The organism is Pseudoalteromonas sp. DY56-GL22, from assembly GCF_041414715.1.
Classification (GTDB): domain Bacteria; phylum Pseudomonadota; class Gammaproteobacteria; order Enterobacterales; family Alteromonadaceae; genus Pseudoalteromonas; species Pseudoalteromonas simplex.
The window spans coordinates 1-57,671 of record NZ_JANHZR010000001.1 but is presented as its reverse complement, the minus strand read 5'-3'; the positions used below and the strand labels follow the sequence as shown (position 1 = coordinate 57,671).

At 42.3% G+C, this 57,671-nt stretch carries 44 protein-coding genes and 1 pseudogene (1 of these 45 running past the window's edge); 16 read left to right on the top strand and 29 right to left on the bottom strand.

Translation table 11 applies throughout. From position 1 onward, the window contains the following. Both katG and NO991_RS00220 read right to left on the bottom strand, forming a co-directional pair. Positions 1-2,085: the 5' portion of a catalase/peroxidase HPI gene (gene katG / locus NO991_RS00225; protein WP_166338267.1), read on the bottom strand. Its footprint begins 93 nt before the window's first position; 2,085 of the gene's 2,178 nt are visible here — the first part of the coding sequence; the start codon lies at positions 2,083-2,085; its stop codon lies off the left edge, out of view. Between the two features lie 573 nt (positions 2,086-2,658). Further along, a complete protein-coding gene (locus NO991_RS00220) occupies positions 2,659-4,032 on the bottom strand; it encodes an ATP-binding protein (protein ID WP_138600148.1) in 1,374 nt (457 codons plus the stop codon). Positions 4,033-4,303: 271 nt separating this feature from the next. Here NO991_RS00220 and NO991_RS00215 point away from each other — a divergent pair, with 271 nt between their 5' ends. The 3 genes from NO991_RS00215 (at position 4,304) to NO991_RS00205 (ending at position 7,172) form a co-directional block, all read left to right on the top strand. Next, on the top strand, positions 4,304-5,194 hold the full coding sequence (locus NO991_RS00215) for a tetratricopeptide repeat protein (RefSeq protein ID WP_054553406.1): 891 nt from the start codon (positions 4,304-4,306) through the stop codon (positions 5,192-5,194). A 471-nt stretch (positions 5,195-5,665) separates the two neighbouring features. Further along, the gene (locus NO991_RS00210) at positions 5,666-5,986 is read left to right on the top strand and encodes a helix-turn-helix transcriptional regulator (protein ID WP_371351498.1); all 321 of its coding nucleotides are present in this window, start codon (positions 5,666-5,668) and stop codon (positions 5,984-5,986) included. After that, positions 5,976-7,172, top strand: a complete 1,197-nt coding sequence (locus tag NO991_RS00205; RefSeq protein ID WP_371351701.1) for a type II toxin-antitoxin system HipA family toxin — start codon at positions 5,976-5,978, stop codon at positions 7,170-7,172. Before NO991_RS00210 ends, NO991_RS00205 begins: the two co-directional genes overlap by 11 nt. Positions 7,173-7,370: 198 nt before the next feature. Here the strand turns inward: NO991_RS00205 and NO991_RS00200 are convergent, their stop codons facing one another. The 4 genes from NO991_RS00200 to NO991_RS00185 form a co-directional block, all read right to left on the bottom strand. Then, positions 7,371-8,078 carry a nuclear transport factor 2 family protein gene (locus NO991_RS00200; RefSeq protein ID WP_054553404.1) on the bottom strand — a complete coding sequence of 236 codons (708 nt, stop codon included), beginning with the start codon at positions 8,076-8,078 and terminating at the stop codon, positions 7,371-7,373. Between the two features lie 71 nt (positions 8,079-8,149). Next, on the bottom strand, positions 8,150-8,890 hold the full coding sequence (locus NO991_RS00195; RefSeq protein ID WP_054553403.1) for a ferredoxin--NADP reductase: 741 nt from the start codon (positions 8,888-8,890) through the stop codon (positions 8,150-8,152). 189 nt (positions 8,891-9,079) lie between these two features. Then, positions 9,080-9,781 carry a purine-nucleoside phosphorylase gene (deoD, locus tag NO991_RS00190; protein ID WP_036972525.1) on the bottom strand — a complete coding sequence of 234 codons (702 nt, stop codon included), beginning with the start codon at positions 9,779-9,781 and terminating at the stop codon, positions 9,080-9,082. Then, a complete protein-coding gene (locus NO991_RS00185; protein ID WP_300360089.1) occupies positions 9,781-11,010 on the bottom strand; it encodes a phosphopentomutase in 1,230 nt (409 codons plus the stop codon). Before NO991_RS00185 ends, deoD begins: the two co-directional genes overlap by 1 nt. Positions 11,011-11,201: 191 nt before the next feature. Between NO991_RS00185 and udk the strand changes: the two genes are divergently transcribed. From udk to NO991_RS00170, 3 genes are all read left to right on the top strand, one after another. After that, positions 11,202-11,831: a uridine kinase gene (udk, locus tag NO991_RS00180; RefSeq protein WP_138618998.1), complete on the top strand. Its 630-nt coding sequence runs from the start codon at positions 11,202-11,204 to the stop codon at positions 11,829-11,831. Positions 11,832-11,849: 18 nt separating this feature from the next. Further along, on the top strand, positions 11,850-13,073 hold the full coding sequence (locus NO991_RS00175) for a NupC/NupG family nucleoside CNT transporter (protein ID WP_054553401.1): 1,224 nt from the start codon (positions 11,850-11,852) through the stop codon (positions 13,071-13,073). 157 nt (positions 13,074-13,230) lie between these two features. After that, positions 13,231-13,959: an ABC transporter substrate-binding protein gene (locus NO991_RS00170; RefSeq protein WP_300360087.1), complete on the top strand. Its 729-nt coding sequence runs from the start codon at positions 13,231-13,233 to the stop codon at positions 13,957-13,959. Between the two features lie 121 nt (positions 13,960-14,080). Here the strand turns inward: NO991_RS00170 and NO991_RS00165 are convergent, their stop codons facing one another. The 15 genes and pseudogenes from NO991_RS00165 to NO991_RS00095 form a co-directional block, all read right to left on the bottom strand. Further along, positions 14,081-14,788 (bottom strand): ABC transporter substrate-binding protein, encoded by a 708-nt coding sequence (locus NO991_RS00165; protein ID WP_082389280.1) that lies wholly within the window; start codon positions 14,786-14,788, stop codon positions 14,081-14,083. A 168-nt stretch (positions 14,789-14,956) separates the two neighbouring features. Beyond that, complete coding sequence (locus NO991_RS00160) at positions 14,957-15,166, bottom strand: cold-shock protein (protein WP_119852743.1); 210 nt, start codon at positions 15,164-15,166, stop codon at positions 14,957-14,959. A gap of 253 nt (positions 15,167-15,419) precedes the next feature. Next, positions 15,420-16,124, bottom strand: a complete 705-nt coding sequence (locus NO991_RS00155) for a hypothetical protein (protein ID WP_300360083.1) — start codon at positions 16,122-16,124, stop codon at positions 15,420-15,422. Continuing rightward, the gene (locus NO991_RS00150) at positions 16,112-16,861 is read right to left on the bottom strand and encodes an iron transporter (RefSeq protein ID WP_249362658.1); all 750 of its coding nucleotides are present in this window, start codon (positions 16,859-16,861) and stop codon (positions 16,112-16,114) included. Before NO991_RS00150 ends, NO991_RS00155 begins: the two co-directional genes overlap by 13 nt. Beyond that, complete coding sequence (locus NO991_RS00145) at positions 16,845-17,165, bottom strand: cupredoxin domain-containing protein (RefSeq protein WP_171041562.1); 321 nt, start codon at positions 17,163-17,165, stop codon at positions 16,845-16,847. The genes NO991_RS00150 and NO991_RS00145 overlap by 17 nt, the downstream gene beginning before the upstream one ends. Positions 17,166-17,184: 19 nt before the next feature. Next, positions 17,185-18,495 carry an ATP-binding protein gene (locus tag NO991_RS00140; RefSeq protein ID WP_300360080.1) on the bottom strand — a complete coding sequence of 437 codons (1,311 nt, stop codon included), beginning with the start codon at positions 18,493-18,495 and terminating at the stop codon, positions 17,185-17,187. Continuing rightward, positions 18,495-19,154, bottom strand: a complete 660-nt coding sequence (locus tag NO991_RS00135) for a response regulator transcription factor (RefSeq protein ID WP_138600140.1) — start codon at positions 19,152-19,154, stop codon at positions 18,495-18,497. Before NO991_RS00135 ends, NO991_RS00140 begins: the two co-directional genes overlap by 1 nt. A 3-nt stretch (positions 19,155-19,157) precedes the next feature. Next, positions 19,158-19,805 (bottom strand): tetratricopeptide repeat protein, encoded by a 648-nt coding sequence (locus tag NO991_RS00130; RefSeq protein WP_063703906.1) that lies wholly within the window; start codon positions 19,803-19,805, stop codon positions 19,158-19,160. 20 nt (positions 19,806-19,825) lie between these two features. Then, the gene (locus tag NO991_RS00125) at positions 19,826-20,602 is read right to left on the bottom strand and encodes an SDR family oxidoreductase (protein WP_054563176.1); all 777 of its coding nucleotides are present in this window, start codon (positions 20,600-20,602) and stop codon (positions 19,826-19,828) included. Next, complete coding sequence (locus tag NO991_RS00120) at positions 20,599-21,288, bottom strand: iron-containing redox enzyme family protein (RefSeq protein ID WP_300418629.1); 690 nt, start codon at positions 21,286-21,288, stop codon at positions 20,599-20,601. Before NO991_RS00120 ends, NO991_RS00125 begins: the two co-directional genes overlap by 4 nt. Positions 21,289-21,300: 12 nt before the next feature. After that, positions 21,301-22,758, bottom strand: a pseudogene (locus NO991_RS00115) (AMP-binding protein); the annotation flags it as partial. After that, positions 22,755-23,396: a thermostable hemolysin gene (locus NO991_RS00110; protein ID WP_138600138.1), complete on the bottom strand. Its 642-nt coding sequence runs from the start codon at positions 23,394-23,396 to the stop codon at positions 22,755-22,757. The gene NO991_RS00110 and the pseudogene NO991_RS00115, both read right to left, overlap by 4 nt. Positions 23,397-23,582: 186 nt before the next feature. Further along, positions 23,583-25,742, bottom strand: a complete 2,160-nt coding sequence (locus tag NO991_RS00105; RefSeq protein WP_300360075.1) for a S46 family peptidase — start codon at positions 25,740-25,742, stop codon at positions 23,583-23,585. A 145-nt stretch (positions 25,743-25,887) separates the two neighbouring features. Beyond that, on the bottom strand, positions 25,888-26,772 hold the full coding sequence (folE2, locus tag NO991_RS00100; protein WP_300360073.1) for a GTP cyclohydrolase FolE2: 885 nt from the start codon (positions 26,770-26,772) through the stop codon (positions 25,888-25,890). An 11-nt stretch (positions 26,773-26,783) separates the two neighbouring features. Then, complete coding sequence (locus tag NO991_RS00095; protein WP_300360071.1) at positions 26,784-28,115, bottom strand: dihydroorotase; 1,332 nt, start codon at positions 28,113-28,115, stop codon at positions 26,784-26,786. 432 nt (positions 28,116-28,547) lie between these two features. On the opposite strand from NO991_RS00095, the gene NO991_RS00090 reads away from it, so the two are divergent. Beyond that, positions 28,548-30,713, top strand: a complete 2,166-nt coding sequence (locus tag NO991_RS00090; protein WP_371351497.1) for a M3 family metallopeptidase — start codon at positions 28,548-28,550, stop codon at positions 30,711-30,713. Positions 30,714-31,093: 380 nt separating this feature from the next. Here NO991_RS00090 and NO991_RS00085 read toward each other — a convergent pair whose 3' ends face one another. Further along, on the bottom strand, positions 31,094-35,107 hold the full coding sequence (locus tag NO991_RS00085; RefSeq protein ID WP_371351496.1) for a rhombosortase-dependent M36 family metallopeptidase: 4,014 nt from the start codon (positions 35,105-35,107) through the stop codon (positions 31,094-31,096). 127 nt (positions 35,108-35,234) lie between these two features. Here NO991_RS00085 and NO991_RS00080 point away from each other — a divergent pair, with 127 nt between their 5' ends. Beyond that, complete coding sequence (locus NO991_RS00080; RefSeq protein ID WP_300545001.1) at positions 35,235-35,729, top strand: hypothetical protein; 495 nt, start codon at positions 35,235-35,237, stop codon at positions 35,727-35,729. Positions 35,730-35,985: 256 nt separating this feature from the next. Here the strand turns inward: NO991_RS00080 and NO991_RS00075 are convergent, their stop codons facing one another. Together NO991_RS00075 and NO991_RS00070 are read right to left on the bottom strand one after the other, a co-directional pair. Continuing rightward, positions 35,986-36,687: a M15 family metallopeptidase gene (locus NO991_RS00075; RefSeq protein ID WP_371351495.1), complete on the bottom strand. Its 702-nt coding sequence runs from the start codon at positions 36,685-36,687 to the stop codon at positions 35,986-35,988. Between the two features lie 52 nt (positions 36,688-36,739). Further along, the gene (locus tag NO991_RS00070; RefSeq protein WP_249364116.1) at positions 36,740-38,365 is read right to left on the bottom strand and encodes a sensor domain-containing diguanylate cyclase; all 1,626 of its coding nucleotides are present in this window, start codon (positions 38,363-38,365) and stop codon (positions 36,740-36,742) included. Between the two features lie 195 nt (positions 38,366-38,560). On the opposite strand from NO991_RS00070, the gene NO991_RS00065 reads away from it, so the two are divergent. Next, a complete protein-coding gene (locus NO991_RS00065; protein ID WP_300358416.1) occupies positions 38,561-39,748 on the top strand; it encodes an acyltransferase family protein in 1,188 nt (395 codons plus the stop codon). A gap of 50 nt (positions 39,749-39,798) precedes the next feature. On the opposite strand, the gene NO991_RS00060 is transcribed toward NO991_RS00065, so the two are convergent. Next, a complete protein-coding gene (locus tag NO991_RS00060) occupies positions 39,799-42,672 on the bottom strand; it encodes an FAD-binding and (Fe-S)-binding domain-containing protein (protein ID WP_300358413.1) in 2,874 nt (957 codons plus the stop codon). 350 nt (positions 42,673-43,022) lie between these two features. On the opposite strand from NO991_RS00060, the gene NO991_RS00055 reads away from it, so the two are divergent. Genes NO991_RS00055 through NO991_RS00035 form a run of 5 tightly spaced genes read left to right on the top strand, consistent with a single transcriptional unit; the run spans position 43,023 to position 48,121 of the window. Further along, complete coding sequence (locus NO991_RS00055; protein ID WP_194441165.1) at positions 43,023-44,831, top strand: glycoside hydrolase family 3 protein; 1,809 nt, start codon at positions 43,023-43,025, stop codon at positions 44,829-44,831. Positions 44,832-44,877: 46 nt separating this feature from the next. Continuing rightward, complete coding sequence (locus NO991_RS00050; RefSeq protein ID WP_194441164.1) at positions 44,878-45,675, top strand: putative hydro-lyase; 798 nt, start codon at positions 44,878-44,880, stop codon at positions 45,673-45,675. A gap of 6 nt (positions 45,676-45,681) precedes the next feature. Beyond that, positions 45,682-46,413, top strand: a complete 732-nt coding sequence (locus NO991_RS00045; protein WP_300358428.1) for a 5-oxoprolinase subunit PxpA — start codon at positions 45,682-45,684, stop codon at positions 46,411-46,413. After that, entirely contained in the window at positions 46,398-47,261 is an 864-nt protein-coding gene (locus tag NO991_RS00040; RefSeq protein ID WP_371351494.1) for a glutamate cyclase domain-containing protein, read from the top strand. The genes NO991_RS00045 and NO991_RS00040 overlap by 16 nt, the downstream gene beginning before the upstream one ends. A 2-nt stretch (positions 47,262-47,263) precedes the next feature. After that, positions 47,264-48,121: an aminotransferase class IV gene (locus NO991_RS00035; RefSeq protein ID WP_054553387.1), complete on the top strand. Its 858-nt coding sequence runs from the start codon at positions 47,264-47,266 to the stop codon at positions 48,119-48,121. 49 nt (positions 48,122-48,170) lie between these two features. On the opposite strand, the gene NO991_RS00030 is transcribed toward NO991_RS00035, so the two are convergent. The 3 genes from NO991_RS00030 to NO991_RS00020 form a co-directional block, all read right to left on the bottom strand. Then, positions 48,171-49,151 (bottom strand): WD40 repeat domain-containing protein, encoded by a 981-nt coding sequence (locus NO991_RS00030; protein ID WP_300358406.1) that lies wholly within the window; start codon positions 49,149-49,151, stop codon positions 48,171-48,173. A gap of 183 nt (positions 49,152-49,334) precedes the next feature. Continuing rightward, positions 49,335-49,595: a hypothetical protein gene (locus NO991_RS00025; RefSeq protein ID WP_054553385.1), complete on the bottom strand. Its 261-nt coding sequence runs from the start codon at positions 49,593-49,595 to the stop codon at positions 49,335-49,337. A 535-nt stretch (positions 49,596-50,130) separates the two neighbouring features. Continuing rightward, on the bottom strand, positions 50,131-50,508 hold the full coding sequence (locus NO991_RS00020) for a VOC family protein (RefSeq protein WP_055021764.1): 378 nt from the start codon (positions 50,506-50,508) through the stop codon (positions 50,131-50,133). A gap of 162 nt (positions 50,509-50,670) precedes the next feature. Here NO991_RS00020 and NO991_RS00015 point away from each other — a divergent pair, with 162 nt between their 5' ends. Beyond that, positions 50,671-52,692: a prolyl oligopeptidase family serine peptidase gene (locus NO991_RS00015; RefSeq protein WP_371351493.1), complete on the top strand. Its 2,022-nt coding sequence runs from the start codon at positions 50,671-50,673 to the stop codon at positions 52,690-52,692. Between the two features lie 749 nt (positions 52,693-53,441). Here NO991_RS00015 and NO991_RS00010 read toward each other — a convergent pair. Next, positions 53,442-55,043 carry an isocitrate lyase gene (locus NO991_RS00010; protein ID WP_300358397.1) on the bottom strand — a complete coding sequence of 534 codons (1,602 nt, stop codon included), beginning with the start codon at positions 55,041-55,043 and terminating at the stop codon, positions 53,442-53,444. A 230-nt stretch (positions 55,044-55,273) separates the two neighbouring features. On the opposite strand from NO991_RS00010, the gene NO991_RS00005 reads away from it, so the two are divergent. Further along, entirely contained in the window at positions 55,274-57,448 is a 2,175-nt protein-coding gene (locus NO991_RS00005; protein WP_371351492.1) for a malate synthase G, read from the top strand. Positions 57,449-57,671: the final 223 nt, after the last annotated feature.

Genomic DNA, 57,671 nt, shown 5'->3' with positions numbered 1-57,671 from the left:
CTCTGCATAAGAGCGAAGGATTGAGTTTGAACCAAACACTAAATCAACACGTGTTGCTGTCCATTTAGTTGCACCTGTGCTGCGCTCAACAATATCATAAAGACCCTTACTTGTTGGCTTCCATGTGTAAGCCATATCGGTTAGGTTTACGAAAAAGTCGGTGCTAAGTGTGCCTACATTATCTGTAAACACGCCATGCTTAGAGCCGCCGTGGTTAGTGCCAAGTACACGCATACCACCAACAAGAGCGGTCATTTCTGGTGCTGTTAAGCCCATTAATTGCGTACGCTCTAACATTAGCTCTTCTGCTGATACCGCGTAATCTTTCTTCAACCAGTTACGGAAACCATCATGAATTGGCTCAAGTACGTCGAACGAGTCTGCATCTGTCATCTCGTCTGTGGCATCACCACGACCCGGCGCAAATGGCACGGTGATGTCAACGCCCGCTGCTTTTGCTGCTTGTTCAACCGCTGCTGACCCACCAAGTACAATTAAATCGGCGAGGCTTACTGGTTTGCTTAAACCCGCTTGCACTGATTCCAGTGCGCTTAATACTTTAGCTAAACGCTCTGGCTCGTTACCTTGCCAATCTTTTTGCGGTGCTAAACGAATACGAGCACCGTTTGCACCACCGCGATGGTCTGAGCCACGGTAAGTACGGGCGCTATCCCATGCTGTTGCGATTAAATCTGCTTGGCTTACACCACAGTTAAGTAGCTTGGTTTTAAGTTCGCTAATTTCGCTGTCAGATAATGTGTAATCAACCGCAGGGATCGGATCTTGCCAGATCAGATCTTCGCTTGGTACATCGGCACCCAAATAACGTGATTTAGGGCCTAGGTCACGGTGCGTCAGTTTGAACCATGCGCGTGCAAACACATCACTAAAGTATTCAAAATCATCGTTAAATCGCTCGATAATTTTACGATAGGTTGGGTCCATCTTCATCGCCATATCGGCGTCGGTCATGATGGGGTTTAAACGAATTGATGGATCTTCAACATCAACTGGTTTGTCTTCTTCCTTAATATCGATTGGTTCCCACTGCCACGCACCTGCAGGGCTCTTCTTAAGTTCCCATTCGTAGTTAAGCAATAAGTAGCAATAACCGTTATCCCACTTAGTTGGATGAGTAGTCCACGCGCCTTCGATGCCCGAGGTCATGGTATCGCGGCCAATACCGCGTGAGTTGTGGTTGTTCCAACCAAGACCTTGTTCAAACACATCCGCGGCTTCTGGCTCAGGGCCAACGTTTTCTTCGCTACCATTACCATGGGTTTTACCCACGGTATGACCACCAACTGTAAGTGCGGCAGTTTCTTCGTCATCCATTGCCATACGGGCAAAAGTTTCGCGAACTTGTTCTGCTGTTTTAAGTGGATCAGGGTTACCATTCACCCCTTCTGGGTTTACGTAAATTAAGCCCATTTGTACCGCTGCTAATGGGTTTTCCATGGTATCTGGTTTTTCAACATTCGAGTAACGCTCGTCACTTGGTGCTAGCCATTCTTTTTCAGCGCCCCAGTAAACGTCTTTTTCAGGATGCCAGATATCTTCACGGCCCCCCGCGAAACCAAAGGTTTTTAAACCCATTGACTCATAAGCCATATTACCGGCTAGGATCATTAAATCGGCCCAAGAAAGCTTGTTACCGTATTTCTTTTTAATTGGCCAAAGTAAACGACGTGCTTTGTCTAAGTTTGCGTTGTCTGGCCATGAATTTAATGGTGCAAAGCGTTGGTTACCTGTACCGCCGCCACCGCGTCCATCCTCTAAACGGTATGAACCCGCTGAGTGCCACGCCATACGGATCATTAAACCACCGTAATGGCCCCAATCAGCTGGCCACCATTCTTGGCTTTCGGTCATTAAGTTTTTTAAGTCGGTTTTAACGGCTTCAAGATCAAGAGATTTGAATGCTTTAGCGTAATTAAAATCTTTGCCGTAAGGGTTCGTTTTGCTGTCGTGTTGGTGAAGAATGTCGAAATTGAGTGCGTTTGGCCACCAGTCAGTATTTGATTGAGCGGTGACAGTGTTACTACCATGCATTACTGGGCACTGGCCCGTTTTTCCATTACTCATTGCTTGCTCCTCATAAGCTTAAAATACGACGAAAGCTAGTTTACTTAGCATCATCATAAATAAAGATTTCTATTGGTTTTGAATAACTAATAACTCAAAAGTTCCTGTTGTATAAAACTATAGGAGCACTACATAAATAAAGCTAGATCTTGAACATGGTTTTAAATCGATTGATTCGATAGAAAAATACGATTTGATTCATTTTACAAAACAGTCCATTTTATAAAGGTCTTTTTACTGCGAGTAGCCCTTATGAAAACAATTAATCCTGATGTTGCTAGACAATTAAGCATTAACTTTTTTATCGCCAATTTACCTATTTTAATGTTAACAGGGCTGGTAGTTGCTTCGCTTGTGGGGTTAACGTTTAGAAGCTCATTATTGTTTTGGCTGACGCTATTGGTTACACCTTTAAGCATTAATTATTTATACTCGAAAAAACGCATAAAGCAGTTTTGCAAAAACAACAAGTGCACCGATATATCATGTCTCGCTAAGCAAACTGATTAATTTTTAATTTTATTACCCAGTCACCAGATTATTTAGCCCTCAACTTGTATAAATATTAATTAGTTATGCGAGTTTTATAGGCAGTTTAAAATTAACTGTCATGCCATTAGAAGGTGAACTCGCAGCACTCACTTCACCTTGTAATGCTTGCGTTGCAAGGTTATAAACGATTGACATTCCTAGTCCACTTCCACCTGAGCCGCGCTTCGTAGTAAAAAAGGGCTCAAACACTTTATGCAAAGTTTCTGTATCCATGCCATGGCCATTATCTTTGTAGCAAAGCAAATAAACACCTTGTGCTTCGTCAATATTAACCGATATGTTTATTTGGTTGTCTTGGCGTCCAACAAAACCATGAACGCAACTATTATTAACCAAATTCATTATGATTTGACTCAAAGCTCCTGGGACTGTGATCAACTCAAAGTCATCGACACAATTCACATTTACACTGACGTTATGGCTACGGGTTAAAGGCATTAAGCTGTGTAGAATGTTTTCTAAGTAGTCTTTAATGTTGGTTTCTAATAAATCGAGTGAAGATTGATCTACTGCCGTTTGTTTAAAGTCGCTGATTAATTTTGCTGCTCGCTCTAAATTAGTGAATGATATTTTAAAACATTCGTTTAAATGATTAATACTCTCTATCAGCGCAGCCTTAGTTAACGTATTTGACTGTATAAGCTTATCAACTTCAGAGAGTTTGTCTTTTGCCGAACTGTTTGCAGTCACCGCGATACCTATTGGCGTATTAACTTCATGTGCAATTCCAGCAACCAGATTACCCAATGAAGCCATTTTTTCTGCTTCAATTAGTTTTTCTTGCATCTCGGTAAGTTCAGATAAGGTTTTCTCGAGCGTTCGAGTGCGTTCAACAACACGCTCCTCTAGGTGCTGATTAGCGCGTTCAAGCTCTGCGTTAATACGTTCATTTTCTTGTGCTGATAGCGCTCTGCCGTATAGATCTGCTAATGCGCCTATAAATGAGCATTCATCTTCTGTCCAATGTCGCTCACTACCAATGTGCTCACAACAAAATATACCGATCATTTTTCCTTTATAGCGAATTGGTGCATCGAGCATAGCGCCAATATTAAGTGGTGTTAGGTAGCTTTCGCTAAATTCGTAGGTAGCAGGATCAGTATGCGCATCAACCGCTGTTATTGTGCGTTGCGTATCAAGTGCTTTGAAATAGTCAGGGTATGCGTCCCGGGGAAGCACTAGCATTTGAATTTCTTTACCATTTTCTCTGTCGAGTAATAAACGGCACTCTATTGCTGTATTTTCTTTATTAAGCAACCAAATGCCGGCACGCCCGATTTCAAGTCCATCGAGAACAGCATTAAGGATTAGCCGTTCAGCTAATTCAACATTTCCACTATCGAGATCAGACGAAATTGATACACCATAAAGCAGTTGTACTAGTTGCTGGCGCATATTCTCACCTTTTAGTTTTAGTATCCTTTAAGTTTAGACGAACAAACTCAATATCGCATATAGATTAACTTTTTTTAGAAACTCTTTAAGTATTAAGTAGTTGTTCAGATAAAAATGAGTATATTGTACCTAACTCCTGTTGATACCCCTTACGACTTTATGTTGTTTAAGCAGTTTGGCCAGCTCTCCCCCGAGCTGGTTTTTTTTTGCCTAGTCCCTAGTGCTCACGCATGTTACAGTTACCTCAGTAATCACCAAAAATTAATATGTTATGCGTTATACCCTAATTTTAATCACTTTTTTAATGAGCTTTAGCCCATTTGTAGCAGCTCAAAATGAGCCACAAAACCGCCCAGCATTAACTGAAGCAGAGCAACAGCAAGGACTCGATAAGCTTCAAGAACCTATGTATAAACCATTGTTAGAGCGCTATATTCTTGATGAATTAAAAGCGGTGCGCCAAGACCAACAAAAACTACGCGAAGATGTGACAAAACAAGTTGCTCATACACAACTTGATACTGCCGACCGTGCATTAACTTATACAACAGACACCATTAATAATGTGTTTTTCATTATTACCATTACCGCTTCAATCTTGGTCTTAGTCGGTTGGAATTCCCTACGTGATGTGAAAAATAAAGTAGAAGATATTGTTAATACACGCGTGAGTGCGATTACAAAAGAATATGAAGAGCGCCTAAAAGTACTCGAAGAAAAACTACGTGAGCGATCTGAAGAAATCTTATTAAACCAACAAAAGATCTCAATCACCAATGAAGTTCATTCTTTATGGATGCGTGCCAATTTAGAAAGCGATGTTGCGAATAAGATTGAGATTTTTGACGAGATCTTAAAACGTAAACCAGAAGACGTAGAAGCCATTGCCTATAAAGCAGATGCTCTGTTAGAAATTAACGAAACAGGTGAGGCTATCGAGCTTTGTAATCAAGCATTAGAAATTGATAGCGACTACGGCTACGCATACTGGCAACGTGCTTGTGCCTATGCATTACTACACAAACACGCCGATGCAATGGCTGATATTCGTATGGCTCTTGAATATTCTCCTAACCTACGTAACGAGCTATTACACGAAAGCGCGTTTGCCAGCCTACACGACAACGACAGCTTTAATTCGTTGTTAAATGAATCGGCTTAGCCGAACCCCATGTAGCAGCAGGTTTATCCCGCGTCATAGGCGCTGGGATTTAGGTTTTAGGCGCAGGGAGATGTAAATCGCTGGCTTTTAGCCGTTAGAGGTCAGATATTAGATATCAGCCGAAATGTGGGATTATTAAGGTCGATTGTTCTTCTCAGCATTCGACCTATTCACTTTCCAGGTAGGTTGAGTCGAGCGGAGCGACACCCAACATATAGAGACGATCAGACGCGCGAAACAAGTTTCACGCCTACATGTAGCCGCGGGTTTATCCCGCGTCATAGGCGAGTTTAGGTCCTAGGCGCCAGGACGCGATGTAAAATCGCTGCTACCTCGTACCTCGAAACTCGCTAACTTTACTCTTTCCCCTTGAAACTCGCTAATTTTACTCTCGCTAACTTGAACCCACTAACTTAATCTCCCTCTATTGCAAAAAAACCAAATACCGCTAAACTAATCATTAAGTATCTAATGATTAAAAAAGTAATCAATATGCGTTCTGAACAGGCTGCAAAAATGGCACAAAAGCTGGGCGATTTGATACGCCAGCACCGAACACTTCATTATACGCAAAGTACATTTGCGAAAATGATTGGGGTATCACGTTCAACTGTACAAAAGTTGGAGCAAGGTGATGTTGTGAAAAGTGACATTCTTTTTGAAGCGCTGGTTGTACTTAACTTACAAGGAGCACTGCTTGACGAAATAAATGAATTAGCAGCCGACGTAGGTGGATACAATGCTCGCCAACGCAAACGAAATTCACCACAGGAAATCAATGATGACTTCTGAGTGCTATGTTTTTATAGATGGTTTAGAAGAAAAACCCGTTATCTGTGGTTACTTTAAATTAGATAATCAATCAGGTCGCGGTGAGTTCAACTATGGTAAGAGCTATTTAGCCCGAAGCGATGCCTTTGCTCTAGATCCAATACATCTGCCATTAAAATCGGGGATTTTCAGTTACAGCGCAAACAGAGGTGTATTTGGCGTATTGAGTGATGCAGGAGCTGACTCGTGGGGGCGCAAGTTAATTCTTTCGCTTCATACTACAAAACCCAAAAACGAGTTAGAATTTTTATTAGCTGGGTCTGGATATGGCGTAGGAGCGCTTGTTTTTAGCCTCTCGCGAAGTGCCTCAAAGCATAAAACTAACAAAAACACCTTGTCTGATTTAGCCTTGCTAGACCAAGCTAAAGATGACTTGCTGGCGAATAAAACAATTTCTGATGAAGCTAAGAAAGCATTTGAGTTTGGCCAAAGCATGGGGGGAGCTAGACCAAAAACTTCTATACAAATTGACAACAAACTCTACTTAGCAAAATTCAATCGCCAAGATGATTTATTCAATCTAGTCAGAGCTGAACATGCTGCAATGAAAATGGCGGAACAGGCTCCTACCTTTATTCATAAAACACATACCGGTGATGTGCTACTTGTTGAGCGGTTTGATGTTAGTAATGGGTTACCAACACACCACTTTTTAAGTGCGAATAGCTTACTGCAAAAACCCAAAGTTGCTATGAGTGATCTTTCAAGTGACTACTCATATGGTCAATTAGCTGAATTTATAAGGCATCAAACAATGCAAAATGCAGGTGATGCTGAAGAGTTGTTTAAGCGAATGGTGTTCAATGCGTATATTGGTAATACAGATGATCACACTCGCAATCATGCATTCCTATATTCATTTTCACAAAAAAATTGGCGATTAAGTCCAGCCTATGACATCACTCCAATAAACAACTCAAAACAACATGGTCTTGGCTTTGGTGATGATGGCCGTTATGCAAGTAAAAGCAATTTTTTATCTCAGGCTAAGCGATTTGGGTTAGCAAATTCAGCAGCAAAAAACATCATTAAAGAGATTGAAGAATATTGCAAAGATTGGCCGACTCACTTTAAACATTTTGCAGACGTTAGTGATGAAGATATCACCCGTTTAAAAGGTGTAATTCCTGAAATTAATGAAGATTAATAGCGCGAAACAAGTTTCACGCCTACATGTAGCAGCAGGTTTATCCCGCGTCATAGGCGCTGGGATTTAGGTTCTAGGACGCGATGTAAAATCGCTGCTACCTCATATCTCGCATCTCGTCACTCGTACCTTTACCCTTGCTAGCTTGAACCCACTAACTTTCACCCATAAAAAAAGAGCAGCTGGGCTGCTCTTTTTCTAGCGGAAGAATAACACTTTGGTTATTTTACCATTTTCTATTTTATAACTAGTGACAAATTCAGCTCGCTTATCAACCACCTTAGGGTCTTGTGAACAAGTCTCTGATAGCTCATGGTCAATCACAATATTTCCATGCACAATTCGTTTAATTGGAGACGATTTTATACATTTAAGCTTTTTAAACATGATGCCATAACGAGCTATAAGCTTTTCTTTCCCTGTGAACATTAACTCATTTGGGAATGTGTAAAACTCGACGTTTTCATCATACATTTTAATAAATGCATCAATATTACGAGCATTATATGCTGCTATTAATTGCTCAATTACAGCGATTGATTCTCGTGACTGACGCGCTTTTTCTTGTTGCTTGGCTGTTAGCGCCTCTTTTGCTTGCTTTACGGCCTTTTCAGCCTCATCAACTGCTTGCTGCTTTTCTTCAACTGTTTTTGGTTGCTCGGCAGGTGTAGGCGTTTGAGTACCGAGTACTTTGCTATCATCAACTTCTGCGACCTCTTTCTTAGATTCAGAAATTACTTTTTGCTCTGTTACTGGCTTTTCTTCAATAAACTCTAGACTAGGTACGTCTTTCTTTTCGGCTTTTTGTTCATGGCTAGTTTGAGGCTCGGCTTGTTCAGTGGTTTCTTCACTAGCAAATGACTGCCAAGAGAATAATAAACTAATTGCCAAAAATAACGGTTTCATACTTTTCCTAAATACATCATGCCTGATTTAAGGCGTTAAGGTAGCAAATTCTCACAGTTTGGCATAGTTTTTTACCAATATTGCTCAACGGTGATCTGCCCAGGCTCACGACGCCTGTTGCGGCTAAAACCAAGCTCTAACAAAATGGCCGTGGTATCTTTTACCATTTCTGGATTACCGCAAATCATGAACTGTGTCGAGTCAGGTTTAACAGGAAGCTCTACTACATCAAATAAGCGACGGTCTTTTATTACGTCAGTGATCCGGCCATTAAAACCTATTGTGGCTGACTCTCGGCTGACTACAGGCGAATAGTAAAGATTTGGGTACTGCTGCTGTAGTGCTTTAATGCGCGCTTGATAACTTAAGTCCTCATTAAAACGAACTCCATGCACTAAGTGAACATGCTCAAACTTTTGCCACACTTCGCCCTGCTCTAAAATTGAAATAAAAGGCCCAAGCGCAGTACCTGTACTCAACATATAAAGCTGCTCACTGCTTGGCACTTCATCAAGGGTAAAAAAGCCTGTCGCGCGGCGCTCTATAGTCACTGAGTCACCCGGCTTTAATTGCGCAAGTTGTTGAGAAAGTTGACCGTCTTTAACATTAATCAGATAAAATTCGAGGTCGGGGTTATTCGGCGCATTAACATAGGAATATGCACGTGCTACCCGTTTATCACCCACTTGCATAGCAAGCTTTGTAAACTGCCCTGCTACAAATGGTTCAACATCGGCATTAACAATTAAGCTAAATAGTGAGTCGGTCCACCATTTAACATCTTTAACTTTAGCTTCAACCCAATTAGACATACACATCCTTAATTGTTGGTCCTCTATTAAAAGTGGCAACAATTGCTTGAATTTTCAAGTTTTAAGGGGCAGTTGCGAGCATAAATACATAGTCATAAAAAAAGCCGCATAAATGCGGCTTTGAGGTTAGTCTCACTTCACTTTGGGCGTGTTTCCAAATTTCAGTGAATACGTTACCAAGGAACTTATTTAAATTGATTCTAAAGCAATTTTAACCATTTCGTTAAAAGTGCTTTGACGCTCTTCACTTGGTGTTGCTTCACCAGTGATTACGTGGTCACTTACAGTAAATAGTGCCATCGCTTTTGCGCCGTATTCAGCAGCTACGCCGTACATGCCAGCTGTTTCCATATCAACAGCAAGTACGCCTAGCTTGTCTAATTCTTGATAGAATGTGTTATCTGCTTGGTAGAAAGTATCTGTTGTAAATACATTACCTACTTTCGCTTCAATGCCTAATTCTTTTGCTGCGTTTACGCCGTTGAGTAATAAACCAAAATCAGCAATTGCGGCAAAGTCGTAACCACGTACACGTGCACGGTTTACGTTTGAATCTGTGCTTGCACCTTGTGCAAAGATAACGTCACGGATTTTGATATCGCTACCAATACCACCACAGGTACCAATACGAATTAGATTTTTAACGCCGTAACTAACGATCAATTCACGGGCATAAATTGACATTGATGGAATACCCATCCCAGAACCCATAATACTCACTGGCTTACCTTTGTAGGTACCGGTAAAACCATACATATTACGAACGCCTGTTACTTGTTTTGCGTCATCTAAAAAGTTTTCAGCAATGTATTGAGCGCGAAGCGGATCACCCGGCATTAATACAGTTTCTGCAAATTCGCCTACATTGGCGCTGATATGAGGAGTACTCATTATTGGTTTCCTTTTTTGTTCGCTAATAGCTTGTCGTTAAAGCTATCACCGTATTCAAGTGCAGGAAGATTAAACCACTGGGCAAGGGTTTGACCTATGTCTGCAAAACTAGCTCGTTCTCCAAGCGGGGTGTTTGTCATTCCCGGTTGGTATGCAAGTACTGGCACGTATTCACGTGTATGGTCAGTGCCTGCTGCTGTTGGATCACATCCGTGATCGGCCGTGATAATTAACACATCATCACTATTTAGCTGATTTAAAATGGTCGGTAGGTAATCATCAAACTCTTTTAATGCTTTAGCATAGCCAACTGCATTACGGCGATGACCGTACTTTTCATCAAAATCAACTAAGTTTGTAAAAATCAAACTATGGTCAGGTGCGCTTGCGATTACTTCTGAGGTTTTCTCAAGCAAGTTCATTAACCCTGGCGCTTTGTGTTTTTGGGTGATGCCTTGGTGCGCATAGATATCGGCAATTTTACCAATACTGATCACTTCACCGCCGTCTTGCAATAATTTATCAAGCAAGGTTGGCGACGGAGGTAACACCGAATAGTCACGACGATTGCCTGTACGGGCAAAATCGTCACGGCTCGAACCCAAAAATGGCCGCGCAATCACTCTTCCTATGTTCATTTCATCAAGCAGCGCCCGTGCGATTTCGCAAACCTGATAAAGTTTCTCCAGTCCAAATGATTCTTCGTGCGCGGCTATTTGAAACACGCTATCAACTGAGGTGTAGCAAATCGGCATACCGGTTTGCATATGCTCTTCACCTAGCTTTTCTAAAATGGTCGTTCCTGAGGCATAACAGTTACCTAAAATGCCAGGAATCTCTGCGCGAGCAATTAGCTCATCAACAAATTCTTGTGGAAAACACGGCTGTGTGTTTGGGAAATAACCCCAATCAAATAACACAGGTACACCGGCCATTTCCCAGTGTCCTGAAGGCGTGTCTTTACCACTTGATAACTCTTTAGCGTAACCCCATGCGCCAATAGGTGCTTGGCGGTCACTGACTAAACAAGGTTCTTTACCTGCGGCTTCGCATGCATCAGCTAAACCTAAACGGGTAAGATTAGGAAGCGATAAGTGCTCACCAGTTTCTTCTGCATAGGCTTTAAGTAAATGAGCGAAGGTATTTGCACCTACGTCACCAAACTTTTCTGCGTCAGGTGCTGCGCCAATTCCTAGGCTATCTGCCATTAAGATGAGTGCTCTTGCCATGGGTACCTCGTTATCAATATGTGAATACTTTATATGCTCTTTGAATTTTTGGTACAGGACATAAGTCCTGTTTCATAAAACGGAAACATTATAAATTTGCATCTCTAAGCGAAGCAAAAGAGATTAATCGTGTCTTTTTTGCTATTGTGATCTACCTAACAATGTTTCCTTCTGTGTGGGCGAGAACTTTAGTGACACGAACAATTATAGCTATTGCTGGCGCATCTGCGTCGGGCAAGTCTCTTTTTAGCAAGACAATTTATAACGAATTAGTCAATGAGCTTGAACCGGGCGCGATCGCAGTGATCGAAGAAGATGCTTATTACAAAGACCAGTCGCATTTGCCGTTTGACCATCGAACGCAAACCAATTACGACCACCCTGATGCTTTCGAGCATGAGCTTTTGCATGAGCACTTACTTCAATTGCGCGCTGGAGAATCAGTAGACGTACCAACTTATGACTATGCAATGCATACCCGAAGCGATGAAACGCGTCGAGTGGCACCTGCAAAAGTACTTATCGTTGAAGGTATTTTGCTACTGAGTGATCCGGCACTTCGAAAAGAATTTGATATTAAGGTGTTCATTGATACACCGTTAGATATCTGCCTTATGCGCCGTATGCAACGAGATATGGAGCAGCGTGGCAGAACATTACAGTCCGTTGTTGATCAATATCAAGCGACAGTGCGACCTATGTTTTATCAGTTTATTGAGCCATCTAAGCACAAAGCTGATCTCGTAGTCACACGCGGCGGTATGAATCGCGTTGCCATTGATATAATTAAAAGTAAAATAAAATATTTACTGCAACAATAACAACGGGAAACAGTCAGTATGACAACATTTATGAGCTTAGTTGGCATTGTTGTGCTACTAGGCATTGCTTTTGCGGCTTCAACGAACCGTAAAGCAATTAATTTAAGAACTGTAGGCATCGCCTTTTTACTTCAAGTGTTAATTGGTGGCTTTGTCTTGTTCTTCGAAGTGGGCAAAAACGTACTGGCAAGTATGTCACGAGGAGTCTCATCAGTTATTGGTTATGCCAATGACGGGATTAGCTTCTTATTTGGCTCACTGGCATCGCAAGATACCTTAGGGTTTATTTTTGCGATACAAGTATTGCCCGTTATCGTGTTCTTCTCAGCACTCGTTGCTGTGTTGTATCACATCGGGGTGATGGATTGGATAATCAAGATTCTAGGCGGTGGCTTACAAAAGCTATTGAAAACCTCGCGCCCTGAATCGCTTTCTGCAACCGCCAATATTTTCGTTGGCCAAACAGAAGCACCATTGATTGTTAAGCCATTTATCGCCAGCATGACTAAGTCAGAGCTATTTGCGGTAATGGTAGGTGGCCTTGCTACCGTAGCAGGTTCTGTTATGGCAGGTTACGTAACAATTGGTGTAGAGCTTAAATACTTAATTGCAGCCAGCTTTATGGCGGCACCAGGTGGTTTCTTAATGGCAAAAATGATTGTGCCAGAGACCGAAACACCAAAAGAAGATTTAGCTGATTTAGACGTACAAGAAGAAAAACCGGTAAACGTAATTGATGCTGCCGCATCAGGTGCCGCAAACGGTATGCAACTAGCACTGAACGTAGGTGCGATGTTACTTGCTTTCGTAGCACTTATTGCACTTCTAAATGGGTTATTAGGCGGTATTGGTGGTTGGTTTGATCATCCAACATTAACGCTACAAGAAATTTTAGGTTACGTATTCGCTCCGGTTGCATGGTTATTAGGTGTACCTTGGGACGAAGCAGTAATCGCAGGCAGTTTTATAGGTCAGAAGGTTGTAGTTAACGAATTTGTTGCTTACCTCGACTTTATTAATTATCGCGATACGTTAAGTGCGCACACACAAGCGATTGTCACATTCGCGTTATGTGGGTTTGCTAACTTATCATCGATAGCAATTTTACTAGGTGGATTAGGCGGTATGGCGCCTAGTCGGCGAAAGGATATCGCACGCTTAGGGCTCAGAGCAGTGTTAGCAGGATCTATGGCTAACCTCATGAGTGCAGCAATTGCAGGTTTTTTCCTCTCGCTAGCTTAGAAACTTAATGAGATGAGCCGTAGTTGCAAAACAATAGGATAGGACTTTAAGGGGTTAAAGGTCTATCTGACTTGAACGATACTTCACCAAGGGCCGCAAGGCCCTTTTATCGTTTTATGTGCTAAGATTTATTTACTAAATCCTTTTAAGTGCATAAATGAACTATTTTAGAATTTATATACTAACCTTTTTCTTAAGTTGGCCAGCCTTTTGCAAGCCGACCCTAACCGTTGTTACCGAACTATCACCGCCCAATCAAACCTTGATCAATAACCAAGTTGCCGGTAAAAGCACTGAATTAGTAAGAGCTATTTTTGCCAAAGCAAGCTTAAATGCCAATATAGAGCTCTACCCTTGGGCCCGTGCTTATAATATGGCACTAAAAAAGCCGAATACTTTCATTTACAGCATGGCTAAAACTCCAGAGCGTGAACATCATTTCTATTGGATTGGTGAAGTAGCCACCTATGAAATGGGCTTTGTCAAATTAAGCGAACGCCGCGATATAAACATCACCTCCAATGAGCAAGCCAAACAATACAAGATAGCAGTTCAGCGTCATGACTTAGCAGCACAACGCTTAACTGAGCGCGGTTACACTGTTGTGTATACTTCAGACATCAATAAGTCATATCAGTTGTTGATGTCGGGGAAGGTTGATTTAATCATTGACGATAAAAACTATATCGCCGCGATGGCTAATGAATTAGGCCTTGATGAATCGCGCTTACACTTTGCCTTTGCAATTGATTTTTTAGCGATGAAAGGGTTCCTAGCTGCAAACAAAAATACTAACCCACACCATATCAATGCATTAAAAAATGCGTTTGCTGAGATTCAGGCATCAACGCTATATAGTCAGGTCATGCGAACAAATAGGCCTTAAGTAAGAGCAAGAAAAATTCGTTATTTGCTACTCTGAACAACCCCCAGTGCCTTTTACACTGCACCATGATAGTAGTACTCAGCTACCGATAGCTTCAACGGCTAACGATGACTAATAAAAATTATTTTGTATTGGTATTACTATATTGCTCAATAAAAAAGTCTAACTTACCCTGAGCAATTAGCTTTTCGTAACTTGATTGCAAACGTTCAACTACATCGATGGGTATGTTTTTATTTAATGCTAAATAATTCCCTAATGTATCGTTAAGAGGAAGCTCAACTAGCTTAACGACTTCTCGTCCAGGGTGCCCGTATTGAGTTAGCTGATAATCAAATGATAGATCTGAACCAATAATTAGCTCGATTTTATTTTTGAAAAATAAATTAAGACACTCATAACTATGACTCACTTTCAGCAAATTTTTACCATCACTAAAACCAATTGTTTCTACAAATTGCTCATAGATACTATTACGCACAACACATAGGCTATGTTCTTTTACCTGGGGTAGATCAAGTGGATTAATACGCTCATTTGATTTTAATCTATAAAAGAAATTTCGCGATGAGGCCAACGGCCCTACCCAGTTAAACAGCTTTTCTCTTTGCGTAATTCGGGCTGTAGAGACTAACCCTGACAAGGGCTGTTGTTGCGCCAAGTGGAATGCTCTTGACCAAGGTAAGAGCTCAAAATTGCACTTAATTTTGGCATCGATGCACATGGCCTTAACAAACTTTAAGTTAATACCCTCTAAATGCCCTTTATTTGAGAAGTTATATGGCGGGAAATGCTCGGTGTAAATGGTGACACTTTCTTTTGCAAACACTACAGGTGCAAAGCTTAGGCACGCTAACAACAAATATTTTAAAATAATTAATACACTCTAATGACACAGCTGCATTAAATATAGAAATATTAACTAGTCCAGTCAATTTTTAGACATAAAAAAAGCAAGCCGTAGCTTGCTTCTTCTCTATTTTACTTTTCAGTAAAATTATAGCGGCTTGATGTTGTCCGCTTGAGGGCCTTTTTGACCTTGTGATAGAGTGAACTCTACACGTTGGCCTTCAGCTAAAGTTTTGAAACCTTCAGATTGGATAGCGCTGAAGTGAGCGAAAACGTCTGGACCATTTTCTTGCTCGATGAAACCAAAACCTTTAGATTCGTTAAACCACTTAACTGTACCTGAAACAACGTTAGACATAGTCATATTCCTGATATAAAAAATTAAATATTGCCCGTAGTGGGCGGGTGTAGCAAAAAATCAGATGGAACTTAAAAACTTCAGGACGGTACTACAAGTATTACTTATACAACAACGAAATAAAGATTTATTAATTACACGCTTTTTAGCTACCGCTCACTATATAGAGTTGCCAGAATATGTCAAATACTATCGTTTGCTTAGGCTATATAAACAGGGCACTTAAGCTACTTTAAAGTAACTAAAACAGTCCTTAAAACTCAAACTCAAGTGCTAAACGAAAGCTGTGATCTTTGCCCGATTGACTAAGTTCACTAATAAAACCCGCTTCCCATTTTAACTGGCGTTTAGGGCTAAATCTGTGTAGCCCAATAAAGCCTGGACCAACCCCAAAAAAGTCCTCTCCCGCATAGATTTCTATCGATGGTTGAAAGGCTGAACGATAGCGATAACGGTATTGTAAGCGAAACTCGCTTTCCCACTCGTTTGCAATATCAGCGCCCCATTCATACACTAAAAATGCGTTCATAGTCAGGCTTGTACGGCCAAACTCTTTTTCCCATAAAAACCCAGTTGTTGCTTCGTATGCATCGATATTATGCTGCTTTTCAAGCTCAAATAACGCTCCCCAATCGGCCCATAAACGGCCTTGCTCAACCAGCTGCCAACGTAACTCAAGCTCATACGAAGATAAGCCAAAATCACCGTTATCATCTCGTTCGCCAACTAAGTAGCCCTCAAGACTCATGGTGTCGTTAATTGCGCCACCAAAGCCTGCACGCTGTGCAAGGACATTACCGTTATCGGTTTGCCGAGACACTAAACGCCACTCGACCTCACGTTCAAACGGCATCACATAAGGGTGATATACTTTATCAACCACCATGCCATCTGCCTGCGCGACTTGGCTGACACTTGCTAAAAACAAGCAACTTAAGCTAATTATTAAGAACCGCATACTGGCTCCTCTGTCTTTTTAATTTTTAAAACGCGCGCTAAGGCAATAAATACTACAGCAGCAATAACATACACCCAGAGCGCAGTTTTACTCGGCGTGGCTTCGTAGCCCACTAAGGCTTTTAATACGCGCCCAAGCTCTGAGTTTTCAACTAAAAATCCACGCCAATCTAAATAATTTGAGGTCACGTCTAGTAAGTCGACCTGACTTGCTAAATCTAGAAATATCAATAACTTTGCTGTTGCATTAAAGGCAAGCAGCACGACTAAAGGCTGCACACCTGCACGTCTGACGATACTTTCCAGTAAAAAGAACAATAACACACCAAAACTAATACAAATGCCCACACCTAAACATGTACCGAGTATCAATGGCTCAGCGGTATCTTTACTGTGCCAAAAGCTGACCAAATAGATCATGTAATGGCTTAAATACAAGGTCATGGTTGCAATCAAGGCCAGTGCAGCCGCCATTTTTCGATGCTGACAACTCATTAGTGCAGCGACAAAAATCATTATACACAGCAGCATTTGTATGAACTCTAAGCCTCGGTGATCAAATAACTGACTCAGCCAAGCAGCGGCTTGTACAAATACTAAGCTCATCAGGGTACCAATAACGGCATAAATACTCAGCTGGCGCTGACTTAAAGGCACGATCAAACTCAAAAGCACAGCTAAAATAACCACAGGTAAAAGCTGATTAATGCTCATTAATAAACTAGTTATCAGCATCATTCACCTCCGTAGCCACGACAGTTCCTCTGGCTGTATTAGGCGAAAATTCTCCAAAAAAATCATAACGTCCAGGGCTGAGCGGTCCGATATAAATGACACTCTTACGACCTGGGTAGAGCACTTTTTCACGGTTTAAGTCAAAGCTATCGAACTCTTCTGGGGTATCATCTTGGTTTTCGATAACTAATCGCAGCTTTTTATTGGCAGGTACTGTTATTTCAGCGGGGTAAAACAAATGATCTTTTAAAATCAGCTTGTACTCTTTGGCATAGGCAAGCCAAGACGACATACATAGTAGCAGCATAGAAAGCGCTAAAATCCATTTATTCACTGACATCTCCTTGCATAAAAGAGACACTCACTCGCAAGCCACCAAGGTGACTATCTGCTAAAGCAATATCAGCATTATAAATCGAGACTATGTGTTCAACAATGGCCATACCAAGCCCGGCTCCTTGTTCACCTGATGGATGTTTATCACCACCCACACGGTAAAAGCGGTTAAAAATGCGCTGTTTTTGAGCTTCATCAATACCTGGACCCGAGTCATCTATTTGCCAAATAAAACGATTATTTTCGGTTTTCAGCGTAATACAAATTTCTCCCATAGCTGGGGTATATTTTATGGCGTTACTCAGTAAATTGCCAAACAAAGTAACTAAGGTGAATTCGTCACCGGCAATGATAAAATCATCGCCATCAATGCTTATGGTATGCTCTTTTTCGTCAATACGATCATAAAGTTGTGCAACAACTTGTTGGCTAATTTCTAACACCGACACGGGGCTAAATTGCGCTTGCCATTGCTCTGGATAAGTACGCCCCAAAATCAGCATTTGCTCAACGATATTGCTCAGTTTATCAACACCTTTTTCCATCGCATCAAGCTCAACACTCTCAACACCTTGAGCCACTAAATTATGCACATTGATTTTTAAACTACTGAGCGGGGTACGCAGTTCGTGGGCCGCATCTGAGGCAAAAAAGCGCTCTCGTAAATAGGCACTTTCAACCCGTTTGAATAGATCGTTTAAGCGGCTTATTACGGGTTTTATTTCTTGCTCTGGGGTTTGCCAAGGGATTGCAGTAAAGTCATTTGCTTGACGATGTTTAAGTTGATTTGATAACCGAGTTAGTGGCGCAAGCCCTTGTTTTACAAACACACTAATAAGGAGAGCAAGGATAGGCACACTCCACAACAGCGGCGTCATGGCCGATAGAATCACGGTTTCGGTTAGCGCCACACGTTTACTCAAAGGCTCAGCAATAAGCACGCGCTTATTACCTTCGCTTAAGCGATACACTTTGACGCGTTGCCCGGCCAAGTTCTCAACACTAAACCCGCTTTGCCACTGACTTTGATTGCTAGAGTTATGCTGCAATGATTTTGAGCTTGAGGCCAAGCTGTCATCAACCCAAACTTGAAATAATAACTGCGGTAGATCACTCGTATAAGCTGGAGTTTCTTTACTGAGTGGCTGCTCGATTAACACATGTGCCAGCGTTACCAGCTCGTTATCGAGCAGTGCTTCAGCCTGATTCATACTTTCACGGTAACCTTTAGTAAATGCCAAAAAGCAGGTTAAGATCACCATAGACAATATAAGTAGAGTCAGCCTTTTACGAATTGACACTAGCGTTTACCCACCACATAACCAATGCCGCGCAAGGTTTTAATAAACTCTTTTGGGAATTTTTTACGCAAGTGATGAATGTGTACTTCGATGGTATTAGACCCCACCTCTTCGCCCCATTCGTACAGTTTACTTTCTAACTGCTGTTTTGATTGCACGCGACCTTGGTTTTCTAGCAAGGCTTTAAGGAGCATAAACTCTTTGCGCGGCAAGTTTACTGGCTCACCTTGAAAGCTCACGGTAAAAGCGGCGGTGTCCATTTCAACATCACCGACTTTTAAAGTGCTGGTCTGAGCTTGGGTCACACGCCTGCTGGCAACCCGAAGACGTGCAAATAATTCTGCGGGATCAAAAGGCTTTGCTAGGTAATCATCAGCACCTAAATCAAGCCCCATGACTTTATCATCAATACTGCCCCGAGCCGTTAAAATCACCACGGGCAGGTTTTTACGATGCTTTTTGATGTGTTTTAAAATGTCGATGCCATCACCGTCTGGTAGTCCTAAATCAAGGACTACCAGCTCAATTTCATCATTTTTCAGCCATTGCATCGCTGACTTAACGGTCGAACTATGTTCAACACTGTATCCTTGTTGACGTAAAGAACGACACAGGCCTTCTGCCACTAAGTGGTCGTCTTCAACGAGCAATAAATGCATAGTTTATCTCTTTATTTTTTTCTCTACCTTAGCCAATAGCTTAGTAATTTCTTGTTGGCGGTAAAGATCTGCTTTTGGTCTATCAGGGCGTGCTGGCGCTTGCTGTGCAACCAATAAAAACTCTCTAGCTGATTTATACTTGCGCTCGTCATATAGGAATGACGCATATAAATAGTTGCTATCGATACCACGCGGGTTTAATTCAAGCGCTTGCTTAAACAACTTTTTCGCTTCATCGTCATCACCAAACCCAATTGGCCAACCAGGTACTTTACCGTATAAGGTTGCAAGGCTCGTGTATGCTGAGCCATCAAGCGCTTTTGGATCTAGGCTTAGCGCTTTTTCAAATTGTGCTTTCGCATCTTTTGCAAGACCTAGCGCGCCTAAACCTCCTTTCGCCCCCGCATAGCTCGATAGCACAATACCGTACCAAATATGGCTGGCTGCTTGCTGGTCGTTCGCTTTTGTAAACTCTGCGGTTTCGCTCGCTAATTTTTCGAATGCATCTAACTGCGCATCTTCAACTAATTCGTAATTAACCACTGCCCACTGTTTTTGCACCGAACTTAAATCGCTATTAAAGTCGGCTTTTGCAGGCGCAGCCATGATAACACCTAACATCATTAGGGCTTTAAAATTTAGTTTAGTCATAATCATTCACCTTAATCAATTTAGTTGGCAAAAAAACTTTTAATTTTAGGAAGTTGTTTTGCTATTGCGTTATCAACGAGTGATGGAAATGCACCGTTAATACGGGCAAATAATGTTTCTGGAAAACCAATAAAACGACGACGTTTTTTTGATTTAATTAAATCTATTAATGCATCAGCCACTTTTTCTGGCGGATCCATGGTGTTACCCAGCTCTTTGTTCATCGCGCGTACTTGCGGCGAATTAATCGCGGTATCGGTGGCACGAGGCGCTAAATACAATACTTTGACATCGCTGTGGCTGAGCTCTCTGGCAAGGGCTTCGGTCATTCCTCTTAGGCCAAACTTGCTAGCGCAGTACAAGGTTTGATATGGATAACCAATGCTGCCAAACGACGAACCAATATTGACAATCGTGCCTTTATTGCGGGTCACTTGTGGTAAAAACAGCTGACATAATTTAATAGGCACATGCAGATTAATATTTAACAGGTGATCAATTTGCTGCTCGCTAATTTCACTAAACCCCTGCATTACATTAACGCCTGCGTTATTGATTAGTAACGTTGCCCCGCCAATTTGCTGAGCAAACTTAGCAAGGTCATCGCGAGATTCACTGTTACTTAGGTCAGCCTGAAAATACTCAGCATCATTGCCACATTCCAATTGCAGTGCAGCAAGTTGCTTCACATTTCGACCAACAAGTAATAAACGCCAACCTTCTTTTGCAAGGCGAAGGGCAATAGCACGGCCAATCCCCCCTGTTGCACCGGTTAGCACACATACTGGGCTACTCATGCGCTTTGCTCCAAGTCAGCCTCGCTAAAGAAAAGTTCTGAATCGAGGTCACGGAAAATATTGCCGTACAATTTATAAAAACATTTTGCGGCGTGAATGATGGCTTGCTGGTCGTCCTCGTTATCAATTTTGTTCATGAGGTTTTCGAAAAACTTCACATGCTCAATATCCAGTGCACCGTGCGAAGTAAGGTAGGTAAACGCCTTTTTAGGTAAGCCTACAGCCTCACGAATTTGCCCTGCTGCATTATCGGCTAATGCAATCGAAGTGCCTTCAAGCACATGAACCATGCCAAAGAATGCTAATGGGTTTCCGCGATTAATTGCATCATAGGCATACGATACCATTAATTCGGTCGAAAACTGTGGACGAGAATGACGCACTTGCTCTTTATCAAAACCACAGGCTGCAATATCGTTTAGCACCCATTCTTGGTGGCCTAACTCTTCTTCGATGTATTCTGCAACAGCTTCGCGCAGCCACTCTTGTTTATCGCTCAGCTTTGCACCGACTGCCATCAACAGTGGTACTGTGTGCTTAACATGGTGATAAGCTTGCGTTAAGAACGATGCATATTCACTTAGGCTTACTTCACCTTTAAAAACGCGGCCAATAATCGGCGCAGCTAAAAGGTAGTCACGCTCTGTTTGTGTTTCGGCTTGTAATGTATTGAAAAATTGACTCATGCTCGTCGCCTCTTGATAAAGTGCAGAGATCTCTGCAGCAAAAAATTGATTGATAACATCGCGTTTTGGGCGACTATTGCTGGTTAATAAACCTTGCGTGTGGCTCATAGGCTCTGCCATTCGATGCCATTTTCTGATTTGTGCGTATTCGGGTAGTTGCGCGTTTTGTGCCGTAATATGGGCAGCAAGTTCAGTGTCATTCATCGCTTGGTTTGCATAGATAAGCGCAGCTAAAAATGCCTGGCCTTCGCCAATCACCACCGCTTGTTGTACCTGGCTGTGGCTAAGTAATAACGACTCTGGCCATTCGGCGCTGATATTGCGCCCAAAGCTGGTGATCAGCTGATTTTTCAAGCGGCCTTGTATAATAAAGCGACCTGCTTGCTCAGTAACGAGATCGCCGGTTGCATACCAATCGTCAGCATTTTGCCCGGCTTGACCTAAGTACCCCAAAAACAATGAACCCTTGATATAAAGCTGGCCATTTTCAATTTTGTATTGAATGTGCTTAAGTACTCGCCCAGCGGTGCCGATGTCATCATCATCGCGAGTGTTTAAGCTCACTACCGATGACGATTCAGACAAACCATAGCCTTGATAAACCGGTAAACCGAACTCACGGGCTTGCTTAATAAGCGCTTGGCTTACAACAGCACCACCTACTGCAATAAACTTTAAGCTTTTAGGTGCTTGCCAACCTTGCTTTGCGAAAGCCACTAAGCAAGTCAGTAGTTCAGGCACTAAAATAAGGGTATTTGGCTCAGTGCGCTCAATTGCGGCTACTAATTTGTGTGGCTCAAGTAACTGTGCACCAGAAAAACCAAGTTCAGCTAAAGGCACTAAATTAACCGTGCCACCAGCTAATAGCGGCGCATAAACACCGGCTAAATTCTCAAGCAAAACCGGTAGCGGCAGTAAACACAAATGGTTTGGCTTTTCTAAATCAATGCTTTGATAAAGTGATGTTGCCACCTGCAATTGACTCTCAAGCGATAAACACACGCCTTTCGGTGTGCCTGTTGAGCCAGACGTAAAGGTAATCTTTTGCGTGTTTGAAAAATATGGCACAGGCTGTGTATTACTCAATTGGTAAACATATAAAGGGTAATGCTTACATACATCTACTAACGCCACTAATTTAGCATGCTCACCTTCGTAAGCACGGTCACATACAAATAGCCCTGCTCCGCTATTTTGCAAACCAAACGCTACTTGCTGAGCCGTAAAAAACGTTGGTAGCGGAATGGCCACTCTTTTAAGCTCGCTAAGCGCAGCTTCTAATACACACCAAGCAGGTGTGTTATCTAATTGATAAGCCACACCTTGGGCATCAAATTCTGCCAAAGTAGGTAGTAAACGAGTTACTTGCTCAGTAAATTCTTGTTTAGTTAGTGAGCGCACACCATCGCTTTTGTGGCAAACCATTAAGGTATCGCTATCTTTATGTGGTAACTGTGTTAACCAACTCATAACGCCTCCAAAAATACAGCAAGCTCAAGCGATGACTGTAAACACTGCTGTTTGATATTGAATAAAACGGGGGTATTTAAAACACGCTGATGAGCTTCGTTTAGGTCAACCACACAAATGGTTGGTTGATTGTCGTAATAGCTACCCCAGCTTGCTGGATCTTGAAGTGCTTGCGCATTTGCAACACCGATTTCTTTGCAATTTACACCCAGCATTTTTAATAGCGCTCTCACTTTACGGGTTGCACAAAACACTAAATATTTTGCCCCTGCTTGATAGAGTGCTTCGTTCATTAAAACAAAATGTGCCAAGGTGGCTTTTCGATGCGTTGAGCATAAATTACCTAGCTCAAAAATGTGCTCACGCTTGGCACCGACAAAGTGCTCAATAGACGCAGGGAGGTATTGTTCAATAAACAAAGGTTGTGATGCAGAGCGAAGACCTAACGTACATACTTCATCATCAACATTAAGCTCACACAGTAGCGGCATGAACTGCGAAATTTTCGCATCATAAGCTGCAGCAAAACCTTGCTTGATATTACTCTCAAGGCGGTCACGGAATTGACCTCCTTCACGAGAGCAAACAAAAGCCGGCTCTTGAACTTGAGTTTGATGTGATTGTTGAACTGAAAGCATAATTGTTCGCTCCACTTAGGTTATGTGTAAAATTTATCGAGCGAAACTTAAATAAAACTTAAGAAAAATAAATTTTTATAATTATTTTTCAACCTTATGAAATTAAATGATTTTATTTTCATTAAAAACAAAAATGCCAGTCTGCTAGACTGGCATTTTAATGCTAAAATTAACCTTAAACTTAGATTACTTAACGATAGTCATCTCTTTAAGTAGGTTTTGAGCATTATCAACTTTATCCATCACCCACAACATGTATCGTGAATCAACGTGAATTGAGCGATTTAAATTTTCATCGTAATCCCAATCACCAATAATACTTTCGTAAACACCATCAAATAACAAACCAACTAGCTCAGCATTACCGTTTAATGTCGGTGAGCCAGAGTTACCACCTGTGGTATCTACATTAGATAAAAAGTTAACCGGAACAGTATTCATACCGCCTGTGTAATCGCCATAAAGCTTTTGCTTAATTAACTCATTTTGTTTCTCTGGCGAGTTGAATGGTTCAACGCCGGTGTTTTTAGCAAGCAGGCCTTCTAACGATGTAAAGGGGGTTGCCACTAAGCCATCTTGCGGTGAATAGCCGCCTACCGTACCGTAAGTTACACGTAAGGTGCTATTAGCATCAGCATAAACTGGCTTATTAAGTGCCTTGTTATAAGCGATGATTGCTTCCATTAATGCAGGGCGAGCAGCTTGCTGTTTACCAGCCAGTTCTTTTTTCGCATCTTCAATATCTTTTGTGACCGCAAAGATTGCATGCGCATATTGAATGAATGGATCGCTACTTTGTTTTAACTGAGCAAGGTCAAGATCTGCCATCCATAAACGTTTGCTTTCATCTGCAAGAACCGATTTAGCATACATATCATCAAGCATGGCTTGCTGTTTTTGTTTATCAAAACCGTTTGTTAGACCCAGTGCTTTATCAACCTCTGCAACTCGCTCGTCTTTAGGTAATGCAGCATATTGCTCAATAAAGTACAGTAAAATAGCTTTATCTACGGCTTCATCATAACGACGGCTCATGCTTTTTAAACGAGACTCGATACGTGGCATATCACGCTCTTGATAACCGCTTTCGCGCTCAGCATCTGGCTTTTGTTTTTCGTAAGCTAAACGGTATAAACGTCGAGCAGTTGAAATCATTTGTGAGCGGTGTACGTAACCTAACATACGGTCACGCTGGTTATGCTCTTGCGACTGTGCAACTAGCGCAGATAAATCAGCAAGTACCTGTCCGTATTTAGCTTTGCGCTTACTATCTTCATTGATCCACGCGGTGAGATCTTTTTCGAATTGTTGCTTACGGCTATACATTGACCCTTTATTAAAGCTCTCAATCATTGAACCGTAGTTTTTAATGTAGTTGTTATAACCCGCAATCGTGCTTTCGTAAGCGATACGTGCCTCTGAACCCTCTGGTGCATTTTCTTCGATTAACGAGACATATTTCGAATTATACTTACGCGCTAATGGGTAGGCCGTGTTAAACACATAGTCAACTTCAGGCGAAATACGGTAACGGTTTGTGCTGCCTGGGTAACCCGTCACCATCACAAAATCGCCTTCTTGAACGCCTTTAGCGCTTACTTTTAAAAACGCATCACTTTGGTACGGCACGTTGTCTTCTGAATATTCAGCAGGCTTGCCATCTTTGCCAACATACGCGCGATAGAACGAGAAATCACCTGTGTGACGCGGCCACATCCAGTTGTCGATATCGCCGCCGTATTTACCGACGCCCATAGCGGGTGCATATGTTAAACGCACATCTTTGATTTCTAGCGATTTGATCAGGTAATACTCAAGACCACCGTGGAAAGTATACACATTACAGCGGTAGCTTTGGTCTTGCTCACACTCACCAACAAGTGCTTTTTCATTTGCTTGAATAGCATCAAAACGTGCTTTACCCGTTAGCTTTTCAGTACCTTGGTTTACTTTATCAGTTACTTCAACCACTTCCTCGGTTACATAAACACGAGAACCCGGCGCTGCAGGCACTTCTTCGCCCGTTGTTTTTGCTAAAAAGCCATTTTCTAAAATGTTGTTTTCGGTGGTCGAGTTATATTGAATCGAACCATAGGCACAGTGATGGTTAGTTACGACTAAGCCTTTCGGTGAAACAAACGAAGCAGTACAGCCACCAAGGCTAATTACCGCGTTCATCGGAAACTCTGTTAATTTAGAAATTGACTCTACATCAATGCTCAAGCCTTTCGCTTTTAACACTGATTCAAGCTCTGGTAGCTGGTGAGGTTGCCACATGCCTTCGTCGGCAACAGCAACATTTGCTACAGCGAGACCCACTGCAGCAGCAATAAATTTAAAACGCATAGTCGTCCTTTATATTATTATGTTTATCATTTTTAGCGGTCATATCATTATCATTGTGAAGATGAATAGCAATAATTTGCGACCGCTAATGTCAAAATTTGTAAACCATTTTAGGTTCATGAGCCTAACACTTAGACTCATCAGCTTAATGTTTAGATTCATGAACCACGGCATTGTGGCCATGTAAGCTTTCTTGGTGTTCAACCTTAAACTGGTAATCAGCAATACTCGGCATGGTTTCGAAACACTGTTTTAATCGCCTCGCTGCATCTTCGCAAAACAGTAAGTTTTTTGCGTTAAGGGCAGCAAATGCTTGTTCATCTTCACGCTTCACGGCCGTTTGTACAGGGGTGCCTATGGCTTGCTCACATACTGTGATAAAGCCGCCAATATCAGGTAGCTTCTCACTACTAAAAGTGACATCAATATAAGCATAAGATCGCTGGCTATGAGGGGTTGCAATAGAGCCCTGTGCACTTGCAAGCCAACTGAGTAAAGAGGCTTTATCTATATGCTCATCACTAAATTGTTTATCGACGGCTTCGCTCAAAAGCTGCCTCGATAATGCCGCTGAACACGGGCAGGTACTGCTGTAGGCTACATCAGCTTTTAAGTTGATAGTCATCGACTGCTTCTTAGTTATCGTTAAAACAACAGGGTAAGCATTGTATCCGGCATTGTCGCTAAGGAGTGCTGGTTTTAGCAGCGGTAAATCAAAATGCAGCACCAGTTTTGCGCCTTTACTTAAGCCTTTTTGTGATGCTAAAACGGCTTCCATAAACTCGTTAATACGCTTAGTCGATAAGCTTTGATTAGCCAATAGCTGATTAAGTAATAAATAAAGACGCGACATATGAATGCCTTTAGCATCACTATCAAGGCTAACAAAAATATCGGCTTTGGCATTCAGGTGCACATCAACATGAGGTTGTGCAAGTTTCAAAGGCAATGCTATTTTTTCCATGCCAACCCATTTTAAAGGCGACTGAAAATCTACATTAGAGTGCGAGGTAATATCGGGTAATTGCATATCAACTTCTTTTAACGATTGAATGTTAAGGCCATAGCGGCCTGCTTGTGCGGGTATACGTGCTGTCCATCAAAGACACACTCACCATTTACAAAGGTATGTGTTATTCGGTGTGAAAAAGTAGTGCCATTGAAAGGGGTCCATTGGCATAAGTAATGTGTGTTTGTGTGCTCAACGTGCTTTTCTGCGATTGGGTCAACCAGGACTAAATCTGCAAAGTAACCTTCTCTGATAAACCCTCGATCTTCGATAGCAAATCGCTTTGCCACGTTATGCGCTGTTTTTTCAACGACTTGCTCTAGGCTCAACGCACCACGTTTTACCTGCTCAAGTAACGATAGTAATGCATGCTCGACGAGCGGGAGTCCTGCTGGTGCAGCGCTGTATTGTTGCTGCTTTTCTTGCCAAGTATGAGGGGCATGATCGGTGGCAATAATATCAATGCGACCATCGCGTACTGCTGCGAGTAGCGCTTGGCGATTTTGCTCTGATTTTATGGCAGGGTTACATTTAATTTGATTACCATAGTGTGTGTAATCATCTTGGTTAAACCACAAATGATGCACACAAGCTTCGGCGGTTATGTGTTTTTGCTCTATAGGTGCGTTACTAAATAGCTCTAGCTCTTTTGCTGTTGTAAGGTGTAAAACATGCAGCTGCGAGCCATATCGTTTTGCCAGCGATACGGCGTACGATGATGATGCGTAACACGCTAACTCATCACGAATTAATGGATGATGTTCTATTCGTAACTCACCATAGCGTTTTTCTATTCGGCGCTGGTTTTGTTGAATAACCACCCCTTGCTCGCAATGGGTTGCAATGAGTACTGGGCTTTCCCGAAAAATGGCTTCAAGGGCATGAGGATGTTCAACTAGTAAATCGCCTGTTGATGCCCCCATAAACACTTTAACGCCGCATACATTTTTAGCATCAAGAGCTTTAATTTCATCGAGGTTGTCTGGGGTCGCGCCAAAGTAAAACGCATAATTCGCAGCGCTCGTTTGCGCTGCTATCGCGTATTTATCAGCAAGTGCTTTTGCCGTGGTAGTCGAAGGTGAGACATTAGGCATTTCCATAAAGCTTGTAATGCCACCTACCACTGCCGCGGCAGATTCACTGGCGATCGTACCTTTGTGGGTTAAACCTGGCTCTCTAAAATGTACTTGATCGTCGATCATGCCTGGTAATAGCAACAGACCGCTTGCATCAATTACCTCATCATTGGCCTTGGCACTGATATCTTTGGCAATTTCAGCGATTCGATTACCAACAATTCGTACATCGTTTAATTCGCGCTGTCCTTCATTAACAACACAGGCGTGTTTGATTATGATAGCCATATGACTCCTTGCTTATTCAGCAACATTTGCAACTTATCGTAAAAAAATGCACTCCATGGCAAGATTGATTGCAGATTAAATTGTTACAGTATAACATACCATAAGATTTTTATTTGGACACTGTTATGAGTCAAAAAGATTAGTTGGATCAGGCTATTTAAGCTGCAAAGTAATAAGTGGCTTTCCGATCTTAGAGAATTTTAACGACTTATCGCAGCCAATAATCACCTTATCGCAACGTATGAGGTCAATTGTAGTAAGACACAGTATGCTGGGCTCATTGATCACATGGTGATACCTGCCTCACATAAGTGCTTTTTTGTAGCACTTTTTGTAATTCGTTTTAACCGCTATGCAAATCAAGAGCTTATAAAACGTATGTGCAAGGTTATATCGACACAATTTAATTTTAAAAATGACAAGAGAAAAACTATGAAACACCTAATCGCAACCGCGATCAGTTCTGCGCTGTTACTTACAGCCTGTTCAGAACCGCAAACAACAACATCAACGCCTAAATCAGAGCAATCAGCGCCTGTTGCTGCAAATGAGCAAGCTAACCCACTGTTTGTGAAAAGCGTATTACAATACGAAACGCCTGATTTCAGTGCGATTAAAGATGAACATTTCATGCCGGCATTTAATAAAGGCATGTCTGAGCAAATGGCTGAAGTGCAAGCTATTATCAACAATCCAGCAAAGCCTGATTTTGCCAATACGATTGTTGCGCTTGAGAAAAGTGGTGAGCTATTAACACGCACACGCAGTATTTTTTATAACTTAGCGGGTACGGATTCAAACCCGGCACGTCGTGAATTACAAAAAGAGTTAGCGCCAAAACTAGCGGCTCATAGCGACAACATTTTCTTAAATAAAGCACTTTTTGAGAAAGTAGCGGCTATTCACAGCGAAGCTGACAGCCTTGCCTTAACTGCTGAAGAAAAGCGTTTATTAGACGTTTACTACAAACGTTTTGTGCGTGCTGGTGCAAAATTAAGTGCAGAGCAAAAACAACAAATTCGTGATATCAATACAAAGCACTCGAGCTTAACAACTCAGTTCTCACAAAACTTATTAGCGCTGACTAAAACAAATGTTGTTTTAGTGGATGACAAAGCAGAGCTTGAGGGCTTACCAGCAGGTCAAATTGAGCAGCTTGCCAATGCCGCTGCAGAAGCTGGCCACCCTGGCAAATACCTAATTAAGATCACAAACACCACGCGTCAGCCTATTCTGGCAACACTGAAAAACCGCGATTTACGTGAAAAAGTATGGCGTGCATCAGCTGAGCGTGCATTATCGGGCGAAAATAGTAACCGTGATATCGTGGCAGAACTTGCTCACTTACGTGCTCAAAAAGCGAAACTATTAGGTTACGACAGCTGGGCTGATTTTGGTTTAGAGTCGCAAATGGCGAAAAAACCACAAGCTGTATTTGATATGTTTGCGAGCATGATCCCTGCATTAATGCAGAACGTCAACGCAGAAGCAGCTGCAATTCAAGCTAAGATTGATGAGTCAGGTGAGCAGTTCAAATTACAGCCATGGGATTGGTTATTCTACGCAGAGCAAGTGCGTAAAGATAAATATAACCTTGACGAAAATGCAGTGAAAGAATATTTCGAGTTCAACCGTGTTTTAGAAGACGGCGTATTCTTCACCATGAACCGTTTATACGGTATCACCTTTAAACCACGTAACGATATTCCGGCTTATCACCCGGATGTAAAAGCCTATGAGTTATTTGATGAAAATGGTAAAAGCTTAGCCATTTTCTTTGCTGACTACTTCGCGCGTGAAGGTAAACGTGGTGGTGCTTGGATGACTTCTTTCGTTAAACAATCAGGCCTTAAAGAACAAAAGCCAGTTGTCGTAAACGTAATGAACATTCAAAAAGGCGCGAATGGCGAACCTACGCTTATCAGTTATGATGAAGCAACAACGATCTTCCACGAGCTAGGCCATGGCTTACACGGCATGTTCTCAAACGTGAAGTATCCTACTCTATCTGGCACCTCAGTATCACGTGACTTCGTTGAATTCCCATCGACATTTGAAGAAGATTGGGCAATGTATCCTGAAGTTATCGCTAACTATGCGAAACACCATAAAACTGGCGAGCCAATTCCTGATGAGCTACTGAAAAAAGTAATTCAATCACGTAGCTTCAACCAAGGTTTTGATACCCTAGAATACGTTGCGGCTGCACTACTTGATATGGAATGGCATTCACTCTCAGCTGATGCTCCTTTACAAGACATTGAAAAGTTTGAGCAACAAGCGCTTGCAAAACATGGTGTTGATGTAGCATTTGTACCACCTCGTTATAAGTCAGCCTTCTTCTCACACTCAATGGGCGGCGGTTATTCAGCGGGTTACTATGCTTATATGTGGAGTGAAATCTTAGCAGCAGACGCCTTTGCCTTTGTTCAAGAGCAAGGCGGTCTAAAACGTGAAATCGGTGATAAATACCGTAAAGAAATTTTAGAAGTCGGTAACTCACGTGACCTAATGGAATCGTACAAAGCATTCCGCGGTCAAGAGCCAGACACCTCAGCGCTATTAAAACGCCGTGGCCTAAAAGCAACCGTTCAATAACTAAAAGCCTTAAACGGTAAGCTGAATCGTGGGGTTATCGAGTGTTTATAACCCCACAGCATTCAACCTGTTGACTCTCCACGTAGGTTGGGTAGAGCGCAGCGAAACCCAACATTAAGAAACTGTCAGCCTTCAGCTATCAGCGGTCAGACGCGCGAAACAAGTTTCACGCCTACGAAAAGGTGCTAGGTTCTGGGCTCTAGGACGCGATGTAAAGTCGCTTGCTAACTTTACTCTCGCTAACTTTCCCCTCACTAACTTTCCCCTCGCTAACTTTCCCCTCGCTAACTTTACTCTCGCTAACTTTACTCTCGCTAACTTATAAACAAAAAAGCCCTTACAGCGAACTGTAAGGGCTTTGTTATCACTATTTAAAAGTCTTATTTACGTTTACGGCGACGGCCGATAAGCGCTAATGGTGCAAGTAGTAGTGTTAAGAAACCAAAGCTACCGTTGCTAGATTTAGTTACTTTCTTCTCTTCTACTGGCTCAGCTTCGTTAGTTACGGCAACAGTGAACTGCTCTGATACAGAGTCTGTACCATCGCTCACTGTTACTTCAAATACTAACTCGTCATCGCTTGAGATAGCACCAGGCGTGAAGCCTAGAGTCGCAGTATCAGCACCTGTAAGTGTTGCTGTTGTGCCGCTTAGTTGCGTCCATGCATAGCTTAGCGTGTCATCACTGTTACGGTCTGACGCTGTTGCCGTTAATGTGCCTGAAGCAGACTCAGAAACAGACTCATCACCCGATACAGAAAGCAATGGTAGTGCGTTATCACATGCTAATGCATCACCAGCAATCACGTTTGAGAAGATTGGTGACGTTACATTGCTAACAGTTACGTTATCAATCCACCAGCCGAACTCACGTACTGCGCTGTCTGATGACATACGGAAACGTAATTTTGCACGGTTACCGTTTAGCTCAGTACCGAAACGAATTGTTTCGTAGTTACCATAAACACCGTTACCATCAACATTGTTACCTGTGAAGGTATCGCGATCTTGTAGTGCTTGCGCGTCATTTTCGATTAGTGGGCCATCGTAACCAACATCAAATGTACCGCCCATTTCAGTAACATCTACCCAGTTACCACCGTTTACGCTGATCTCTACAACACCACCATCCCATTCGTTTTCGATTAGGTAGAAGTGCCAGAATGAAACTTCAAAGTCACCAGCAAAACCGATATCAAACTCTCTTGATTCAACCGCAACATCTGACTGGAAGTCATTGTTGTTTAGATACATGGTTTGCTCGCCAAGACCGAAGCCAAAGCTGTTGAAGAAGTTAACATTACCGCCAGTTGCCATGCTTTGCGTGCCAACAGCTAAATCATCACCTGTCATTACGTTTTCTTTCCAGTCACGTAATGATGCACCTGCAATTTCCATATCGTCAGTAGTTTGTGAACTAACTGGTGCTTTATCTTCAAAGTCCATGTTCACAAGATAAGATACTTTATCGGTTGCTGCTTCAACAATTTCGTCATCAGCAGACAGTTCAGGGAATGACACTTCGATTTCAAGTGTATCAGCAGTGCCCGCATCATTTAATGTAAACGTGATAGGTGCACTTGTTTGTGAAGCATACGGTGTTGTATCGTCGAAGGTAATTAAACCATCATTTTCGAACGTTACATCGTGACCACTAACAACTGTTAACTGTGCTTGTGTACCCGTCAGTACTTCACTACCGGTATTCATTATGCTAACCGTTAATGTGCCTGTTTCACCTTTATCTAGCACGTTATCGTTTGAACAATAACCTAATTCCGCACCGTTGTAGTTTGCATTCATTGCCACATCTTTCAATGTGAAGCTAGCAAGTTTCATTTTGTCTGATTCAACAACACCGGTTAAATCTTCGCTGAAACGCTCTGGTGCTACAGCACCTAAGCCCATACCACGCTTAGCAAATGCACCTAAGATTAGTTTGTAATCTTCTGGGTCTACTGCGTACGCTGCAGCTAAGATAGCATCACGTGCTTCTGTGTATAGCGGAGCAACAGGAGTTAGCTTGTAACCAGCAACTAAGTAGTTAGCCATGCGGTTTTGCGCGTCTTCAAAGCCGTGCTCGTTGATAAGTGCTACATAGCTTTCCCAAAGCATAGTTGCCCAAATTTCACCTGCTGCGTGTGGTGAAGCAACACTTGTTGGTGCAATGCCTACATCAGCACCTTCATTTTCAGTAATGTGGCGGAAAGACAGCGGGTTTACTTCCATATTAGTTGAATATGGAACACGACGGATACCGTAGTAGAAATCTTCTACGAAAGTACCGCTACCGTACGCTTTTTGGAACTTGTCGTTACCTGGAATGTTAATGTCATCAGCTTTAGCAATGAACATAAGCGAGTGGAAATCACCCCAACCTTCGCCCATCGCACGGCCTTGGAAGTTGATAAGACCTGATGAGTTACCCACTAAACGGTTACTGATATAGTGACCCCATTCGTGAGCAATAATACCGTTATCTAGCGTGCCGTCTTTTAACGTTGCTTTGTTGAACATGTTCACAGTAACAGTGCCGCCTGCAGCGATACCATCGTAAAGTGCGTGACCGTCAGCATAGTTCAGACCCATGTTAGGAATGATAACGGCATCATCTTCACCGCCCATCGGCGCTGGTTCATCTGTATCAGGGTTGTTGTTTACAACGATTGCACCAATTGCACCCGCTTCTTGAGCGTGTAGTACTTTTGCTGTGAAGTTACAAGAGCCACGATCAACTAGCGCAATTTTGCCAGCAAGTTCAGCTGCATTTGTTGCTGGTTGACAACCATCTGTTACGCTACCAGAATCGGCATCATCGCCATCAACTAGACGTACAACTTCGCCTGCGATATCAGCAAATTGCATTTGACCAAAGCCTGATACTTTAGAAGACTCTAGAAGACCAATTGATTCGTCAGATGTAACAACCACACCAAAATCTACACCCACTTTCGCATCTTTCGAGTTGTATAAATACATTTGCATGCGTGGGCTTGCACCGTCAGCAGGGGTTGCCATATTAGCGTTATTTAAACCGCTATTATCTTGCGCTTGCGCTTCGATAGGGTCGCCTTCTACACCACCACGGCCGTAGTTTGATACTTGCGCAACATTTGATGTTTCGTCAAAACCATGGTCATAGAAGAAATCGTGTAAGAAGTTGTTCATATAGAACAAGTTAACGATAGCTGCTTTACGGTTGTCGTAGCTGTTTGCTACTTGATCAACTTGATAAGGGTAGTCAAATGTGTAATCTGATGTGGTTTCAGCTGTGAAGTCACCTTCTGTAAAACCTTGTGGTGCGATAACATCAGCATAAGCAAATACGTTATTACCTGATGTTGTTGTAGCATCATCAGCAAGCCATGGATCCATCGTGCTTAATTTTTTGTAGTAAGACAAGCTTACAAGTGGCGCATCTAGGATTTCAGTTTCATCAATTTGATCTGGGCCATCAGCTGGGATCACGTCACCGTGTGGACCTTCCCACGGGTAACCATCTTCGTCAGCCCATACACGGTAGTTAAAGTCTGCCGCGTGTGCTTTTAAGTCTTTCTTGAAATAAACTTTGCTGTTTTGCGCGCCAATAACGTAGCTGAAGTAATCGCTTTCCAGGCTGTTTTTATCAGCAACTTCGACTTCAACATAGTATGCAGATTGCAGCTCACCCGCTACTTCAAAGAATACTTTCTTAGCACGTGGCTGACCTAATACAACTTTGTCACCACTTTGGTTAGACACAGTATATTTAACATAGTCGCCTTGCTCAGTTGATTTAGTTAACGACACATTGATATCAGCAAGTTCTTTAATCGCACGTTTGATGCTTTGCTCAGCACCTACAAACTCAGCAAGCGGCGCGAACGACTGCGTTGCATTTGAACTTGTGTTAGCGAAATAACCAGAACCTGCAACTAGGTTATATTCTTTGTCCATGATCAGGTTGTATTCACGGTTGAATACTTCAATATCATGAACTTTTTGTTTGTATTTAGCTGTGATTGAGCCAAGTTTTTGCTCAGATAAATCTGTTAATACAGCGCTTGATACACCTTTTTTCGCTGTACTAACCCCAGTTAAGGCATTTAAATAAAAATCTGCAGCGTAAGCATTACGTTGCTCAGGAAGCACCATGGCCATGTCAGGCTTAGCTTGACCAACTGCATTCCATAGGAACGTAGCTTTACCTAATTGCGCATCGAAAATAGATTTGTGACCCGAAACAGTTCTTCGCTCAGCTAATGCACGTTGCTGAGATACTTGAGGATTAAATTGTACTTGAGAGCTAACACTTGAAGCATTATAAAAGCGAGTTTGTTCACTTGCCTGTACTTGAGATGATGCCAAGATAGCCGTTACCATGGTAGCAACTGCCGTTACTTTAAATTGAGACATTCCTTACGTTCCCTATTGTTATATTTTTATTTTCGGTTAACAATCATAACCAACCCCAATGTACCTAATACGGCAATTAAAAAACAGAATTAATTGTAAACAAAAGTAACAAATAAGCAGAGTAAAAATGAAACAAAAAATTAAAATACAAGCACTTATGATATCATTAGTACTAGTATCTGGCTGTCAAAAAAGTGAAATATCTGATCAAGACACAGAACAGCAACCAACAGCTAGTTCACAAAAAGAACAAAGTTTAGAAAAAGATGTTAAAAAAGTAGTTGAAATCAATAAACAAAAATCGACGAATGCTTTTAGTAATAATGGCGAAAAAATTACCTTTGATGCACCGACTTTAACCAAGGGCACAGAAGTCTTTAATCACGCAATGCAAGAGCGCGGCATTGCAACGGGTGCAATTTACTTAACGCTAAAAGAGAATAGCTTACCGGTAGAGCTTAGCAGTCAATATGCGCTGAAAAAAATGACCAACAAAAGCTACCGCTACCTTGCTGAAAAAGACACTGATTTATTAAAAGTGCAAAACGCTTTTAAACAAAATGTCAATGTCGATGTTGTTGAAATTAAAGTTGATTATTCACCGATAAAAGAGGTGATGTAGGTTGGGTAGAGCGCAGCGAAACCCATCGTGAAGAAGCTGTCAGCCTGTAGCAGCGGGTTTATCCCGCGTCATCATGCGCTAGGTTCTAGAAGGAGCCGTCAGACGCGCGAAACAAGTTTCACGCCTACATCAAACCGTAGGCGTCATGCTTACATGGCGTGTCTAACATTCAACGCCATTTAATCAAGCTAACTCAACATTCAAAAACAACACTTTCGGCTTAAAACTTACAGCTGAAAGCTTTAAGCTGTTTTACCTACTCCACCACAAAATCAAAATAGGTTGCGGGGTATGCTTGCGGTTTGTAAGTAAAATGCCACCATTCCATTGAATAAGGCGCAAAGCCGGCCTCAGTCATCAGGCTTTTTAATTTGTATCGATTGGCTTTTTGCTCTGCACTAATGCGTGAGTCGTCGGTGTTAGAAAGAGTGTCGAACATATCAAATGGTGAGCCCATATCGAGCTCATTGCCTTTTGCATCAACTAAGGTTAAATCAATCGTTGAACCACGGCTATGACCCGATTTAGCAGCGATGTAATCACCAAGCAGTTTGTCTTTGCCTAAGTTTGGATAAAACTCAGCTTTAGTGCGGGTATCTTCTAAATCGTTAACCCAACGTACAAAGTGATCAACAGCGCGCTGCGGGCGATAACAATCATATATTTTCAAGCTCAGGCCTTGGGTTTGCGCTGCTACTTGCACTTTTTTAAGGGCTGTAGCAGCACTGTTGTGCAATAAACATTTTGGCGCATTGTAACCATCAACAGGTTTGCCAACAAAGTTATGATGGCCAAAATAACGAATATCTAACACAGCATTAGGTAGCAAAGCACCAACATCCACAAATTCGCTACGTTTATCATCGCTTGAGTCTGCATAAACATTGCCTGTTAAAATAACAGCAATACTTAACAAGGAAATGGATTTAGGTAAACGAGTCAAAAAAGTGAATGCCATTTTGGTTTTCCATAAATAACTTAATAACATTCACTATTGCACATTAAATAACTTATTCCAAGATTGGAGACTCAGAAATAGTTGTGAAATCTTGGCCATAACTTGCATTAACTACAGAACGATTGCGGCCCGTTTTTTTAGCTTGATATAAGGCTTGGTCAGCGAGCTTAAGTACTTCATCAATGTTCAGTTGCTCAATCGGCCAACCAGATATACCAATAGATACATTAATGCAGCCAACAGGGTCAATGTAGCTTTCAGATATCCGCATCCGCAAGCGCTCTGCAAGCTGATACGCCCGTTTGACCTCAACTCTTGGCATGATCACAATAAATTCTTCTCCACCAGTACGAGCAACAACGTCGCTATCACGAGTTACATCTAACAAAATTTTAGCAAGCGACTGTAATACCACATCACCAATATCATGCCCAAACTCGTCGTTAACCCGCTTAAAGTGATCAATATCGATTGCCAAAACTGCAAACGGGCAGCGCTGTGCAATAAAATGACTTAACTGCGCATCAAAGCTTCTACGGTTGTGTAACCCTGTTAGTGAGTCTGTCTGTGCTTCTTGACGTAACAAACCAATTTTACTGTGTAATAAACCAACTCCCTTTAACATTGCTTTTCTAAGCTCATTACTTTCAAAATACCATGAACGAATTAGCATTAACTCGCGTGTTGTGGTTGGCCTATCCAACGTATTTGCGGTTTCAGCAAGTTGCCTCAATGGGCTCGCTATTTTTCTAGCTAATACCCAAATTAATATTAAAGTGATGACACCCACGGGCGCCGTTTTTATGAAGACTTGCCACATTAAATTATCAAGCGGTGCTAATGTGTCTTCAAGGGGTCGTTGTGCAATGACTCCCCAAGGAGCAACGGTTAAAGGAGCAAAGCCAGCCAACATTTCAACCCCTTTGCTATTACTTAATAGTTCAGTTCCGGCTTGCCCTTTCAAAACAGCCTTGATCACAGGGTTTTCAAAAACTTGCTCCCCTATCCTTTTTGTATCAGGGTGATAAAGCAAGCGATGATTCTCATCAACAACATATAAATATGAACCATCGCGATAATAGTGAACTTGTAAAAGCTGGTTTAGAATGCTTGTGCGCTTCAAATATAATGTACCGCCGACATAGCCAATGAATTCACCTTGCTTATCAAATAAAGGCTGAGAAATAAAAATCAGCAAATTTCCCGCCATCGAAATATACGGTTCGCTGATCATCGGGGTTCGATAAGAAAGCGCAGCTTTAGTCCCAAAACTATCAACTTTGCGATTTTTAAGTTTTAAGGATTGCGGTGATACCCCTAAGATATCGCCTTGTTTATTAACAATAATGGTCGAGTTAAAACTGTTAGTTTGTAATCTCAATCGTTCTGCTTCAGCATTTATCAACCCTTGATTATTAAAGTCATTTTCAAGAATTTTACCTACATAAGCCAGTTGCTGCTGCGCCGCCAATAAAAAATTATCGGTGGCCGATACCAGTTTAGCTGCGTAAGCTTTGTGATTTTCAAGCGTTTTATCTATTAGTTGTTGCTTTTGAACTTGATAGCTCGAGTAATAACTGTTTAGAAAGGTGATTAGCGTTGCCGAAAACGCTAATAATAAAATTAAGCGGCGCAGATTTAAACCTGCCTTAAGACCATTAAGCACTGTAATTCTCACATCAAAGCCCAATGTCCATATCGGGTACATCTAATACATTTATACTAGCAATTTATCACTACAGCCTCTATAAAACTTTCGTCATAATTTGATTTAGCTCAATGATGATGCAATAAAGTCAAAATTTATATTGACAAATAAACTTGCCCAAAAGGAATAATTTATTACAATAAAGAAAAAATATAGAAATTTTTCATGTTTAAACATAGTTCTGCGATCATCAATAAACTCCCTTCACATCGCCTGATGGCGTTAGATGTAATGCGCGGTTTGACTATTACCGCAATGATATTAGTGAATAACCCTGGCAGCTGGGGAGCGATGTATTGGCCTTTAAAGCATGCTGACTGGCATGGTTGGACACCTACCGATTTAATTTTTCCGTTTTTTATTTTTATTGTCGGCATGTCTATCACGCTATCAGTAAATAGCTTGCGTGCTAAAGGGATCAGTGATCAACACATACTAAAAGCAGGGGTTATTCGTACCATTAAACTCATTGCTCTCGGTTGGTTTTTAGCCTTGTTTTATTACAACTTTCGAGATCCTTCTTTTAGCTGGGTTGATGACAAGTTATTACAGCTGCGCGTGTTAGGTGTGCTGCAACGTATCGGTTTGGTCTATTTAGTAGCTCTGTGTTGTTATCTTTATTTATCACCTAAGAAAATAGCCATTACTTGCATCGCTCTTTTATTATTTTATGGTGCCGCCATGCTTTATATCCCGTATACCTTGCCAAACGGCGAGGTAGTGAGTGGTTTATGGTTACATGGCAATAACTTAAGTGCCTTCATAGACAATACCGTACTTGGTAGTCATCACCTGTATTATGCCAATGCTAAGCCACTGCCATTTGACCCTGAAGGACTGTTCTCAACACTGCCTGCCATTGCAAGTGCGCTAAGCGGCATATTGGCTGCGGTTTATTTAACTAAGCAACCCGACCTTAAAAAACAAGCCCGTACACTTATCTTACTGGGCACATTAGCCGTTATTGCTGGCTATGCGATTGCACTAATAACACCTATCAATAAAGCCTTATGGACGCCGAGCTATGTGCTACTCAGCTCAGGGCTTGCAGCGATTTTCTATGCACTGTGCAGTGCTATTTTAGATATTTATAAGCTGCGTAGTTGGGGCGCTCCGTTTATTGTATTTGGTGCGAATGCGATATTATTTTTTATGTTTGCGGGCGTGTTTGCACGGCTATTAATTATGATCCCGCTCGGCGATAGCAGTTTAAAAGGCAGTATTTATGGCTTAATACAATTAGTGTTCAGTAATGATCACCTCGCTTCATTTAGCTTTTCACTGCTGTTTTTAATGGTGTCTTATGGTGTGATGTACGGCTGCTACCGCAAAGGCATTTTTTGGAAAGTGTAAGCTTTAAAAAATAGATGAGCCAGTCAGCAACTGGCTCATCAAATTAGCAATTAAGCCTGTTTTATTGCATGGCTTTGCTTATCGAGTAGATACAAAATTGACTGATAACTAATGCCACTGTGTTCAGTTAAACCAATTTCGCAACTACGGCTATTAGACACGCCGCGATTACAGTTCTTTGGTACCTGTTGTTTAAGGGTTTTTAACGCATTGCCATTGAGTTCTGGCAAGTTAAAGCCCTTATCACCTGCAAAACCACAACACTCAATATCAGCTGGAATAATCACCTCATTACTACATGCCTTGGCAAGTGATACTAGGCTTTGCTCTTTACCTAATCGCTTAGAACTACAAGTAACATGGAGCATCACCGGATCTTGCACGGGGGTTACCTGCAAATTAGGCAGTAAATGTTGGGCTGCAAAATCAGCACTTTCATAAATTGTGAGTGCCGTATTTTGCGCGGTATTAAGAGTAGTAAGTGCACAAGGGCTGGCATCAAAAACAATGGGATATTGGCCATTATTTGAAAGCGCCTCGAGCTCAGTAAGTAACTGCTTACTTTTATTTTTAAACTCTTCATTAAAGCCTTTACTAGCAAATGGCATACCGCAACAAAGTGAATCTACTTGTTGCGGAAGTAGCACTTCATAGCCTGCTTTGGCAGCGAGTGAATAGATAACATCTAGCAGTGGGCGCTTATCATCGGCAAACTTATCGGGGGCAAAAATCCGGCTTGCGCAGCTTGGCATATACACCAACTTTTTCGTTTGTTGGAGCTGCTTGAATTGCTTATTAATTGGTTGCTCAGCTCTTGGCCATGCCGAGTAATACAGCGGTGTACCAAGCAACTTATTGGCAGGCTTGCTTAGGCTTCTTAGCTTACTGCTGCCGATTGCTTTTTCGAGCACCTGCATCACAGTTAAACCAAACCGTGCACCCTTAGCAACAACCGCAAAATGCTTGCTAGCAAAACGTGATAATGATCGCGCAACTTTGTTCGATGAGGCTTGCTCTGCTCTGAGCGATTTTATAAATTCGCCCGTGTTTATTCCCACCGGGCATTTAAGGCCACAAAGGCCCGTTGCCGCGCATGAATCTATACCTAAGTATTTAAAGTCGGCCTCGATAACACTGAGCTTTTGATTTAACTTCTGCTTGCTTGCTAAATCTTCGGTTGTTAGCAATTGATTGTGTAACTCGGTGCGGTGTCGCCATAAAGTAATACGCTGCCTCGGTGTTAAGCTAAGCCCTTTTGACGGGCAAACAACTTCGCAAAAACCACATTCAATACAGGTATCGATAATATCATCACTTTTTGGCATGACTTTTAAATGCTGAGTGTGAGCATTTTTGTCGTGATTTATAATAACCCCAGGGTTAAGAATATTTTGTTTATCGAATAATGCTTTAAGCGCAACCATCACCGCAAAGCCATCGTCTCCCCATTCGGTGGCAACAAACGGTGCCATGTTACGCCCAGTACCATGCTCAGCTTTTAATGACCCTTTTAGTTCAACCGCCACTAAGTTCGCCACATCAGCCATAAATTGTTCGTATCGGCTTACTTGCTCTGGTGTATCGAAAGCTTGGGTGAATACAAAATGCAGATTTCCGGCAAGGGCATGCCCAAAAATAATGGCTTCATCATAACCATATTTGATAAATAATTGATGCAGCGCATTTACGCCCTCAGCTAATTTATCAAGAGCAAAGGCAACATCTTCAATAATCACAGTAGTGCCAGTTTCGCGCACTGCGCCAACAGCAGGAAAGGTACCTTTACGGATATTCCAAAGTGCCGCATTACGGGCGCTGTCTGCTGAAAACTCAATCGCTGCCAGTTGGCTTTGCTTAAACTCAGCAAGAAGTTGTTCGGTGACCTTAGTGAGCACATCGAGAGCTTGTGCATTTTCAGCTCTTAACTCAATTAACAGTGCCGCTGACTGCTCAGGGTAGCTGGCCACTTCTTTTGGCATGATGGCGTGTTCAGATACCGACATCAGGGCACGTTTATCTAGCAGCTCAACGGCCGCAACATCAACTTCACTCAGCCTTTGTACCAGCTCACACACCTTGCTGATATCGTCAAAAATAAAGAAACCTGTGTGTTTGTACTTATGCTCAACCACTGTGTGGTAAGTGATATCGGCGATAAAAGCTAAGGTGCCTTCAGAGCCGATAATTAAGTGCTTAATGATTTCGATTGGATCAGAAAAATCCAGCAGTGCATTTAAACCATAACCCGTGGTATTTTTTAAACGGTATTTATGGGCGATGCGCTCACTCAAATCGGGGTTTTGCTTTACCCTATCAACAAGGCTCATTAGCTCATCAACCCAAAGACTATGGCTTTGTAAAAAGGCATTACAGCTTTGGCTATCAGCCGTATCTAGCACAGTGCCATCGGCAAAAATGAGGGTCATATCTTTTACTGTGTGGTAGCTGTTTTGCGCCACCCCACAACACATACCCGATGAATTATTTGCCGCCATTCCGGCTATTTTGCAGCTATTAATTGAAGCGGGATCAGGGCCAATTTTTTTACCAAACGGGGCTAATACTTGATTTACTCGAGCACCAATGATCGCCGGTTGTAAACGTATTGCCTCGGCGTCATCAATAATCTCAAACTTGCTCCAACTATCGCACAATAAAACTAATACCGAATCGGTAATTGCTTGCCCAGATAAACTCGTGCCAGCGGCGCGAAAAGTAATGGGAACCTGTAGCTCGTTGGCAGTAATGATCACTTGCCGTGCTTGATTTTGATTGCTCACTAATACAATTAACTCAGGGATTAATCGATAAAAGCTAGCGTCAGTCCCGTACGCATAACGGCGCGAGTAATCTTCTATTAATGCAGACTCTGGTAAAAAAGGTTTAATTTGCTGTTTAAATGCGTGCAATCGAGTAAAAGCCATCTCGCCCCCAGGCTTGTCATATTTACGCTGATGATTATGGAATATATTATTACTTTAAATTGTACTAAAAAGCGACCCATTAAATTGATAAATTATCAACTTGCCACGCTTTTCATCAGTATAAAGGTTTGGTTACTTAAGCTTATTAGCCCTATTTGGTGATCTAACTTAGCTTTTTGCAGTCGGACTCAAAAACCGCTAGGGTAGCAAAAAAATACTGTATTTATATTTAAAAACCCATTAACATCAAGAATAATTTATTCTAAAAACTAAATAAGCGTTTTGCTTTGGAGCTTGCTGTGTTAAATAAGTTTGCACTATCGTCACTGGTTATCGGATTAGGATGTTTCATGCCATTACAATCATCATTTGCTGAGTCTGCATTAACTTTAAAACAACAGTTAGGGCAAAAGCTCATGCTTGACCTACGTTATTACTGCGAGCAAGACCCGGGTGAGCAAAAATGCCGTACACCGGTGACAGAACTGCCGGCCGATTTAGCAAATATCATCACTAAACATAACATTGGTGGGGTGATCTTATTTGCAGAAAATATCGATACTGTGCCGCAAGTGATCAAACTTAACAATGACCTACAAAAAGCCGCCGCTAAGTCAGAGTTAGGCTTACCGCTGTTTATTTCGATAGACCAAGAGGGCGGCCGAGTTGCCCGTATTCCTCGTGATGTAGGTACATCGTTTACCGGTAACATGTCGATTGGCGCGACCTATAAAGAACATGGTACCCACTTCGCGACTGAGTCTGCCCGCATTATAGCCGACGAGCTATTAGCACTGGGTGTTAATGTTAACTATGCACCCACGGTTGATGTAAACATGAACCCAGATAACCCCGTTATTAACGTGCGCTCTTACGGTGAAGATCCGCAATTGGTTGCAAAACTAGGTGGTGCCCAAGTAGCTGGGTTTGAAAACAACGGCGTTATTTCATCGTTAAAGCACTTTCCGGGGCATGGCGATACCAATGTAGATAGCCACACAGGTCTGCCAAAAGTAATGCATGATAAAGAAACCATTTGGCAGCAAGACTTACCCCCTTTTAAAGAAATTATTAAAAACCAACAGCCGGGTATGATCATGACCGCACATATCCAATACCCTGCCCTTGACGACAGCACGTTTGTCAGTAAAGAAGGCAAAACCATGATCAAGCCTGCAACGATGTCGCGCAAAATCATCACTGACTTATTACGTGACGAACTTGGTTATCAAGGTGTGGTGATCACAGATGCTCTTGATATGGCGGGGATCAGCCACTTTTTTGAACCAATTGAAGCGGTCGTAAATACCTTTGCAGCGGGTGTTGATATTGCCCTGATGCCAATCGAAATCAGAAGCCCTAAAGACTTAGCTGTGCTTGAAGCCCTGATTGAGCGATTAGAACAAGAAGTACAACGCGGCACGTTAAATGCCAACGAAATGAGTGCTTCTGCTACACGCATTTTAAAACTTAAAGAAAAGTTTAAGCTCACTTCGTTGCTTGATGACAAAGCAGCCATCAAAAAAGCGCAGCTTTTACTCGGTGATCAAAGCCATAGAAAAGTAGAAGCCGAATTAGCATTAGCTGCTATCACCGAAGTGAAAAACGAGAAAAGCACTCTACCGCTTAGCATTAAATCGGGCAGCAAAGTGCATATTATTATGCCAGATACCCGTAAATGCTATGCTCTGCAGCAGGCGTTAATTGACAACACCGATAAGTTAATCAGCTTTAGCTGCACAAGTTTGCAAGGTTATGAGCCGCTTGCAACATTAAAAGAAATTAACGAATCGGATATAATCATTGCCGCCAATGCGTCACCAAAACAAAGTGCTGTTGAAGTCGGTGGGATGGATGACTTAGCTGACAACCCGGAGTTTGCAATTGCTAAAGCCGACCAATCTGCGGCATTAGAGTCATTGCTAAAACAAGCAAAATTAGCCCATAAGAAGACTATATTTGTAAGCTTACGTGCCCCTTACGATATTGCCCAATTCGGGAAATTTAGCGACGCTGTACTTGCTACTTATGCTTACAATATTGATGTAGATACTGATGAGAAAATTGCAGGGCCAGCTTTCACAGCACTGGCAAAAGTATTACTAGGAAAAGCTCCTGCAAAAGGACAGCTACCCGTTACTATTAATGATCTGAACTGAGTGTTATTGTAAAACTATCAGTTAAGCATTTGGTAAGGATCGGTATATGCAAAAAAATGCATCATTAACCACTCCCGCAGCTATACGAAAAATGGTTCGCGCAGGAGATTACAGTGGTAATACATCGGGCTTTGCACCGGGCTTTGTGCAGGCTAATTTAGTCATTTTACCCAAACAGTACGCGTTTGATTTTTTGCAGTTTAGTCAAGCAAACCCAAAATCGTGCCCAATTATTGCCTCTAGTCGCTTACCGGGCGTTGCCGATATGCCAAGTGTTGGTGAAGACATTGATATTCGTAGCGATTTACCTCGTTACCGCGTCTTCAAACATGGCCAAATGGTTGAAGAGGTTACCGATATTACGAATCATTGGCGCGACGATTTAGTCACCTTTTTAATTGGTTGCTCGTTCTCATTTGAAGAAGCGCTGATTGCCGCAGGTCTTGAAATCAGAAACATCAGCGAGCAAAAGAATGTGCCTATGTATGTGACTAATATGGCGTGCCAGAGTGCGGGAATTTTCCACGCCAATATGGTTGTGAGTATGCGCCCGATGAAACCTGCCGATGCCATTCGCGCTATCCAAATTTGCAGCCGCTTTCCAAGTGTACATGGTGCGCCAGTGCATTTTGGCGACCCTGCTGCAATTGGCATTAAAGATATTAACAAACCTGAGTTTGGTGATGCGGTGACCATTAAAGAAGGCGAAGTGCCCGTATTTTGGGCCTGTGGTGTTACTCCACAAGTCGCGATTGCCAACGCGGCTCCTGATTTTTGTATCACGCATAGTCCAGGACACATGCTGATCACTGATATTCCAAATAGTAAAATGGCAGCGTTATAAATGACGATGAAATTAAACTGCGACCTTGGTGAAAGCTATGGCATGTGGAAAATGGGCTTAGATGAGCAAGTTATGCCACATATTGATATGGCAAATATTGCTTGTGGCTTTCATGCTGGCGATGCCGATGTGATGGCAAACACCCTAACCCTCGCCAAGCAGCACAAAGTAATGGTTGGCGCGCACCCAAGTTACCCTGATAAACAAGGCTTTGGTCGCCGCTCAATGGCTATGAGCGAAAAAGAGCTGACAAATTGCCTGCATTATCAAATTGCTGCAATTGATGGTATGGCTGCAGTACATGGTTTAACGCTCGAATACGTTAAGCCACATGGTGCATTGTATAACGATATGATGAGTGACGAGCAAACGCTGAATATCGTTATGCGCGCAGTGGCAAGTTATGCAAAGCCATTAAAATTAATGATTTTAGCTACCAACCAAGCTGCCAAACACAAAGTACAAGCAAACGAGCTTCAACTAGAACTCATTTTAGAAGCGTTTGCCGACCGTCAATACACAGACGAAGGTAAGCTTGTTGCACGTTCTTTAGCGGGCAGCTTACACGACAAAGCGGCGCTAATGGCGCAAGTTAAACAGTTAGTTGCACATGGCACAGTCACTACACGAAGTGGTGAGCAGCTGGCACTTAATGCTGATAGCCTGTGTGTGCATGGCGATAATGAAGCGGGTATTGCGCTCATTCAAGAGATCAAAGCACTATGTCAGCAAGCCTAAGCGACGCTGCGCTCAGCCAACAAATTGAAACCATGATGGTTGAACAAAACCCGCGTGGAATGCAGCATTTATACGCAAAACAACTTACGGGTACGTATTTACGCGCAGCAAAATACCTTTATAAAGCACAAGGTACTGTGTTGATAGGTACGGGCTTTGCGGTCAACAATACCTTCGAGACTGATGGTCCGGTTGGTGCAATTGCACTTTACAAGGTACTCGAAAAGCTTGGTAAACAGCCTATTTTGGTTACTGGCAACCCCCTTTACAGTGCCCTGAAAAATGACTTTAACTGTTTTGAGCTACCTATAAATAGCATTGATAATGCACACACTTTTAGCATTAAAGCCCTTGCGCAGCTAAAACCTGAGTGTGTTTTATCAATAGAACGCCCGGGGCTTAACGAGCATCAGCGTTATTATAATATGCGCGGTATTGATATTTCGGAGCATTGCGGCTGCTTTGATTTTTTTGTGACAGAAGCACCTTGCCCCACCATAGCGATTGGTGATGGCGGTAACGAAATAGGCATGGGTAACCTTGCACAGCATATGCAAGCGCTAAACATCACTCCTTGTTTAACAACCTGTGATGAGCTATTACTCGCCGATGTATCTAACTGGGCAGCATACGGACTCATTGCCTTTTTAAGTCGCTGGCATAACACTGATTTGTTGGCTGATATTGAGCCACTCAACATTTTACATTACCTAAGTGAGCGCGGTAGTGTCGATGGCGTCACCCATAAAAATGAGCTCACCGAAGACGGCCTGCATGCAATGCATGGTCAACAATTAATAACTCGGCTTCGCCAACTTGGCGGCTTTACGACAGAGAATGAGGTTTAACAATGGGCACGGTATACCTAAACGGTGAATACCTTGGCGCTGATGAAGCAAAGATTTCACCCATGGATCGCGGCTTCTTATTTGGCGATGGCATCTATGAAGTGATCCCATCATACCAAGGCAAAATGCTTGGCTTTGGCGCACATATTGAGCGTATGAATAACGGTTTAAACGAACTTGAAATTAAGCTCGATTACAGTGCCGATACGTGGCGTAAAATCTGTAATGATTTATGCGAGAAAAACCAAGGTGATAATCTAGGGATTTATTTACACGTGAGCCGTGGCGCTGATACTAAACGTGCCCACGGTTACCCAACTAATATTACCCCGACCGTATTCGCGTTTGCTTTTGAAATTCCGGCAGAGCCAAAAGGCGATATCGACAATGCAACAACTTACACTGTATCGCTTGAGCAAGACCGTCGCTGGCAACGCTGCCATATAAAATCAACGGCACTGCTTGGCAACGTGATCCATTACCAGCACGGTGCAGCAGCGGGCAACAAAGAAACTATTCTATTTAACCGCTTAGAAGAAATTACCGAAGCTAGTTCAAGTAATGTGTTTATTGTTAAAGATGGTGTGATCAGTACGCCACCACTTGATAACCAAATTTTACCGGGGATCACCCGCTGGTTAATCCTCAATATTCTTCACAGTTACAGTAACTTTAAAGTGCAAGAGCGCATTATTAGTAAAGACGAGTTACTTGATGCCGACGAAGTATGGATCACTAGCGCCACTAAAGAAGTTGGCCCAGTTGTAAAAGTAAATGGCAAGTTAGTTGGCGATGGTAAGCCTGGTGCAGTTTGGCAACAAGTGCAAAGCTTGTTTACCAAGCATAAGTTTGATTACTAATTTAATCGGACTCAAAAACAAACGCCTACTGCAAGTAGGCGTTTTTGTTTTAGCTTTTATTTGCTTTATAAGGCCAAGCTTGCAATAGGCCGTCACTGGTTTCTGAATATAGCTGCTTACCATCGTAAGCCACACTCAGTACTGACGTTCGCTGGCGCTGTTGTTTAGCTTCGTACTCAGCGATTAGTTCACCATCTGCAACGCGATATAAACGCATCTTCATTTTTGGCGACCCAGTTAATAGCCATTTATCTCGATTAATAAATTGCGATGCGGTGAACTCAATAAAGTTAGAGTATGAGGCCACTTCTGATAACTCTTTTTTATTGGCTAAATCAAAGAATACACGATCATCAACCGAGTCAATTGCAAAGCCCAAGCTTGCTGTTTTATTTAAAGTAACGTGATTCACTCTAGTCGCTAAACGCTCTTCAAAGCGAGTGCTGCCATCACTTGTTGACCAAAGCTTAACGTACTTGTCGCTTGAGCCGGTAAACGCCCACTGCCCATCAGCCGATAACGCCACGCTATTAATATCTAAGCGATGAATATCAAAACGCTTAGTATCACCTGTGCGAGTATTTATTACCTCAGCCTTGCCGCTACGATAAGCGATAACCAACGTATCGCCTACGGCTGAAATAGCGATGTCTCTTGCGATTTCTTGCCCGGTGAGCCAAGTACCAATACTACGCCCAGTGCGAGTATCGTATAAAGTCACCGATAATCGATTTGAAATGAAAAAACGAGATTTGTTAGCGCTAAAGCCCACAAGCTCAACATGTTCAGCGCCCTGCCCTGTTATACAATCGTATAGACGCGCTTTTAACTGATTATCCCAAACGCACACCTCAGATTGGGTTGCCACTAACGCGTGACTAGCATCCTCGGTTAGTGCCGTGGCACTTAGCAACTCATTGCCATGGGCAAATTCACTACTTGCAGGTGCAGTAAACACCTCACCTCCACCACAGCCCACAAGGCTCAGTGCAAATACACAAGCAAGAGGTTTAAAAAGTTTCGACGTCATGATTATTCTCAATTTTATAATTATTTTTGTATTGGCGCAGTGTAATGAAAATAAGCGGAAGTTGGTAGGGGAACTAGCTTTCAGCCGTCAGTTTTTGTAGACGTGAAATTTATTTCGCGCGAAGCGCTGGCAGCTGTGCGATGCAGCGGCGCGCCATGCGAGCATGGCGCTTACTCAAAACGATTATTGGTCTGTTCTGCTCACGATTTCGTAGCCTTCAGCTTCATAATCATTGATGCATTTTTGAAATTTATTTTGAAGTTTTATTTCATCAAAAAAGCCAAGTGAGTATGCATCACACTTTACTTTCATATGTTCACTGTTTTCCAAAACCGCATTTAGTTTGAGCTCAGCAAAACCAAATTTATAGGCTAATTCTGTGAACTGTGAATACAGAACCAAAAGCAGTACAGCGAGAAGGGTAAGCGTTAGTGTATTTTTCATTTTTATTTCCTTTAAAAGTGTTGGTAAAAAGTCTGGAGCAATTATCGAACCAACAATATAACCTCATATAAATCAATAAAATGGATTATTCACGCAAAAGCATAGTTGATATTTCCACCAATAAATAGTGAAAAAGACAACTATTTCCTAAAATAAATACAACCGTATTGTGATGTGTGTTTTTAAGGTGCGAAGTACGAGATTCGAGATGCGAAGTATGAGATTCGAGGTGCGAAATGCGAGGACCGAGATGTGAGGTAGGAGGTGCTTTAGCGCCGAACAACAACTTCCTAATCACAGCTTAAGATTACCCTACAATTTTCTTGTAGGCGTGAAATTTATTTCGCGCGAAGAGCCGGTAGGTATGCGATGTTACTGGCGTGCCATGTGAGCATAGCGCAAAGAAGAGTTAAGAGTTACGCGGCATAAAGCTACATAAGCTAGGCCCTGTTTCCTAGAGCCTAGCGCCTGTTAACTTTCAATCTGATAGCTGACGGCTGAAAGCTTACAGCTCACTTTCCCTCGCTCACTCCCCTCACCCATGCGTAAAACAAAACACATTAAGTTTGTTACCGTCTAAGTCTCTAAAGTATCCCGCATAAAAGCCGGGCATTTCACGTGGACCGGGGGCGCCTTCGTCTGTGCCACCTAGTTCTATGGCTTTTTTATAAAAGGCATCTACTTGGGCTGGGGTTTCGACTGCCAGAGCAATCATAGTGCCGTTACCTACTGTGGCTTTTTCATCGTTATAAGGTTTGGTAACCGCAAAACCGGGCTTATCTTGACCTGTGCTCCATGCGACAAAGCGGTCAGTTTCTAAAAAGCGCTCGGCGTTTAAAGTGGCGAACAATTCATCGTAATACTTTACTGCTTTAGCTAGGTTGTTAGTGCCTAACATGGTGTAACCTATCATTGTGTGCTCCTTACGTTTAAAAGTGTCTGTACTCAACATAAAAGGGAAATGACCATCTGTCTATTGATTTCTCCATTCATCGCAATGGACTATATTTCTGATGGTTGTTACTTTATAACAGGTTAACACGCCCTAATTTCTGCTCACTAACAAGGAAATAAAATGAAGTTTAAAACGTCTTTAGCACTGCTTGCAGCAGCCAGCTTTTACAGCCATGCAGGAGCTAGCAATACCTTTCAACTTGAAAATGTTTTTGATCTTGAATACGCCAACCAAATAGAAATGACAAAAAATGGCGATACAATTTACTTTGTGCGTAATCGCATGGATATCAAAAGCGACCGTAAAGTCAGTAATATTTGGTCAGTAAACCCAGATGGTAAAACCATGCTACCGCTAACATCTGGCGTGCATATGGATTACTCTCCGGTGTTGTCACCAGATGAAACTCGTTTAGCGTTTATTTCTACCCGAGATGGTAGCAGCCAAATCTATGTAAAATGGTTAAAAACCGGTAACGTAGCAAAAATTAGTAACCTAACGCAAAGCCCTGGCGGATTAACTTGGACGCCAGATGGTAAACAATTAGTGTTTAGTCAGTTTGTGCCAGCAAAATCAGCAAGCCCAGTGTCTTTACCGGGCAAGCCAGAAGGCGCTAAGTGGGCTGAGCCAGCTAAATATATTGGCGATACCTATTACCGTGCCGATGGCGGTGGCTACTCTGAAAAAGGTTATCGTCACTTTTTTATCATCAGTGCAACGGGCGGCAATGCACGTCAATTGAGTTCTGGTGATTTTGATCATGGTGGTGCTATTAGCTTTAACGAACAAGGCGATGCGTTTTATTTTTCGGCTAATCGCTATGAAGACAATGAATTACACCCAACTGAATCTGAAATCTATAAACTTAGCTTAGCGGATCGTTCAATTACCCAAATAACAGACCGTAAAGGCCCAGATTCACGCCCTAAAGTCTCGCCAAATGGTCGTTATCTAGCATACACAGGTTACGACGACAAAAAAACTAACTATGAAAATAACGACATTTATTTACTTGATTTAAAATCAGGTAAAACCTCGGTACTCACTGCTGATTTAGACCGTAGTGTCGAAGATATTAAATGGGATGATAGCGGCAGAGGCCTTTATTTTAGCTACGATAGTGAAGGTAAAACTCATCTAGCTTACCAGCCGCGTAGTGGTAAACATAAGGTGATTACCTCAGAGATTGGGAGTGTCGCCTTTGGTCGCCCATATTCAGGTGGTGACTTTGATGTGAGCGAAGATGGTGAAGTTGCATTCACACTTGCAGATACCCAACGTCCAGCAGATGTAGCATTAATTAAGCGTGGTAAAACGGCGCGTTTAACACAATTAAACGAAGATGCGCTGGGCGACAAAGAGCTGGCTAAGGTTGAAGAAATTTGGGTTAAATCAAGCCACGATGGCTTGGCTATTCAAGGTTGGATTGCTTACCCGCCGGGCTTTGATAAAAACAAAAAGTATCCACTTGTTTTAGAGATCCACGGCGGTCCTGTTGCAAACTACGGCCCTCACTTTAGCCCTGAAGTACAATTATACGCAGCCAAAGGTAATGTTGTGCTATATATGAACCCGCGCGGCAGTGACTCATACGGTAAAGAGTTTGCGCAAACAATTCATCATAACTACCCAAGTAATGACTTTGATGACTTAATGACAGGTGTTGATGCTGTCATCAATAAGGGCTTTATTGATGAGAGTAAGTTGTTTGTCACCGGCGGTTCAGGTGGCGGTGTTTTAACTGCATGGATTGTAGGTCATACAGACCGCTTTGCAGCCGCTGTTGTTGCTAAACCTGTTATCAATTGGATCAGCTTTGTACTAACTGCTGATTTCTACCCTTTCTTTGCTGACTATTGGTTCCCAGGTAAACCATGGGACAACATTGAGCATTATATGAAGCGCTCTCCAATTAGCTATGTGGGCAATGTAAAAACACCCACTATGCTGTTAACTGGTGAATCAGACTATCGCACGCCGATTTCTGAAACCGAGCAATTTTACCAAGCGTTAAAGCTTCAAGGCGTTGATACAGCGATGGTGCGTATTCCTAATGCCTCACATGGTATTACCGCGCGCCCATCAAACCTGATGACCAAAGTCGCCTATATTCAATGGTGGTTTGATAAACATAGTAAGTAGTTGCGGGTTGCGAGCAATAGTTTAGGTGCGGCTTTATGCCGCGCCATATATAAACCATAACGCGGGATAAACCCGCTGCTATTTTCTAACTTTTGAATTTCAATCTGATAGCTGACGGCTGAAAGCTGACAGCTCTCTTTTCTGTAAACCCCCTTTACAGTCAAAATATGAGTAACTCCTTACATACATTTCTCAAATATCGGACATTAATCCAAAAGCAGTTAGTAAAAAATCGGTTTATAGCCAAAATCAGTAACTTGAGTTAGTAAAAAATCGGTTTGTGCCGCTAGAAACCTAGCTTCAGTTAGTAAAATTTTGGTTTGTAAGGGTGTTGAGTTGGTAAAAAATCGGTTTATGGCTTGAGTGAGTTAATAAAAAATCGGTTTGTAAATCGCTAGATTCTACAAAACAACATTAAATTGCCGTTTATATGAGCCAATTTTAACCATTCTAGAGGCTGTAATTAGGCAATAGGCCCTAAATTAAGGCTTATACGGCGGAGGTAGTTAAATCCTGATCTAAAATTCTTAGGCTGGTAAATGCGTGATCTGTATTTTTATAAAGCTAGTAAATGGCTGATCCAAGACTTGGTTAAAGAGTGATCCGAGATATGAGGTGCGAGATGCGAGGTGAGAGATGCGAGTCTGATGGCTGACGGCTGAAAGCTGATAGCTAAAAAGCGAAAAAGGGCCCGAAGGCCCCCAACAACATTATTGAATAGCTATAAAGGAAACTACATTACAACTTGGTTAGAACTGGTTCATGGTATTTGCTTCACCACCGGCTTTAAGCGCATTTTCACCAGAGAAGTACTCTTTATGAGTATCACCAATGTTAGAACCTGCTAGGTCTTGGTGTTTCACTGATGCTTGTTCACGGCGGATTTCTTGACGTTGTACGTCGCGAACATACGCCAGCATTCCTAGGTCGCCGAAATAGCCTTCTGATAGGATATCAGTGCTTAGCGCCGCAGTATGGTAAGTTGGTAGCGTGATTAGGTGATGGAAGATACCCGCTTCACGTGCACCATCTTTTTGGAAGTTTTGCACAAGTACGTCTGCTGCCGCTGCAAGCTCTGTGTCATCCATTTCTGGCGCCATTAATGCCTTATTGTCATCGATGCTTGGGTAAGCTGATAAGTCTTTACCTTGCTCTTGCCACTCAGCATATACTTGCTCACGGAATTTAAGTGTCCAGTTGAACGACGGTGAGTTGTTGTATACCAGCTTAGCATTGGGTACTTGCTCTTTAACGCGGTTTACAAGCTCAGCGATTTGTTTAACATTTGGTTTTTCTGTTTCAATCCACAGTAAGTCTGCGCCTGATTGTAAGCTAGTTACACAGTCTAGAACTACGCGGTCTTTCTCTGTGCCTTCACGGAACTGGTATAAACCATTATCTAAACGTGTTGGTTTGCAAAGCTGACCATTCAGCTTCATTGCTGTGTCGCCTTCGTTTAAGTCATCCACACTGTTTACTGGTGTTGTTTCAAGGAACGACGTGTATTGGCTAGCAAGGTCGCCAGGAGTTTTAGATACTGGCACTTTTTGAGTAAGACTTGCACCTAATGAGTCTGTGCGAGCAACAATAATACCGTTATCAATGCCAAGCTCTAAGAATGCGTAACGAACTGCGTTAATTTTTGCTAAGAAATCTTCATGCGGTACAGTTACTTTACCAGCTTGGTGACCACATTGTTTTGCGTCAGATACTTGGTTCTCGATTTGGATAGCACATGCACCCGCTTCAATCATCTTTTTAGCAAGTAGGTAAGTTGCTTCTTCGTTACCGAAACCCGCATCGATATCAGCAATAATTGGCACAACATGGCTTTCGAAGTTATCGATTTTATTTAGCACTGCTTGAACGTCACCGCCGTTTGCTTTCGCTTCGTCTAGGTCTTTGTAAAGGTGGTCAAGCTCACGTGCATCAGCTTGCTTTAAGAAAGTGTAGATTTCTTCGATTAGCGCTGGAACAGACGTTTTTTCATGCATACTTTGGTCAGGTAATGGACCAAACTCAGAGCGAAGTGCCGCAACCATCCAGCCACTTAGGTATACATAGCTGCGTTTAGTTGTTTTGTTATGACGTTTAATTGCCATCATCATTTGCTGTGCAATAAAACCATGCCAACAACCTAATGATTGTGTGTATTGGCTGTGGTCAGCATCATAAGCTGCCATGTCTGCACGCATAATGTCTGCAGTGTATTGAGCAATGTCTAGACCCGTACGAAAACGGTTTTGTAAGCGCATACGGCTAGCGTATTCTGGGTTGATTGACTGCCACGTTTTGCCTTGTGTTTGACATAAAGTAGCTAAGTTATCGGTTTCGCGTTGATATCTTGTCATAATAAAAATCCTTCGAACGGGTTATCTATTTTTTGTTAGTGAGAGTGGCTACTTGGCGTTTGCTTCGTAGCGCTTAATTCAACATTAGGCGGATTTTTGGAATTTAGTAAATTTATAGTTGTTATTACCACTATATTTTTAGTGAATGGCAAATAGCCTGCTTATTAGCCTTTTTTACGATATGGTTGGACCATGAATGATCAAATTAAGCTCGTTTAAAGGACATTATTATGACCACTCTCTCACTTAACGGTTTAAGCGTTGATCAACAACTTGCACAGTTTGTTGAACAGCAACTTTTACCAGGAACAGGCATTAGCACAGACACTTTTTGGCAAGGTTTTGCTGATATCGTCAATGAACTAACGCCAATCAATCGTGCGCTTTTAGAAAAACGCGAACAACTACAAGCTAAGATTGATGACTACCATAAACAGCAGCCGGTATGGGATGCGGCTAACTATCAAGCATTCCTTGAAGACATAGGCTACCTCGTTCCTGAGCCAGCTAGTTTCAGCATAGAAACAGAGCAAGTAGAGCCTGAAATCGCAAACACAGCTGGGCCACAGCTTGTTGTGCCAGTGAGTAATGCACGCTTTGCCTTAAACGCCGCAAATGCGCGCTGGGGCTCACTGTATGATGCGCTATACGGCACAGATGTATTAAGTGAAGACGACGGCGCTGAGAAAGGCTCTACATACAACCCTGTGCGTGGCTTTAAAGTCATGGCTTATGCCCGCCAGTTCCTTGATAAAGCACTGCCTTTAGCAAACGGCTCACACATCGAAAGCACCAGCTATGCAGTGGTTAATAATGAGCTTTTAATCACATTACGTGATAGTAGTCAGGTTCGCCTAGCAAACCCTGTACAACTTATTGGTTACCAAGGTGAAGCGCAAAATCCAAGCGCTATCTTATTGAAAAATAATGGCTTACATATTGAGCTGCAAATAGACCATCATCACCCAATAGGCCAAGCAGATAAAGCAGGCCTTAAAGATGTACTACTAGAAGCAGCCCTTACAACGATTATGGACTGTGAAGATTCCGTTGCTGCCGTTGATGCCGAAGACAAAGTAAACGTCTATCAAAACTGGCTTGGTTTAATGCAAGGAAACCTTGTAGAAGCATTTAACAAAGAAGGTAAAACTATTGAGCGTCGTTTAGCACAAGATCGCCAATATCAAGGTGTAAATGGCGAAACAATCACGCTAAAAGGTCGTAGCATGATGTTTGTGCGTAATGTTGGCCACTTAATGACTAATCCAGCTATCCAAGATAGTGAAGGCAATGACGTGTTTGAAGGCATTATGGATGCCATTATCACTAGCACCGCTGCACTTCATGACTTAAAAGCTACAGGTAGCCTTAAAAATTCAACGGCTAAGAGTATTAATATTGTTAAGCCAAAAATGCATGGTCCAGAAGAAGTTGCCTTCACTAATACCCTGTTTACCCGCGTTGAGCAGCTGTTAGGCTTGCCTACAAACACCATTAAAATGGGTATTATGGATGAAGAGCGTCGTACTTCAGCTAACTTAAAAGCCTGTATTTTCGAAGCTAAAAAGCGTGTTGTATTCATCAATACCGGCTTCTTAGACCGCACTGGTGACGAAATTCATACTTCAATGCAAGCAGGTGTAGTACTGCCAAAAGGCGCTATTAAGCTTGAACCTTGGATCAGCGCATACGAAGATCGCAACGTAGATATTGGTCTTGCAACTGGCCTTAGTGGTAAAGCACAGATTGGTAAGGGTATGTGGCCAATGCCAGATAAAATGGCGTTAATGATGGAACAAAAAAGTGGTCACCCGAAAAGTGGTGCAAATACCGCGTGGGTGCCCTCTCCTACTGCTGCAACACTGCATGCCATGCATTATCATGATATTGATGTATTTGCCTGCCAAAAAGCGCTTATGGACCGCAAAGAAGCAAGCCTTACCAGCTTACTCACTCCGCCGCTTATGAAAGATGCCAGCAGCTTAAGCAAAGAAGATATTCAAGCCGAACTTGATAACAACGCTCAGGGTATTTTAGGTTATGTTGTGCGTTGGATTGACCAAGGTATTGGTTGCTCAAAAGTACCAGACATCAACCATGTCGGTTTAATGGAAGACCGTGCCACACTGCGTATTTCAAGCCAGCACATGGCCAACTGGCTGTATCATGGCGTTTGTTCTGAAGAGCAAATTAGAAAAACCATGGCACGTATGGCGAAAGTTGTTGATGGTCAAAATGAAGGTGATCCGGCCTACAATAATATGGCTGATTCAGCCGAAACTTTAGCACAAAGTGTTGCTTATCAAGCAGCTTTAGCCCTTGTATTAGAGGGAGTTAAACAACCTAGTGGCTATACTGAACCATTATTGCATGCGTTCCGTATAAAGTATAAATCGTTAAATTAGCCACTACACAACTCCCCTTCGAGTTTCATGTGTCGTTCATAGCAGCCCAAGGGCTGCTTTTTTTTGACTAATATCAACTGATACCAATCCGCAATAATACTTAATTATTTTGAGGGATTAAACCTGTCGCTACCTGCGTTAAAAACTTCTGATTTACGACTGCATGGATGCAGAAGGTAGAGCAATGCAGGAGCAATTGCCGAGCACAACTAAATAACGAAAT

Coding starts and splice junctions, on each gene's coding strand:
- NO991_RS00005 (WP_371351492.1), top strand. CDS start 55,274: ATGACCACTCTCTCACTTAACGGTTTAAGCGTTGATCAACAACTTGCA.
- NO991_RS00155 (WP_300360083.1), bottom strand. CDS start 16,124: ATGCGGTTCTTAATAATTAGCTTAAGTTGCTTGTTTTTAGCAAGTGTC.
- NO991_RS00145 (WP_171041562.1), bottom strand. CDS start 17,165: ATGCTGCTACTATGTATGTCGTCTTGGCTTGCCTATGCCAAAGAGTAC.
- NO991_RS00060 (WP_300358413.1), bottom strand. CDS start 42,672: ATGGCTTTTACTCGATTGCACGCATTTAAACAGCAAATTAAACCTTTT.
- NO991_RS00215 (WP_054553406.1), top strand. CDS start 4,304: ATGCGTTATACCCTAATTTTAATCACTTTTTTAATGAGCTTTAGCCCA.
- NO991_RS00170 (WP_300360087.1), top strand. CDS start 13,231: ATGAACTATTTTAGAATTTATATACTAACCTTTTTCTTAAGTTGGCCA.
- NO991_RS00035 (WP_054553387.1), top strand. CDS start 47,264: ATGGGCACGGTATACCTAAACGGTGAATACCTTGGCGCTGATGAAGCA.
- NO991_RS00195 (WP_054553403.1), bottom strand. CDS start 8,890: ATGTCTAATTGGGTTGAAGCTAAAGTTAAAGATGTTAAATGGTGGACC.
- NO991_RS00175 (WP_054553401.1), top strand. CDS start 11,850: ATGACAACATTTATGAGCTTAGTTGGCATTGTTGTGCTACTAGGCATT.
- NO991_RS00205 (WP_371351701.1), top strand. CDS start 5,976: ATGACTTCTGAGTGCTATGTTTTTATAGATGGTTTAGAAGAAAAACCC.
- NO991_RS00220 (WP_138600148.1), bottom strand. CDS start 4,032: ATGCGCCAGCAACTAGTACAACTGCTTTATGGTGTATCAATTTCGTCT.
- NO991_RS00075 (WP_371351495.1), bottom strand. CDS start 36,687: ATGGCATTCACTTTTTTGACTCGTTTACCTAAATCCATTTCCTTGTTA.
- NO991_RS00055 (WP_194441165.1), top strand. CDS start 43,023: ATGCCATTACAATCATCATTTGCTGAGTCTGCATTAACTTTAAAACAA.
- NO991_RS00020 (WP_055021764.1), bottom strand. CDS start 50,508: ATGATAGGTTACACCATGTTAGGCACTAACAACCTAGCTAAAGCAGTA.
- NO991_RS00150 (WP_249362658.1), bottom strand. CDS start 16,861: ATGATGCTGATAACTAGTTTATTAATGAGCATTAATCAGCTTTTACCT.
- folE2 (WP_300360073.1), bottom strand. CDS start 26,772: ATGCAATTACCCGATATTACCTCGCACTCTAATGTAGATTTTCAGTCG.
- NO991_RS00105 (WP_300360075.1), bottom strand. CDS start 25,742: ATGCGTTTTAAATTTATTGCTGCTGCAGTGGGTCTCGCTGTAGCAAAT.
- NO991_RS00025 (WP_054553385.1), bottom strand. CDS start 49,595: ATGAAAAATACACTAACGCTTACCCTTCTCGCTGTACTGCTTTTGGTT.
- NO991_RS00160 (WP_119852743.1), bottom strand. CDS start 15,166: ATGTCTAACGTTGTTTCAGGTACAGTTAAGTGGTTTAACGAATCTAAA.
- NO991_RS00010 (WP_300358397.1), bottom strand. CDS start 55,043: ATGACAAGATATCAACGCGAAACCGATAACTTAGCTACTTTATGTCAA.
- NO991_RS00185 (WP_300360089.1), bottom strand. CDS start 11,010: ATGGCAAGAGCACTCATCTTAATGGCAGATAGCCTAGGAATTGGCGCA.
- NO991_RS00130 (WP_063703906.1), bottom strand. CDS start 19,805: ATGACTAAACTAAATTTTAAAGCCCTAATGATGTTAGGTGTTATCATG.
- NO991_RS00045 (WP_300358428.1), top strand. CDS start 45,682: ATGAAATTAAACTGCGACCTTGGTGAAAGCTATGGCATGTGGAAAATG.
- NO991_RS00110 (WP_138600138.1), bottom strand. CDS start 23,396: ATGCTTTCAGTTCAACAATCACATCAAACTCAAGTTCAAGAGCCGGCT.
- NO991_RS00085 (WP_371351496.1), bottom strand. CDS start 35,107: ATGTCTCAATTTAAAGTAACGGCAGTTGCTACCATGGTAACGGCTATC.
- NO991_RS00040 (WP_371351494.1), top strand. CDS start 46,398: ATGTCAGCAAGCCTAAGCGACGCTGCGCTCAGCCAACAAATTGAAACC.
- NO991_RS00095 (WP_300360071.1), bottom strand. CDS start 28,115: ATGGCTATCATAATCAAACACGCCTGTGTTGTTAATGAAGGACAGCGC.
- NO991_RS00090 (WP_371351497.1), top strand. CDS start 28,548: ATGAAACACCTAATCGCAACCGCGATCAGTTCTGCGCTGTTACTTACA.
- NO991_RS00015 (WP_371351493.1), top strand. CDS start 50,671: ATGAAGTTTAAAACGTCTTTAGCACTGCTTGCAGCAGCCAGCTTTTAC.
- NO991_RS00065 (WP_300358416.1), top strand. CDS start 38,561: ATGTTTAAACATAGTTCTGCGATCATCAATAAACTCCCTTCACATCGC.
- NO991_RS00120 (WP_300418629.1), bottom strand. CDS start 21,288: ATGAGTCAATTTTTCAATACATTACAAGCCGAAACACAAACAGAGCGT.
- NO991_RS00125 (WP_054563176.1), bottom strand. CDS start 20,602: ATGAGTAGCCCAGTATGTGTGCTAACCGGTGCAACAGGGGGGATTGGC.
- NO991_RS00080 (WP_300545001.1), top strand. CDS start 35,235: ATGAAACAAAAAATTAAAATACAAGCACTTATGATATCATTAGTACTA.
- NO991_RS00135 (WP_138600140.1), bottom strand. CDS start 19,154: ATGCATTTATTGCTCGTTGAAGACGACCACTTAGTGGCAGAAGGCCTG.
- NO991_RS00030 (WP_300358406.1), bottom strand. CDS start 49,151: ATGACGTCGAAACTTTTTAAACCTCTTGCTTGTGTATTTGCACTGAGC.
- deoD (WP_036972525.1), bottom strand. CDS start 9,781: ATGAGTACTCCTCATATCAGCGCCAATGTAGGCGAATTTGCAGAAACT.
- NO991_RS00050 (WP_194441164.1), top strand. CDS start 44,878: ATGCAAAAAAATGCATCATTAACCACTCCCGCAGCTATACGAAAAATG.
- NO991_RS00200 (WP_054553404.1), bottom strand. CDS start 8,078: ATGAAACCGTTATTTTTGGCAATTAGTTTATTATTCTCTTGGCAGTCA.
- NO991_RS00210 (WP_371351498.1), top strand. CDS start 5,666: ATGATTAAAAAAGTAATCAATATGCGTTCTGAACAGGCTGCAAAAATG.